The 57671-nt window shown below is 31.3% G+C and carries 48 protein-coding genes, 6 pseudogenes, 1 riboswitch and 2 other annotated features (2 of these 57 cut by a window edge); of the genes and pseudogenes, 11 read left to right on the forward strand and 43 right to left on the reverse strand.

Going from position 1 to position 57671, the window contains the following annotated elements:
* The 8 genes from alr to udk all read right to left on the reverse strand — a co-directional run.
* Positions 1 to 661 carry the 5' portion of an alanine racemase gene (gene alr, locus MPTP_RS07370; protein WP_013774505.1) on the reverse strand. The gene continues 458 nt to the left of window position 1, outside the view, so only the first 661 of its 1119 coding nucleotides appear in the window; the start codon lies at positions 659 to 661; its stop codon lies beyond the left edge, outside the window.
* Positions 662 to 682: 21 nt separating this feature from the next.
* Complete coding sequence (gene acpS, locus MPTP_RS07375) at positions 683 to 1036, reverse strand: holo-ACP synthase (protein WP_013774506.1); 354 nt, start codon at positions 1034 to 1036, stop codon at positions 683 to 685.
* A gap of 211 nt (positions 1037 to 1247) precedes the next feature.
* The gene (gene cshA / locus MPTP_RS07380) at positions 1248 to 2756 is read right to left on the reverse strand and encodes a degradosome RNA helicase CshA (protein ID WP_013774507.1); all 1509 of its coding nucleotides are present in this window, start codon (positions 2754 to 2756) and stop codon (positions 1248 to 1250) included.
* A 421-nt stretch (positions 2757 to 3177) separates the two neighbouring features.
* Entirely contained in the window at positions 3178 to 4563 is a 1386-nt protein-coding gene (locus MPTP_RS07385; protein ID WP_013774508.1) for a UDP-N-acetylmuramoyl-tripeptide--D-alanyl-D-alanine ligase, read from the reverse strand.
* Between the two features lie 203 nt (positions 4564 to 4766).
* Positions 4767 to 5837 (reverse strand): D-alanine--D-alanine ligase, encoded by a 1071-nt coding sequence (locus MPTP_RS07390; RefSeq protein WP_013774509.1) that lies wholly within the window; start codon positions 5835 to 5837, stop codon positions 4767 to 4769.
* Positions 5838 to 6403: 566 nt separating this feature from the next.
* Positions 6404 to 6862 (reverse strand): YaiI/YqxD family protein, encoded by a 459-nt coding sequence (locus MPTP_RS07395; protein ID WP_013774510.1) that lies wholly within the window; start codon positions 6860 to 6862, stop codon positions 6404 to 6406.
* 16 nt (positions 6863 to 6878) lie between these two features.
* Positions 6879 to 7892: a DNA topoisomerase subunit B gene (locus tag MPTP_RS07400; RefSeq protein WP_013774511.1), complete on the reverse strand. Its 1014-nt coding sequence runs from the start codon at positions 7890 to 7892 to the stop codon at positions 6879 to 6881.
* A gap of 727 nt (positions 7893 to 8619) precedes the next feature.
* Positions 8620 to 9246, reverse strand: a complete 627-nt coding sequence (udk, locus tag MPTP_RS07405) for a uridine kinase (protein ID WP_013774512.1) — start codon at positions 9244 to 9246, stop codon at positions 8620 to 8622.
* A 186-nt stretch (positions 9247 to 9432) separates the two neighbouring features.
* On the opposite strand from udk, the gene MPTP_RS07410 reads away from it, so the two are divergent.
* The gene (locus tag MPTP_RS07410; RefSeq protein WP_013774513.1) at positions 9433 to 9891 is read left to right on the forward strand and encodes a GNAT family N-acetyltransferase; all 459 of its coding nucleotides are present in this window, start codon (positions 9433 to 9435) and stop codon (positions 9889 to 9891) included.
* Positions 9892 to 9972: 81 nt separating this feature from the next.
* On the opposite strand, the gene MPTP_RS07415 is transcribed toward MPTP_RS07410, so the two are convergent.
* On the reverse strand, positions 9973 to 10686 hold the full coding sequence (locus MPTP_RS07415) for a YjjG family noncanonical pyrimidine nucleotidase (protein WP_013774514.1): 714 nt from the start codon (positions 10684 to 10686) through the stop codon (positions 9973 to 9975).
* Positions 10687 to 11203: 517 nt separating this feature from the next.
* Here MPTP_RS07415 and MPTP_RS07420 point away from each other — a divergent pair.
* A complete protein-coding gene (locus MPTP_RS07420) occupies positions 11204 to 11833 on the forward strand; it encodes a 50S ribosomal protein L25/general stress protein Ctc (RefSeq protein ID WP_013774515.1) in 630 nt (209 codons plus the stop codon).
* A 198-nt stretch (positions 11834 to 12031) separates the two neighbouring features.
* Positions 12032 to 12358 carry a DUF960 domain-containing protein gene (locus MPTP_RS07425; RefSeq protein ID WP_013774516.1) on the forward strand — a complete coding sequence of 109 codons (327 nt, stop codon included), beginning with the start codon at positions 12032 to 12034 and terminating at the stop codon, positions 12356 to 12358.
* A gap of 292 nt (positions 12359 to 12650) precedes the next feature.
* Here the strand turns inward: MPTP_RS07425 and MPTP_RS07430 are convergent, their stop codons facing one another.
* The 4 genes from MPTP_RS07430 to amaP are packed head-to-tail and all read right to left on the reverse strand — an operon-like array spanning position 12651 to position 14227.
* A complete protein-coding gene (locus MPTP_RS07430) occupies positions 12651 to 12899 on the reverse strand; it encodes a GlsB/YeaQ/YmgE family stress response membrane protein (protein WP_013774517.1) in 249 nt (82 codons plus the stop codon).
* Positions 12900 to 12923: 24 nt separating this feature from the next.
* On the reverse strand, positions 12924 to 13406 hold the full coding sequence (locus MPTP_RS07435; RefSeq protein WP_013774518.1) for an Asp23/Gls24 family envelope stress response protein: 483 nt from the start codon (positions 13404 to 13406) through the stop codon (positions 12924 to 12926).
* A 39-nt stretch (positions 13407 to 13445) separates the two neighbouring features.
* On the reverse strand, positions 13446 to 13658 hold the full coding sequence (locus MPTP_RS07440; protein ID WP_013774519.1) for a DUF2273 domain-containing protein: 213 nt from the start codon (positions 13656 to 13658) through the stop codon (positions 13446 to 13448).
* Between the two features lie 11 nt (positions 13659 to 13669).
* Positions 13670 to 14227 (reverse strand): alkaline shock response membrane anchor protein AmaP, encoded by a 558-nt coding sequence (gene amaP / locus MPTP_RS07445; protein WP_013774520.1) that lies wholly within the window; start codon positions 14225 to 14227, stop codon positions 13670 to 13672.
* 486 nt (positions 14228 to 14713) lie between these two features.
* Positions 14714 to 14956 (forward strand) — a binding site (T-box leader).
* A 65-nt stretch (positions 14957 to 15021) separates the two neighbouring features.
* Here amaP and MPTP_RS07450 point away from each other — a divergent pair.
* The 3 genes and pseudogenes from MPTP_RS07450 (at position 15022) to MPTP_RS09610 (ending at position 17170) form a co-directional block, all read left to right on the forward strand.
* Positions 15022 to 15666: an amino acid ABC transporter permease gene (locus tag MPTP_RS07450; RefSeq protein WP_013774521.1), complete on the forward strand. Its 645-nt coding sequence runs from the start codon at positions 15022 to 15024 to the stop codon at positions 15664 to 15666.
* A gap of 13 nt (positions 15667 to 15679) precedes the next feature.
* Entirely contained in the window at positions 15680 to 16315 is a 636-nt protein-coding gene (locus tag MPTP_RS07455; RefSeq protein ID WP_013774522.1) for an amino acid ABC transporter ATP-binding protein, read from the forward strand.
* 23 nt (positions 16316 to 16338) lie between these two features.
* Positions 16339 to 17170: pseudogene (locus MPTP_RS09610) on the forward strand (amino acid ABC transporter substrate-binding protein).
* Positions 17171 to 17498: 328 nt separating this feature from the next.
* Here the strand turns inward: MPTP_RS09610 and leuS are convergent.
* Together leuS and MPTP_RS07470 are read right to left on the reverse strand one after the other, a co-directional pair.
* Positions 17499 to 19913, reverse strand: coding sequence for a leucine--tRNA ligase (leuS, locus tag MPTP_RS07465; RefSeq protein WP_013774525.1), 2415 nt, complete (start codon positions 19911 to 19913; stop codon positions 17499 to 17501).
* Positions 19914 to 20138: 225 nt separating this feature from the next.
* Positions 20139 to 20370 (reverse strand) — a binding site (T-box leader).
* 63 nt (positions 20371 to 20433) lie between these two features.
* On the reverse strand, positions 20434 to 22122 hold the full coding sequence (locus MPTP_RS07470; RefSeq protein WP_013774526.1) for a LysM peptidoglycan-binding domain-containing protein: 1689 nt from the start codon (positions 22120 to 22122) through the stop codon (positions 20434 to 20436).
* A gap of 468 nt (positions 22123 to 22590) precedes the next feature.
* Here MPTP_RS07470 and MPTP_RS07475 point away from each other — a divergent pair, with 468 nt between their 5' ends.
* Genes MPTP_RS07475 through mnmM form a run of 3 tightly spaced genes read left to right on the forward strand, consistent with a single transcriptional unit; the run spans position 22591 to position 24811 of the window.
* A complete protein-coding gene (locus tag MPTP_RS07475; RefSeq protein WP_013774527.1) occupies positions 22591 to 23265 on the forward strand; it encodes a phosphatase PAP2 family protein in 675 nt (224 codons plus the stop codon).
* Positions 23266 to 23280: 15 nt separating this feature from the next.
* Positions 23281 to 24273, forward strand: coding sequence for a tRNA modification radical SAM protein MnmL/YtqA (gene mnmL / locus MPTP_RS07480; protein WP_013774528.1), 993 nt, complete (start codon positions 23281 to 23283; stop codon positions 24271 to 24273).
* Positions 24248 to 24811 carry a tRNA 5-(aminomethyl)-2-thiouridylate-methyltransferase MnmM gene (gene mnmM, locus MPTP_RS07485; protein WP_013774529.1) on the forward strand — a complete coding sequence of 188 codons (564 nt, stop codon included), beginning with the start codon at positions 24248 to 24250 and terminating at the stop codon, positions 24809 to 24811. Before mnmL ends, mnmM begins: the two co-directional genes overlap by 26 nt.
* A gap of 846 nt (positions 24812 to 25657) precedes the next feature.
* On the opposite strand, the gene MPTP_RS07490 is transcribed toward mnmM, so the two are convergent.
* The 23 genes and pseudogenes from MPTP_RS07490 to apf all read right to left on the reverse strand — a co-directional run bounded on the left by MPTP_RS07490 (position 25658) and on the right by apf (position 49109).
* Positions 25658 to 27124: an MDR family MFS transporter gene (locus tag MPTP_RS07490; RefSeq protein ID WP_013774530.1), complete on the reverse strand. Its 1467-nt coding sequence runs from the start codon at positions 27122 to 27124 to the stop codon at positions 25658 to 25660.
* 163 nt (positions 27125 to 27287) lie between these two features.
* A pseudogene (gene metK / locus MPTP_RS07495) lies at positions 27288 to 28471 on the reverse strand (methionine adenosyltransferase).
* Positions 28469 to 28556, reverse strand: a riboswitch (SMK box riboswitch). Its footprint overlaps the pseudogene before it by 3 nt.
* Positions 28557 to 28771: 215 nt before the next feature.
* On the reverse strand, positions 28772 to 29203 hold the full coding sequence (locus tag MPTP_RS07500) for a hypothetical protein (protein WP_013774531.1): 432 nt from the start codon (positions 29201 to 29203) through the stop codon (positions 28772 to 28774).
* A 271-nt stretch (positions 29204 to 29474) separates the two neighbouring features.
* The gene (locus tag MPTP_RS07505) at positions 29475 to 30647 is read right to left on the reverse strand and encodes a glucosaminidase domain-containing protein (RefSeq protein ID WP_013774532.1); all 1173 of its coding nucleotides are present in this window, start codon (positions 30645 to 30647) and stop codon (positions 29475 to 29477) included.
* Between the two features lie 452 nt (positions 30648 to 31099).
* Positions 31100 to 32233, reverse strand: a complete 1134-nt coding sequence (locus tag MPTP_RS07510) for a bifunctional metallophosphatase/5'-nucleotidase (protein ID WP_013774533.1) — start codon at positions 32231 to 32233, stop codon at positions 31100 to 31102.
* 8 nt (positions 32234 to 32241) lie between these two features.
* Positions 32242 to 32628: a metallophosphoesterase gene (locus MPTP_RS10045; RefSeq protein ID WP_013774534.1), complete on the reverse strand. Its 387-nt coding sequence runs from the start codon at positions 32626 to 32628 to the stop codon at positions 32242 to 32244.
* The gene (locus MPTP_RS10050; RefSeq protein WP_013774535.1) at positions 32625 to 33368 is read right to left on the reverse strand and encodes a metallophosphoesterase family protein; all 744 of its coding nucleotides are present in this window, start codon (positions 33366 to 33368) and stop codon (positions 32625 to 32627) included. Before MPTP_RS10050 ends, MPTP_RS10045 begins: the two co-directional genes overlap by 4 nt.
* Positions 33369 to 33409: 41 nt before the next feature.
* Positions 33410 to 33841: a metallophosphoesterase gene (locus MPTP_RS10055; RefSeq protein WP_013774536.1), complete on the reverse strand. Its 432-nt coding sequence runs from the start codon at positions 33839 to 33841 to the stop codon at positions 33410 to 33412.
* A 13-nt stretch (positions 33842 to 33854) separates the two neighbouring features.
* The gene (gene phnE / locus MPTP_RS07520) at positions 33855 to 34634 is read right to left on the reverse strand and encodes a phosphonate ABC transporter, permease protein PhnE (protein ID WP_013774537.1); all 780 of its coding nucleotides are present in this window, start codon (positions 34632 to 34634) and stop codon (positions 33855 to 33857) included.
* The gene (phnE, locus tag MPTP_RS07525) at positions 34634 to 35413 is read right to left on the reverse strand and encodes a phosphonate ABC transporter, permease protein PhnE (protein WP_013774538.1); all 780 of its coding nucleotides are present in this window, start codon (positions 35411 to 35413) and stop codon (positions 34634 to 34636) included. Before phnE (MPTP_RS07525) ends, phnE (MPTP_RS07520) begins: the two co-directional genes overlap by 1 nt.
* Positions 35410 to 36177, reverse strand: a complete 768-nt coding sequence (phnC, locus tag MPTP_RS07530) for a phosphonate ABC transporter ATP-binding protein (protein ID WP_013774539.1) — start codon at positions 36175 to 36177, stop codon at positions 35410 to 35412. Before phnC ends, phnE (MPTP_RS07525) begins: the two co-directional genes overlap by 4 nt.
* A gap of 332 nt (positions 36178 to 36509) precedes the next feature.
* Positions 36510 to 37426: pseudogene (gene phnD, locus MPTP_RS07535) on the reverse strand (phosphate/phosphite/phosphonate ABC transporter substrate-binding protein).
* 999 nt (positions 37427 to 38425) lie between these two features.
* Positions 38426 to 38734 carry a CRISPR-associated endonuclease Cas2 gene (gene cas2 / locus MPTP_RS07540; protein ID WP_462498396.1) on the reverse strand — a complete coding sequence of 103 codons (309 nt, stop codon included), beginning with the start codon at positions 38732 to 38734 and terminating at the stop codon, positions 38426 to 38428.
* A pseudogene (gene cas1c, locus MPTP_RS07545) lies at positions 38725 to 39755 on the reverse strand (type I-C CRISPR-associated endonuclease Cas1c). Before cas1c ends, cas2 begins: the two are co-directional and overlap by 10 nt.
* Positions 39752 to 40404: pseudogene (gene cas4, locus MPTP_RS07550) on the reverse strand (CRISPR-associated protein Cas4). Before cas4 ends, cas1c begins: the two co-directional pseudogenes overlap by 4 nt.
* A gap of 1 nt (position 40405) precedes the next feature.
* Positions 40406 to 41269 carry a type I-C CRISPR-associated protein Cas7/Csd2 gene (gene cas7c / locus MPTP_RS07555; protein ID WP_013774547.1) on the reverse strand — a complete coding sequence of 288 codons (864 nt, stop codon included), beginning with the start codon at positions 41267 to 41269 and terminating at the stop codon, positions 40406 to 40408.
* 3 nt (positions 41270 to 41272) lie between these two features.
* The gene (gene cas8c / locus MPTP_RS07560) at positions 41273 to 43222 is read right to left on the reverse strand and encodes a type I-C CRISPR-associated protein Cas8c/Csd1 (protein WP_013774548.1); all 1950 of its coding nucleotides are present in this window, start codon (positions 43220 to 43222) and stop codon (positions 41273 to 41275) included.
* Position 43223: 1 nt separating this feature from the next.
* Positions 43224 to 43943 carry a type I-C CRISPR-associated protein Cas5c gene (gene cas5c / locus MPTP_RS07565; protein WP_013774549.1) on the reverse strand — a complete coding sequence of 240 codons (720 nt, stop codon included), beginning with the start codon at positions 43941 to 43943 and terminating at the stop codon, positions 43224 to 43226.
* 20 nt (positions 43944 to 43963) lie between these two features.
* The gene (locus MPTP_RS10060; protein WP_013774550.1) at positions 43964 to 44572 is read right to left on the reverse strand and encodes a hypothetical protein; all 609 of its coding nucleotides are present in this window, start codon (positions 44570 to 44572) and stop codon (positions 43964 to 43966) included.
* A 5-nt stretch (positions 44573 to 44577) separates the two neighbouring features.
* Entirely contained in the window at positions 44578 to 45666 is a 1089-nt protein-coding gene (gene cas3 / locus MPTP_RS10065; RefSeq protein WP_013774551.1) for a CRISPR-associated helicase Cas3', read from the reverse strand.
* 69 nt (positions 45667 to 45735) lie between these two features.
* Positions 45736 to 46425 (reverse strand): CRISPR-associated endonuclease Cas3'', encoded by a 690-nt coding sequence (locus MPTP_RS10070; protein WP_013774552.1) that lies wholly within the window; start codon positions 46423 to 46425, stop codon positions 45736 to 45738.
* A gap of 895 nt (positions 46426 to 47320) precedes the next feature.
* On the reverse strand, positions 47321 to 48097 hold the full coding sequence (gene proC, locus MPTP_RS07580) for a pyrroline-5-carboxylate reductase (protein ID WP_013774553.1): 777 nt from the start codon (positions 48095 to 48097) through the stop codon (positions 47321 to 47323).
* A 433-nt stretch (positions 48098 to 48530) separates the two neighbouring features.
* Positions 48531 to 49109: an aggregation-promoting factor gene (gene apf, locus MPTP_RS07585; protein WP_013774554.1), complete on the reverse strand. Its 579-nt coding sequence runs from the start codon at positions 49107 to 49109 to the stop codon at positions 48531 to 48533.
* A gap of 687 nt (positions 49110 to 49796) precedes the next feature.
* Here apf and MPTP_RS07590 point away from each other — a divergent pair.
* Positions 49797 to 51266: a peptide MFS transporter gene (locus MPTP_RS07590; protein WP_013774555.1), complete on the forward strand. Its 1470-nt coding sequence runs from the start codon at positions 49797 to 49799 to the stop codon at positions 51264 to 51266.
* Positions 51267 to 51354: 88 nt separating this feature from the next.
* Here MPTP_RS07590 and rhaD read toward each other — a convergent pair whose 3' ends face one another.
* From rhaD to MPTP_RS07605, 3 genes and pseudogenes are all read right to left on the reverse strand, one after another.
* Complete coding sequence (gene rhaD / locus MPTP_RS07595; protein ID WP_013774556.1) at positions 51355 to 52215, reverse strand: rhamnulose-1-phosphate aldolase; 861 nt, start codon at positions 52213 to 52215, stop codon at positions 51355 to 51357.
* 30 nt (positions 52216 to 52245) lie between these two features.
* Positions 52246 to 53499, reverse strand: a complete 1254-nt coding sequence (gene rhaA, locus MPTP_RS07600) for an L-rhamnose isomerase (protein WP_013774557.1) — start codon at positions 53497 to 53499, stop codon at positions 52246 to 52248.
* A pseudogene (locus MPTP_RS07605) lies at positions 53486 to 54918 on the reverse strand (rhamnulokinase). Before MPTP_RS07605 ends, rhaA begins: the two are co-directional and overlap by 14 nt.
* A 248-nt stretch (positions 54919 to 55166) precedes the next feature.
* Here MPTP_RS07605 and MPTP_RS07610 point away from each other — a divergent pair.
* The gene (locus MPTP_RS07610; protein ID WP_172956761.1) at positions 55167 to 56024 is read left to right on the forward strand and encodes an AraC family transcriptional regulator; all 858 of its coding nucleotides are present in this window, start codon (positions 55167 to 55169) and stop codon (positions 56022 to 56024) included.
* A 182-nt stretch (positions 56025 to 56206) separates the two neighbouring features.
* Here MPTP_RS07610 and MPTP_RS07615 read toward each other — a convergent pair whose 3' ends face one another.
* Entirely contained in the window at positions 56207 to 56998 is a 792-nt protein-coding gene (locus MPTP_RS07615) for a gluconate 5-dehydrogenase (protein WP_099046192.1), read from the reverse strand.
* 223 nt (positions 56999 to 57221) lie between these two features.
* Positions 57222 to 57671: the 3' portion of a 5-dehydro-4-deoxy-D-glucuronate isomerase gene (gene kduI, locus MPTP_RS07620; RefSeq protein WP_013774562.1), read on the reverse strand. Its footprint extends 396 nt past the window's final position; only the last 450 of its 846 coding nucleotides appear in the window; its start codon lies beyond the right edge, outside the window; it ends in the stop codon at positions 57222 to 57224.

Here is a 57671-nt window from a genome sequence, read left to right on the forward strand (position 1 = left end):
TATTATAATTATTTTCTTGATGCCAAAGTGCAGTTGCACTGTTACTAACATGAACATACTGTGGTAAAAAGGGAAGAATTTGAATTATCTTTTGAAATTTTTCATTTTGATGATCAAAATAATCTGTATCTCTCTCGTCTGCTGTAGAAAAATGGGTAAAGATGCCTTCCCATTCCATATAAGGATTATTTGTTATTGTATTTATTGCTTTTTTCACAGCTGTTTCGGTTAAGAAACCAATTCTTCCCATTCCTGTGTCCACTTTAATATGTAATCTCAAAGGTTTCCTTGGTTTTAACTTCTCTAAAATAATTGCTGCCCTCTCCAACCAAGATTGATCTGTGACAGTGACTGATAAATCGTAGGCTAATAAATCTTCAATATAATCAGGCATTACAATACCTAGGATAAGAATAGGATCTGGTAATGACGCTTCACGTAACTCAAGGGCCTCATCTAGTAAAGCAACACAAAAACCGGTTGCTCCTCCCTTTTTTGCTGCATAGGCTGTTTGAACAGCGCCATGTCCATAGCCATTTGCTTTAACAACTGCAAATAATTCTGTTTCTGCTGCCAATCGCTTTTTTTCATTATGAACATTGTTATAGATTGCTTGTGTATCAATATGTATTTTTGTTGGACGATGCCGTCCTACAACCATAATGTTTTCTTCCTTTCTTTTTTATAATTCTAATACAATTTGTGCAACTGCCATAATCTCTGTATGAGAAATTGAAACAAATACTTCACCTGTATGTGGTGATTTTGAAATATAAGGACACCCTGTTTTTTGCTCTTTTAATATCTCTATGTCTTGAAAAGACACAGAGCCTATGCCTGTTCCCCAAGCCTTTGAGAAAGCTTCTTTACAGGCAAATCGTCCTGCAAGAAATTCAACTTGTCGTTTAGAGGAAAGCTTTTGAAAAATTTCTATTTCATTTTTTGTTAATACTTTAGTAATAAAGTTAGGCTTCGTTTGAATAATCGTTTTCATTCTAACTAATTCTACTATATCAATTCCAATTCCTTTAATCATAAATTTATAAGCATCCTTTATATTTCAAATTATATTTATTTTAACAAATTTTTCTAAAAATGCCACGTATTAACTACTAAATTGTAAATAATTCTATTTTTAATGAGCTGATCAATCATTAGATTGTTTAAAAATGAATAAAAATAGCCTTTTATTAATCTTTAATAAAAGGCTATTTTTATTCATTTGAATTATCATTTATTGGTAGTAATTAATTTGAGTTATCACGAATTACAAAATTACGTTTTTTGTTTTCATTACGCTTTGTATTTGCAGATCTGTTGTTTTTTGTATAACCGCCTCCGCTACGATTATTCTTTCCTCGATAATTATCTTTGCCTTTTCGACTGCGATAATTTCCGTTGGATTGATTATTCTTATTAAATCCTTTTTTGGTTGATGGCAAAGGACGTTCCGGAGTAATTTTAACTGGTACCATATCTGATGGATCCTTAGAAACAACTTTTAATAATAAAGCTACCAAATCTTCTGATGAATATTTTTCCAATAAGTTTTCAGCTGATTTTAGATATTTCTCTAACCCATTTTCTTCCATTTTTTTCTCAATATCTTCAATTGCTGCCCCCAATTGTCCTTTAAACGCTTCTGTTTCGGTTGGTGGACGCAAAGTAGACATACGTTTTTTCGTTAAATCTTCAATCACATGCAAATAGCCCATCTCATTTGGTGTTACAAAAGTAACAGACATACCACCCTTACCAGCACGTCCAGTACGACCAATACGATGAACATAGCTTTCTGGATCTTGTGGAATATCATAATTATAAACATGGGTCACGCCAGAAATATCTAATCCTCTAGCCGCCACATCTGTTGCTACTAAAATGTCCAAATCTCCATTTTTAAAAGCACGTAAAACGCTCATTCGTTTTTGTTGAGAGAGATCACCATGGATTCCTTCTGCTTTATAGCCACGAGTTTCAAGCCCTCTAGCCAATTCATCTACTCTACGTTTTGTTCTACCAAAAACAATGGTCAACTCTGGTGTTTGAACATCCAAAAGACGAGTCATAATATCAAATTTTTCATAATCCTTTGAACGCACGTAGTATTGATCAATTAAATCAGCAGTCATCTCTTTTGCTTTAATTTTAACATGATCAGGATTTTTCATAAATTTTATGCCAATATTTTTAATCGCAGTCGGCATTGTTGCTGAGAATAACAACGTTTGTCGATTTTCAGGAACCTGTGAAATGATTTTTTCAATATCTTCTAAAAAGCCCATATTCAACATTTCATCTGCTTCATCTAAAACTAGTGTTTCAATTACTTCTAATTTTAATGTTCGACGATTTAAATGATCCAATAAACGACCTGGAGTTCCAACAACGATTTGTGGACGTTCTTTTAATGCACGGATTTGTCTACCAATATCAGCACCACCATAAACAGCTTGAATTTTGATCTTCTTATCTCTACCTAAACGATACAATTCTTCTTGAGTTTGAATCGCAAGCTCTCTTGTTGGTGCAATTACCAATCCTTGTAATTTTTGGTTTTTTGTATCAATTTTTTCTAACATTGGTAATCCAAAGGCAGCTGTTTTCCCTGTCCCTGTTTGTGCTTGTCCAATAACATCCTTACCCTTTAAAGCCAATGGAATTGTTTCTGCTTGAATCGGTGTTGCCTCCTCAAAGCCTGAACGTTCAATAGCTAATAATAGTTGTGATGATAATCCTAGTTCTTTAAATTTCAAATGATATCCTCCTATGTATTTTTATTCAATATTCTCTCAGGTGTTTAATTTTCATTAATTAATTGTTTATTTAGAAAAAGATGTCAAATGGCAAAGAGAAAATAACTGACAACCATCTTTCTCAAAGACCGAAAAATCCACCCGCTGAAGCCTATAGGCATTAGAAAAGCCAAACGCCTACCGTTTAGCTTATTATTTATTATCTAAAATAGAAATTCTTATTTCTATTCTCTAAATTATTACTTCAATCTTCCGGCAATAGATTATTTTAACATACTTTGCTATATTTAACAACTATAAAATATAAATATACATTTCTGCTCATTTTTATACTTGCTTTTTATAAATATATTCGCCTATCCTAACCAGATTTAGTGATTAATTATCAATGATCTTCTATTTGCTTAGCTGACGATTTAAACTAGAGACGATTCATTTCTTTTTTTGTTAGTGCCTCTATAACTTCAGTTAATCTCATACCATTACTTCCCTTAACTAATAGTAGATCATTTGGTTGTAGGGTTGCTTTTAAATAGACAATTAAGTGTTCTTTTTCCATTTTTGGATAATAGTGCACATGATTACCATAAGTTTTTTCCAATATTAAAAATAAATTTTTCATCTCAGTTCCATAAAGAAATACTTCTTGAATAATAGCTGGGAATAGATGTTTACTTAGTTGCTGATGCATCATTTTAGATGTTGCACCTAACTCAAGCATATCACCTAAAACAACAATTCTTCTTCCATTGGTGAACATCTGACCAAAACTGTCCAATACTAAACTTACCGCTGTTGGATTGGCATTATAAACGTCGCTTAGTATTTCTACGCCATTATTTGCCGTTACCCATTCTGTTCGATTTTTTGTTAAATGCACTTCAGCTAATGTCTGTTGCATCTCTTTTTCAGGAACCTGAAACCACTTTCCTATAATTAAGGCAATACAAGCATTATCAACATTATATTTACCAGGCACAGGTATCGTAAATGGTAACTGGTAGCCGGATAGTTTAAATGTTGTCTTATTTTTCTCTTCTAGTTGTACACATTCAACGAAATCCGCCTCGTTTGTAAATCCAAATGTTTTAATTGTTTGAGTTGAATTAGCAGTTAATGGTTTCAATAAAGGTTCATTTTCGGGAATGATTAATAACCCATCTTCAACTAGGCCCTTAGTAATCCCCATTTTTGCTTTAGCAATTTCCTGACGTGAGCCTAAATTTTCAATGTGGGCTTCACCAATCATTGTAATTGCAGCAACGGTTGGAGAGGCTAATTGAGAGAGAAAATCAATTTCATCTGCATGATCCATTCCCATTTCTAACACAAGCATTTCAGTTTCCTCTGGCATATGCAAGATTGTATAAGGCAATCCAATTTGATTGTTATAATTTCCTTGTGTTTTATAAGTAATATATTTTTTTGCTAAAACGGCAGCTATCATATCTTTTGTTGTCGTCTTGCCATTACTACCTGTCACAGCAATGACTTGTGGCGCTAGTTTTTTTAAATAATACATTGCTAAGTCTTGTATAGCCTTTAGTGTATCTACAACTTCTAAGATTGGAAATCCTTCTGGCGCAAGTGAACTTTCTTTACTCCATAAAGCTGCTTTTGCACCTTGAGACCTTGCATCCATAATAAATTGATGGCCATCTGTTTTGCCACCTAAAGGGATAAACAAACTCCCAGATGCCAATTGGCGACTATCAAATTCAATTGTGTTTATTGTAAAGTCTGACCATTGTTTCCAATTGTTCGTTGCTTGAACAACATCTGCTATTTCCCAAAATGTGAGTGCCATTTTTTCTATCCTTCCAACTTAATAAATTTATATTTTATAATTGATCAAAATTTCTAGAAACAATATTCTTTCATTGAAATACCTAAAGTGTATTCTAGCATGTTTGAACGCAAATAAAAATACAGGAAAAATCAATTTAATTAGATATAAATATTTTTACTCACCTAATTAATCATAATTTTCAACCTGTATTATTATTTTATTTAATTGTTAAAAAAACGTTGACGTTGCTCAAAACGATTTAATCCAAGTTGAATTAGCTCCTCAATTAAATCACTATACTTTAATCCCATATTCTCCCAAAGAGATGGATACATACTAAATTCAGTAAAACCGGGCATTGTATTTAATTCATTTAAAAATAATTCATTTTTATTTGTTAAGAAGAAATCACAACGACTTAATCCACTACCATCTAATGTTTTATATGCTTTTTTCGCATATTCTTGTGCTTGCCTACAAACTTCAGCCGGTAACTCTGCAGGTATTTTCATAGAAATTTGATTATCTACATATTTGGCTTGATAATCATAAAAATCAACATTTTTTACTACTTCTCCTGGTAAAGTCGTTCTTACATCTTCATTTCCTAAAATAGCTACTTCAATTTCACGTGCTTCGATGCCTTGTTCAACAATCACACGAGAATCATATTTGTAAGCCAGTTCTAAGGCTTTTTGAAGTTCTTCTCGATTTTCAACCTTACTGATGCCTACACTTGAACCTAAATTCGCCGGTTTAACAAACATTGGATATAACAAGGTTCCTTCACACCGTTCAAATAATTGCTTGGAATCATTTTTCCATTCATTTTTTAGAACAGGCACATAAGGTGTTTGAGGAATACCAACGGTTTGTAGCAAATATTTTGTCATTATTTTATCCATTGCAGTTGCACTTGCAAGTACTCCTGTTCCAACATATGGCATACTAATTGTTTCTAAAAAGCCTTGAATTGTACCATCTTCACCATTTGGTCCATGTAATACTGGAAATACAATAGCATCTTTTTCAAAAATCTCACAGGGCATTATGGATGTTCCTGATGAATAGGCCATTGTATTTTCATCCTTAGCACCCGTTAAGTTAAGAATTTCTTTATTCTCAGGTTTTTCTGTAAGTAATGGTCCCTTAATCCATTCTCCCTGTTTTGTAATTAACACTAATTGAACTGTATAATATTCATAATAAATAGCATTCAAAATAGAATAGGCAGACAGAATAGATACATCGTGTTCTTCACTCTTACCACCATATAATAAAATAATCTTCAAATGCTTGTCCTCCTGTAATGTTTGTTGAATTCAACATAAAATTTCTCTTCTACTCATCCCTCTTTTTTATTTTAGCATAAAAATTTGTATGAAAGTAGAAACAATTAAAATTTTAACTAGAAACTGCCATCATTCATTGAATTTGTTTTAATCAACATAGACAGTAAAATTACTTACAATTTTATTTTCCTTTATTTTTTATTCCAACTAAAAAGCGAGTTAAAACACCACCTATATCATTATGCCTATCTATTCAACAATTTCACTGACTAATTGGAAAGCATTAAAATCAACTTTTGATAGTTGTTTATTAATTATAACCAAGATAAAAGTTAATTCAATCAACTAATATTTTTTGTGATTTTTCTTAAAAAGAATCACCATCGACCATTAGTAAATAGGTAAATAGACATAAAAAATCAGACGATTTTCTAGGAATGTTTTTATTCTAACAAGTAATCTGTCATTTAACAATAGGTATGTACCTATTTTGTTTTATATCTTTTCAGTCAATGACAAAACAACCGAAGATCTACAATAAAATTCAAAGCAAATAAGCTAATCGTTTATTGTGTATCTTCAGCTGTTTTTTTTACAACTTCTTCCAATAAATGCATAAATCGCTCTAAGTCTTTGTGTGTATATGGCTTTGGTCCCTTACCATATTTTTCATTCTTGCGCATTTTTGCACTTAAAAAACGTTGGTTCAATAATCCGGTAATTTTTTCATCTGTATATTCATAACCTAAATGATGCAAAACAATCACCCGTTTCGCTAATGCCAAAGCAGCCAGTCCATAATCTTGTGTGATCAGGATATCTCCTGTTTTAATCAATTGTAAAATACGGTAATCAGCACTATCCACTCCTTTATCCACATAAACAAAAGAAATAAAATTTGGAAATTCCTTTGTTGAATAATGTGCAATGCTGGTTACAATAACAACAAATAATTGCTTTTTTATTGCCCAATCAATGACCGCTTTTTTTATAGGTGAACCGTCACCATCAATAAATACTTTCATTTCTGCTTATTTTTCCCTATCTTTCGTTGGAATACCAATTTGGATGTCTTTTTAAAAAACGTGAAATTTCATTAAATGCTATATTTTGTGTTACTTTGTAAAGTTCTGGATTTCTGATCTTGGTTTTTACTACACCCTGATAACGAGGACGTTGAATATGAATGGATAAGATAAAATCAAAACGTTCAGCGAAACTTTCTTTCGTTAAAAATTTAATTCGGTTTGTTTCCTCTAAAAATTGATTCATCGCTTCCATTGTTCCTTGGATAAAACCATCTAGGTGTGTGCCACCTTCAATTGGTAAATGACCATTAACAAAGCTTGCTGAAATACTCGCAGAACTATTTTTTGAAATGACAGCTTCCATTTCTAATTCATTATCTTTTACATGAAATGTTAATGGTCTTCCTTCTCTGGTGATTCGATGATCATTTTGATAAATATATTCGGTTAACCCATTTGTGTATTTGAAATGATTTTTTTGTTCTTTGCCATCTATTAATGCCATATCCAATCCACTATTTAACATAGCCAATTGTTGACAACGTTTAAATAAAACAAAATAAGAAATTCGTTGTGTATTAAAAATAGTAGGATCTGGTGAAAAAGCAATTTCAATTTTTTGTTGATCGCTATCAGAAGGAATAAATGCTTTTTTTACCAATCTACCTTGTTGATAAATATGTATCATGCGTCTTCCATCTTTTTCAACACTAAATCCCATTTGTTCAGATAAAGCCCGTAAAATAGGTAAAAAAGTATAAGTTGAAGAAAGCAACCCTTTTTCTTTGTTCAAAGCTAATCCTTTCTCACTAGCTAAAAAGAAATTAAACCGATCAGGAGCTAATTCAATTGACAGCTGACTTTTTGAAGCATCATTTGCAATAGCAAGTAAGCCATCCAATACTTGAAAAACTAAACTTTCTAGTCCTGCTTCACCGACTACACCAATAAATCTTCCTGGACATTTTTTTATATTTTCCTTTTGTGTTTCATTTTCTAACACTTCCCAGACCACTTCTTGGCTCATAGCGACTGCCTCCTTTAGAAATAATTTGCTCTCTTGTTATGATCTCTTTTTGTAAATGAAAAGCAATATAAAAATAATTTTTATTCTAATTCATTTTAATAGTAAAAAATATTTATTAAAATAATTTTATATTTTTTGAATAAAAATTAAAAAAGCTAGTTTTACCCTAAATTTCTGTATAGCTATTCATTTACAACAATTAACTTTAAGTATTATCTATATTACGAATAATGAATATACTTTTATCATAACTGAATATTATGAAATTTACCAAAATATTCACCTATATAGGAAGAAAAAATCATTTTTCTAGTTTTTCTTAATAAACACATTGTAAAAAATTTATAAAATAACTAAAAATTCATTAAATAAAAAAATCAGCAAAGAATTTAAAATTCTTTGCTGATTTTTCGCAGTATTTATCAAAAATAAATAGTCTGTCTATCTTCCACAAAATAAACAAACACAACATCCTACAATCCGGTAGGTGATGTTTCCATCTATGTCGCTGCAATCAACCAATCACAAGTCGTAAAAACGAAACAGCCTACAATAAGCGCTATCTGATTGCGTCAACTCGTCGCATAGATGCATTCTATCATAAATAAAAAAGAGTTACAAATGTTTTTTGCCTATTCAATAATTTTATTAAAAATAAAAAAGCAATTTATTGACCAATTATAGAATATATTCAATAAAAATTATAAATTATCTAACATTTCATCTATTATTTATTTAAAATACTATCTACCTTTGTACGAATGAGATCAATTGCTACATGGTTTTCTCCACCTTCAGGAACAATAATATCTGCATAGCGTTTTGTAGGTTCAATAAATTGATGGTACATTGGCTTTACTACTGTAGAATATTGTTCAATTACAGAATCGAGCGTTCTACCGCGTTCTTTTATATCTCTTTTTATTCGACGAATAACCCGAATATCATCATCAGTATCTACATAAATTTTAATTGTCATCAAATCTCTCAATCGTTGATCATCTAATATTAAAATACCCTCTAAAATAATGACATCTTTTGGTTCTTGGACAATCGTTTCTGAACTACGTGTATGTTTCACATAATCATAAATAGGTTTCTCAATTGTTTGATAAGCAAGTAGATTCTTTAAATGATCAATTAAAAGATCTGTATCAAAAGCAAAAGGATGATCATAATTTGTTTTAAGCCGCTCATTAAAACTTAGATGACTTTGATCCTTATAGTAGGAATCTTGTTCTAACATCATAATGGAATGGTTAGGAAAGTGTTCAAAAATTGCACGACTAACACTTGTTTTTCCACTACCAGAACCACCAGTTACTCCGATTACGATTGGTTGATTGTTTTCCATAATATATTCTTCCTTCTTTGATTGTTTTTTTTCATAATAAATTAAAAATAGTAATAGAGAACATAAATAAAAGAAAATCGACACATCAAATATTTAGTCAATAAAATTGACTCTTCGAGCTGGCCGTTTTTCTATATTTTTTTATTTCCTTTTGGTAAAATTAAGAAATAAAGAGGAGGTCATTGCATGGTAATTGAAGAAATTTTACCAAAAAATTTAACCGATGAACATTATGAATTACTTTTACAAGCAGATCCTTCTAGAGAAATGATTAACTCCTATATCGATCGTTCTCATTGTTTTGAAATTCTATCACCAAAATTAATAGCTATCATTGTTTTATTGCCTACACATCCTAAAACATTAGAAATTGTCAATATTTCTGTTATTCATTCCGAACAGGGAAAAGGTATCGGACGGTATCTATTACAGTTTGCTCAAAAATTTGCTCAAACTAATAATTTTGATTGTTTAGAAATAGGTACAGGAAGTACTAGTTTCAAACAATTATATCTTTATCAATCGTATGGTTTTCGTATCTGCGATATCTATCATAATTTCTTTCCCTATCATTATAAAGAAGAAATCATTGAAAATAAACTTCATTTACAAGATATGTTACGTTTGCGTTTGATATTAAAATAATATTCTACCTTGTTATTACTACCAATTGAAGTCAAAAGAAGTCAGCCATTATTTTTTATACCAACACATTTATATTGTTACCTAAGTAATACTTGTTGCCTTTAATGGATCCTTCATTAAGATTGGTAGTGATTCTTCTAAATTGTAGATTGTATAATCTGGTTTAATACTCGTTGTATTGGTTATTTTTTGTGCATTCAACCAGACTGTTTCAATATTTGCCTGTTTACCACCTAGAATATCTGCAGTTAGTGAATCACCAATAAGTAAGGTATTTTTCTTATTTAAATTTGATATTTGACTAAAAACATAATTAAAATACTCAATCATTGGTTTTTGATAGCCGATTTCTTCAGAAATAAAAATATCTTTAAACAAATGATCAAGTTGTGCTGCTTTTAATCGTTTGTATTGGGTAGTAGCTCCTCCGTTTGTAACGACATAAAGATCATAATCATGAACCAACTTTTCTAGCACTGCTTTACTGTTCCCCAATAATTCATGTCTTTGATCAAGATAATGATGATATTTTTCTTCCATTTGATCTCCATCAACAATCTGTCCTAACTGCTTAAAGAATCGATAAAATCGTTGATCTTCTATTTCATGTTTTGTAATCTCTCCTTGTTCAAATGCCTGCCATAATTTTCGATTAATTCGTTGATAGGTCGCTAAATGCTCCCCGGTTAATTCAATATCCATCTCAGCTAAAAGTGCCTGTAAGGCATGTTTTTCTGCTGAGTAAAAATCTAATAAAGTATTATCAATATCAAATAATAATGTTTTATAACTCATATTGCTCCTCCCTTACCATTCATCTTTCTTTGTCTTTGTGATTAATTTAGCGAATTGCTTCTACTTACTATGTAGTAAAGGATATATAAATCTGGCATGAATAAAAATGTTTAAAGAACAATGTACCTTGATAAACAAAGTAACCTATTATCTTGTTTAATAGCTATATTTTAATTAAATGATACAAATAAAACAACTAATTTAGCAATTTTTTATCTTATTCTGTCTGACTTTTTATTACTTGCAATAAAGACATATTGCTTGACTTATCTAATTAACAACGATATGGTTAGTAAGTAATAACTGAATACGGTTTCTCAATGACAGCGTAATGACCTGGGAGAGAATTATAACTATTAAAAATCCCTGAATAATTATGCCTAATTATTCAGGGATTTTTTATTCTCATAATGGATCTGAATCTTTCAATAGAAATATTTATTATTCTTTATTGATATCAATTACGTAGGTAGATGTATTCATATTTTCGTATCAAATTTAAGGGAGGAATTTAATTATGTCAGTATCATTAGCAGTAAAAGAAAGAGCTGTTCGTCCACGTTCAATTAGAAATCAGTTGCGCCGAAAAGGAAAAGTTCCCGCTATCGTTTATGGTCATGAAATTAAAAGTATTCCTATCTTCTTTGATGAAAAAGAATTATTGTACATTTTACATAACAATGGATCAAATGTTGTCATAACAATGACTATTAATAATAAAAAAATCAATACTTTATTAACAAATACACAATTAGATACATTTAACAAACAAATGAGACACGCAGAATTCTTGTCTGTTAATATGAATGAAGCAACTGAAGTGGAAACAGATGTTGTTCTAACAGGTGAGGCAAGTGGCGTAAAAGCTGGGGGAATTTTGACACAAAATTTGTATACTATTTTGGTTTCTACAACACCAGAACAACTGCCAGAAAATATTGAAGTTGATATTAGCAATTTAGGCATTGGTGAAGCAATTACAGTAGGTGATCTTCCTAAGAATCCTACCTATGAACTTGTTACTTCACCTGATGAGCAGATTGCTTCTGTAGCCGAAGCAACAACAGCTCCACTTGGAGAGGAAACAATTGAAAATACAAACGAATTAGACAATACTTCAGAAACAACTGAAACTGAGACAAAATAGAAGAAACACTACTTACTTAAAAAATTTGGACGTGAGAATTTTCTTGTCTCACGTCCTTTCGCATATACTTATTAAAAATTAGAATTAACGTATTATTATTTATAAAATTTATTAGTTTTTTTCAAAAATTTAGTTAATAAATATTCCCATTTTTTTTAAATAAGATATACTATAGATAATCAAAGGAGGTTGAGTATCATGTTTGAAAGTTTTGATAGTGAACGCAGCCGTTATGCCTCTTTAGGTGTAGTCGTTAGTCTACCAGAAAAATTAATTGACAGCATTTGGCTGATCATTGATTTGAATTTAAAAGGTGTCGTTCCTCTAACCAATATTTTATATTTTGACTTAATAAACAATAATGGGAAAGTAACTATTCATTTTTCTCAAGAGATGAGTGATGTGGAAATGTCGATTGATTTAACCTTTCCTTACCTGGAAGAATATCCAGCACAGGTTTTTGCATTTGATGATGGGAACAAGGAAACGATTATTTTACCAATGGAAATGTTGGAAAATTCTTAATAAATTAGTTTACACAAACATTACATTTACGAAATAAAATGGGTTAATTTAATTATATTAACAGCCAGTTTTCTAACTTTTTATTCAGATTATTTAAATGAAGCAGTTGTCTTTTTATAAATGCAATATACGTCTAAAAAGCAAATTATTTTTATTTTACTGATTAGGTAGAGGATACTTTTTTAGCGTTTAGTTTATTGCTATTCTTTCGTTTCTATAGGCATAATAAAAAGAAACTAGGAAATCAAACACTCCTAGTTTCTTTGCTATACTTATTCTTATTCATGTATTATTATGAAACCACCTTGATAATAATTGAGTAGATTACTACACAGATTAACGCACCAATGAAGGCAGAAATGATAGGAAACCCACCAATGACCATTCCCATATTTCCTAACAATTTTGTTCCAACCCAACTACCTAAAAAGCCAACAATAATATTTCCAATAATGCCACCGGGTACATCTCTGCCAACAATTGCACCAGCAATTGCACCCAGAATGCCGCCAACAATTAACGACCATATAAAACTTAACATTTTTTTACCTGCCTTTCAATTTAATTATTGAAGGTTTCTTTGTTCATTTTGATTATCTTCTTTTTTATTATCTGTTTTATTATCCTTTGGTTTTTTGTTTTGATATTGTTCCTCATATTGTTGTTTTGACATTACATCGTCTACATTCATGTTAAACTCTACCAATTCTAATCCAGTCATATTTTTAACAGAATCAGCTACCTTTTTGGTTGCTTCATCAAATACCTCGGCAATATTTTTTCCATATTCACCAATTATATCAAGATCAATTGCTACTTGTTTACTGCCAACTTCTGCATTAACACCTTTTGTTGGATTATTATTATTTGTAAACTTATCTGTTAAGTTAGTAATGGCATTTCCACTTAATCCTAAAATACCAGGAATACTTGAAACAGCAATACCTGCAATTTTTTTCAATACTTGATCATCAAAGGTTAACTTTTTTTTAACGTCATTAGTTTTATTTGCTCCATCATTACTATTTGTATGTGTTTTATTATCCATCTTTATCAACCTTCCTTATAATTAATAATTTTATTTATTTTATCTTTCAAAAAAAGCCTGAATAGAGGCTAATATTGAAAAGAATGAACGGTTTCCATCCCACATGGTACCGATAATGTAACCAATAGTTGTTAATACTACAATTAAAATGGTTTTCCAAAAACCAATAAACATAAAAAGAACAGCAATCAGTAAAAATAGAAATGTAAAAATTAATTGATTACGATACGGATACTTTTGTTTATTTTTCATTTTTGCCTCCTCTATTCCACTCTCGGTTGTTTCTTCCAGGTACTTAGAATAGGTTGCTTTTCATAAGTCATTTTGACTGTAACTTTATGAGTTTCTATATTCGCAGTTTGTTCAAATGCTTGCACGATTCGATCTTGTATTTCCATCGCTTTTGTTAAAAATTGTTGTTTTTTTTCTTCATGAATCGTTGCTTGCACGTATGCCTTTTGATGTTTATCTAAATGAACGCTTGTTTGTATATCATTTGCTGGTACAATTTCACTTGCTGCCGAGGTGGCAACGGATTCCAATGTGTGTAATGGAAAGATAACACTCCCAGTTTCTTTATAAATAATTACCTGCTTCCTTGAAACCGGACGAAATAAAACCATCAATAAAGAAATCAATAAAAGTACTGCTGAAATAGCAATAACTATTTGATAAAATAGCGTAAACCAACTCAAATGATTAGATAAATTTTGATAAAAGAGAGTAAGCGTGTTTACGTACTCTAATTGTGAAAATAATCCAATAATGCCAAAGATACCAATAGCTAATAACAGTACACCAAGTATTTTTAACCCTCTCATGTTCTCCTCCTTTAAACTTATTTATTCTTTAATGATTTCTCTTTCTATAAATCATGTTAAATGGTTTAAGAAACAAATTCAAAAGATACGCTTTTTTTTAGACTATTTTCTTACAAATAATTTAATAATTTTATCTTAATGAATCCATTTAGGACAATTTAATAGCTAGTTTAAAATGAAGAAAAATTCTATTTGTAATGATTTTCATGTTCTTTTAGGAGAATTTAAATAAAAGCGAACTTGGTATTTTCTCTTTCCATATTATTTTAAGTTGACAGATAAAAATTTGAATGATAAAGTAAAAAAATATAAATTAAGGCAATTATGTTGGCTGCATAGATAACTAAAATTATTGATATTTATGCAAAGTTATTCGATTACTAAGAATATATATTTAGTAGTTGCGATTCATTCAATGACAAAAAATTCCATAGAACAATTTAATTGATAAATAACTTTTTAAATAGAGCTACCTACATACTATCCAAAATACTTATAACGCAGACAAGTAATCTTTCTTTTTCGAAATAACAGAGACTTTTTCATTGCTGAAAGAAAAGGCAAAAAGATGGAATGAAACACAACTGCTAGGTCATTTTCTGAACAAAAATTAGTGATTAGGAAAATGCGGAAGCTACCGTTAACCAGCACAGTTATTAACAACTGACAGAGACTAATTTTGTGAAGAATTGGTGAACTGAGGTGGAACCACGAATTTTCGTCCTCTTAGCTTTTTAGCTAGGGGACTTTTTTATTTATTTTAATCAACTATCTTAAATGAATTGGAGAAACGCATGATACACTATAGTTTGGAAATTTTACCTGCCTTATTATCCGGCTTAAAAACAACAATGGGTATATTTATCTTTACCATCATAGGTGCTGTCCCACTAGGTATATTAATTGCCTTTATTACACAACTGCCAATGGAACCATTAAAATTTTTCATTGAATTATATACCTGGCTACTTAGAGGCACTCCCTTATTACTTCAATTAATTTTTGTGTTTTATGGATTGCCATTAATTGGAGTCGTTTTTCAACGTTATGACGCTGTTTTATTCGCGTTTATTTTAAATTATTCTGCCTATTTTGCGGAAATTTTTCGTGGTGGCATTCAATCTATTCCGAAAGAACAAGTTGAAGCAGCGAAGATGTTAAAACTGACAAAAATACAAACGATTATCCATCTTATTTTTCCCCAGGTAACAAAAATTGTTTTACCCTCTGTTGGTAATGAAGTCATTAATCTGATTAAAGATACTTCACTAATCTATATTCTAGGCTTAGGGGATTTACTAAGAAACGGCCAGGTAGCAATGAGTCGGGATGTTACATTAATTCCTCTAATACTTGTTGGCTTTATCTATCTATTAATGACAGCCATTTTGACAGCCATTATAAAGAGATTAGAAAAACATTATGAGTATTATAAGTAGGGAGAGTTGGAAAATGCTAATTATTAATGGCTTATCAAAAAAATTTAACAATACACAAATTATTGATCAATTCAATTTAAAAATTAAGGAAGGAGAAATTACAACAATTATTGGCCCATCTGGAGGGGGAAAAACTACCTTATTACGTTGTATTGCAGGTTTAGAAACAATTGATTTAGGAGAATTTTTACTTGATGGTATTCCTTTTGATCCAGTCAAAACAGCTAAAAATGAACAAATTATTGGCATTGTTTTTCAGGATTTTCGGCTTTTTCCCCACTTATCTGTTTTAGAAAATATTACCCTTGCTCCTCAATTGTCCTTAAAACAAACCAAAAAAATAAGTGAACAACATGCAAAAGAGCTATTGGAAAAATTAGGATTGGTTGGAAAGGAAAATCTTTATCCTTATCAACTTTCTGGCGGTCAAAAACAACGTGTCGCTTTGGCAAGAGCATTAGCCATGAAGCCCAAGATTCTAGGTTACGATGAACCAACTAGTGCTCTAGACATTCATTTACGACAGCAAATTGAAGCCATTATTCTTGATTTAAAAAAACAAGGCATGACCCAAATTGTTGTGACACATGATAGGACATTTGCCAAAAATATTTCAGATACATTGATTACTGTTCATCCTATACAGTAAATATAAAAGGAGAGTATCGTAAAATGAATCAAGAAAAAATTAAGCAATGTTGCTACATTTGTTGCCTCTTTTTATTTCTCCTAGTATGCTTTGTGGGTTGCTCAAAAAAACAAGTTGAAAAAGATCAATGGTTTAATATTAAACAGAAAAAACAAGTAACGATTGGTCTTGATGATTCATTTGTTCCGATGGGATTTCAAAATAAAGCTGGAAAAATTGTCGGTTATGATATTGATTTAGCTACTGCCGTCTTTCAACTTTATGGTATGAAAGTAAATTTTCAACCCATTGATTGGTCAATGAAAGAAAATGAACTCCAAAACCAAACCATCGACCTTATTTGGAATGGTTATACCAAAAATGCAGAGCGAGAGAAAAAAGTTGCTTTTAGTGATAGCTATATGAATAATTCTCAAGTGATTGTGACATTAAAACAAAAAAATCCAATATACCTCACAATTAAAAAATCGAGTATTAGGTATCCAAAATTGTTCCTCTGGTTATATGAATTTTGAAAATCATCCAACTTCTTTAAAAAATTATATTAAAAATCAGACACCTATCCTTTATGATGGATTTAATGAAGCATTTCTTGATTTAGAATCTAGCCAAATTGATGGTTTGCTCATTGATAAAATTTATGCAAATTATTATTTAGCTCATTTGAAAAAGAAAACTAATTTTTATGTTTTCCCTGCAAACTTTGAAAGTGAAGCTTTTACAGTTGGAATTAGAAAAAATGATTTTTTACTAAAAGAAAAAATAAATTCAGGATTCAAACAATTAAGAAAAAATGGAAAGATGGAAATAATTTATAAAAAATGGTTTGCTACTACTCATCATGATAAAAAATAAGCATTTAGCAGTTGGTTATCTGATAAAATCATTCAGGGAATAATTAAAGAAATCTGAAATAATAAGGAGACAGACACTAATAAAATGTCTGTCTCCTTATTTCTAGTTTATGGCTCATCACATCTATTCATTCATACACATTTATAAAATGATTATTTTTAAAATCAACCATTTTATCTATTCTACTTAATTCTACCCATATTTAATAATCTTTAAAATCAACTAGTCAGAAATCTATATTGTTTTGCAATGAATAGCAATAGATGAAGCATTATCAATTATTTTCTCAATGTATTATTTGTTTTTGTTTCATAAAATGAAACTAGATCTATTTTGCAACAATGTTTACTAATTTGTCTGGAATTACAATGACTTTATGAATATTTTTTCCTTCCAGAATTCGTTGAATACTTTCAATGGTTAATGCTTTTTGTTCCAATTCTTCTTTTCCTAATCCTTTAGGCAGTGTCATCTTACCACGTACTTTACCATTTACTTGGAAAATAATTTCTGTCTCTTCTTCAACCAAGACACTTTCATCATACTCTGGCCAAGGTGCATAGGAAATACTATCTGTTTTGCCAAGAATTTCCCATAATTCTTCTCCTAGATGAGGGACAATTGGTGCTAGCAACTGAACGAAGCCTAAAGCATAATTGTAAGGCAATTCAGCTATTTTATTTGCTTCATTGACAAAAATCATTAATTGTGAAATAGCTGTATTAAAATGCATAGCTTCTAGATCTTCTGTTACTTTTTTAACGGTTTGATTATATAACTTTGTTAGCTGTCCATCATTTGTTTTAATAATCCGGGCATTCATTGTACCAGTTTCACTTACAAGTAATCGCCATACCCGGTCTAAAAATTTCCGACTGCCTTCTAAACCATTTTCACTCCAAGCAATAGAAGCATCTAAAGGTCCCATAAACATTTCATATAGCCTTAAAGTATCTGCTCCATATTTTTCGATAACATCATCCGGATTTACAACATTACCACGAGACTTGGACATTTTTTCATTGTTTTTGCCTAAAATCATACCTTGGTTATAAAGTTTCTGGAAAGGCTCTTTTGTAGGAACAACACCAAGATCATACAGGAACTTATGCCAAAAACGGGCATATAATAAATGAAGAACTGCATGTTCTGCTCCACCTATATAAATATCGACAGGCAGCCAACGTTCCAATGCTTCATAACTAGCAATTTTCTCCTTATTATAGGGATCGATAAATCGCAAATAATACCAAGAACTACCAGCCCATTGAGGCATTGTATTAGTTTCTCTTTTTCCTTTTTTACCTGTCTTTGGATCAATAACATTAATCCAATCTTCAATATTGGCTAATGGAGACTCTCCTGTTCCACTTGGATGAATATCTGTTACTTTTGGTAGGCATAGAGGCAATTCAGATTCAGGAACTACACTTGTTGTTCCATCTTCCCAATGAATAATGGGAATTGGTTCCCCCCAATAACGCTGACGAGAAAAAAGCCAATCTCGCAAACGATAACTTACTTTCTTTTCACCCACCTTATGTTCTTCTAACCAACCAATCATAGTTGAAATAGCAGTTTCTTTATCCAAACCATCTAAAAATCCTGAATTGATATGTCTACCATTACCTGTATAGGCTTCTTCTTCGACATTACCACCATCAATTACCGGTAAGATTTCCAAATTAAAAGTTTTGGCAAAGGCATAATCTCGTTCATCGTGAGCAGGCACTGCCATAATTGCGCCAGTTCCATAAGAAGAAAGCACATAATCAGAAATCCAAATAGGAATTTTTTTATTATTTACTGGATTAATCGCATAAGCTCCTGTAAATACTCCTGTTTTCTCTTTTGCTAATTCTGTACGCATTAAGTCAGATTTTTTAGCAGCTTCAGCCACATATTTCTCTACCATTTTTTGTTGTTTAGGTATTGTAATTTCTTTTACTAACTTATGTTCAGGAGCCAAAACAGTATAGGTAGCTCCAAAAAGTGTATCTGCACGTGTTGTAAATACTGTAAAAGCTTGTTCTATTCCAGCTACCTGAAATGTTATATTCGCTCCCTCTGAGCGACCAATCCAGTTTCTTTGCATATCTTTAATATTTTCTGGCCAATCAACTAGGTCTAAATCCTTCAGTAATCGGTCTGCATAAGCAGTAATTTTTAACATCCATTGCCGCATTGGTTTACGAATAACATCATAGCCGCCACGTTCACTTTTCCCATCAATTACTTCTTCGTTTGAAATCACTGTTCCCAACTCAGGTACCCAATTAACAGCTACTTCTGCTTCATAGGCTAATCCTTTTTCGTATAACTTTGTAAAAATCCATTGTGTCCATTTATAATAATCAGGATTTGTGGTACTAATTTCGCGATTCCAATCATAGCTAAATCCTAATGAATTGATTTGTCGCTTAAATGTTTCAATATTTTCTTTTGTAAATACTTCTGGATCATTTTCTGTATCTAATGCATATTGTTCAGCAGGTAGTCCAAAAGCATCCCAGCCCATCGGATGAAGAACATTGTATCCCTGACTACGTTTCATTCTTGAAAGAATATCGGTAGCCGTATATCCTTCTGGATGTCCTACATGTAATCCCTTGCCAGATGGATAAGGAAACATATCTAATGCATAAAATTTTTCTCGATCCGGTTCTTCTTTTGTTATAAATGTATTATTCATTGCCCAATAGTTTTGCCATTTTTTTTCAATTTTTTTATGATCATATCCCATTTACTTTCCTCCTATAATTATCATTTTTAAAATGCTACAAATTTACTATAAAATAATCGATCTTTTAGGTATTATTGACTAGCTAGTTTTATGATAATCTAATGAACAAGCTCTGAAAGAGACAAGAAAGGAAGAATAAAAATAATAAACTATTTTTCTATTCTAAACCAATCATTATTTTAATCATTTGCATAAAAATCAAAAAACGTCCTATGAAATTAACTTTCATAGGACGTTGATCACGTGGTACCACCTAAATTTATTAATAATGCAAAATTATTATTAATCTCAAACGTGCTAACGATCGTCACCGGTTTTACTTACTAGCACTATAATAAAAGTAGCACGTTCAGTAAAACAACTCAAAGGTGAGTTCAAAAGTCTTCGTGTGTATTCACACCAACCATACACTCTCTTAAACGAGATTCTTTCTACTATTCCTTTTCCCAGCTTTATAATTGATTAACAATTTTTATAATTATTAGAGTAACAGAGTTTAACGATAAATTCAATCATTTAATCATGAAACTTTTAATACCTGTCCAATATAAATAATATCACCTGTCAAGTTATTTAATTGTTTAAGACGTTGAACAGAGGTACCATATTTCATAGCTATTCCCCATAAAGAATCTCCTGAAACCACTGTATATGTCTTATTCGATGAATGATTACCAGAATTACCAGCATTACTACCAGCAGAATTGCCTTTTTTCACAATTAAGCGTTGACCTGGATAAATCAAGTCTCCTTGAATGGCATTCCATTGGCGTAAATTTGCTACACTAATGCCATATCTATTGGCTATTGCCCACAAGGAATCTCCAGCTCTTACTGTATAGTAAGTTGTTGTTGTATTTCCAGTATTGTCTGGATTAGGCTTTGGATTAGGCTTTGGATTAGGTTTTGTATTGCCATTGTTTCCTGAATTAGAACTTCCTTTTTTTACAAGTAAACGTTGACCAATATAAATAGTATCACCTGATAGATGATTCCAACTTTTTATTGTTGCAATGCTCGTTCCATATTTCATTGAAAGAGCCCATAAAGAATCACCAGCGACAACTGTATGATAGGTATCTTGCTTAGAAGCCCCACCTGCATTGCCATTATTTCCTGTATTTCCACTTGGTGGATTAGGTTTCGTTCCTGAAGTTGTATCATATTTTGTTAAATTATAGTTTGTAATCAAATTATTCAATTTAGTGTTATAAGTTGGATCGGTTGCATAACGCCCCGTTAACCAAGCTGTTGCATCTTGATAACTTTTCGTATTACTTTTCCATGTTCCAGAATAATAGTAAACGCCAGCCTGAAAAGAAGTATTTTTTAATACATAAGCGTTATCTGCAAAGGATTCTCTGAAAGAAGGATACTTTCTGAAAGGTTCTTTTTTAACCACCCATTGACCATTAATATATTCCCAGGTATCCATATAAACAGATTGTCCCTGATAATTTCCCTTAATACCGAATAAATTGTAATTTGGTGCTTGAGAAAGAGCACTTGATCCCCAGCCACTTTCAAGAATTGCTTGAGCAATCATTACAGAAGCATATAAATCATTGGCATCAGCTACTGGTTTAGCGTAGGCAGAAATTTCATTGATATAGGCAGATGGATCAACATTTGCTGGAAAAATAGAAAAGTTTTGAGCAAAATCAACAGGTTTTCCGGCTTTTTCCGTTCCTGTTGCAGCCTCAATTCCTTTTGTAGCAGGAGATTCTGTTGCTTTTGAATTTTCTTCAGCTAATTGATTTTCCTGCGTAGGTGCTTTTGACGTTTCTGGTACATTTGAATCAGACGATGAAGTCGTTTGTGAAGTATCATTACTATTTTTTACACTATTATCTTCAACTACTTTACTTTCTGTTTCGCTCGTCTGATTTTCTGTAGTCGTATTTTCTGTAGTTGTATTTTCCATTGGTTGCTTTTCAACGTCACTACTATTTTTTTGTTCTTTTGTTGTTTCTGTTACGTTTGATGGGCTACTCGTTTGGGAAGTTATTTCCTCTCTTGATTGAATAGTCGGCTTATTTGTAGGATGCTCCGCATGAACAGCTAGTGGATTTAAAAAAACTGGCGCAGCAACCGAAGTAATCATCAATGCAGAACCAATCATTGATGTTTTTTTTACGATTTGTTTTGTCATTCGTTTAGATTGTTCGATTTTTCTTCTTTTTTTCCTAGATTGATTATTTATTTTCATTCTATCCCACCTACATAACAATTATTTACTCCCTTAGTATACAATTCTTCTGTCTAAATGAAAAACTGTTTATTTAACATTTAGATAATTGTAATTCAATTGTAAAATTGGTTATAAAAATGACACATGCAATTTTATAATTTATAATTTTTAACATAAATATTTTAATAAAATAATCATAAATCGCCAATTCTTTTCTAACAGAATAGCATCTATTAGACTAATTAAATAACATAATGCTTTTAAATAATACATAAAGATTAAAAATTAAAAAAGCATGCAATCCATTTCCAAAATTAGCAAACAATAAAATTTATTTTCTTTGTTACTACTCTTTCTATTCAGTTATTTGTGATAATAGTTATCAATAACTCATTATTAAAATTGTTTTACTTTTTATTGTAAAAAGCTGAATAGTAAAAAAAAGAATGGTATAATATTCTTTGTTATGTATAAAGGAAGGAAAAAATGAAACATAGAAAACAAAAAAACTCTACACATTTTTATTTACTTTTAGGAAGCTTTTTTTTGTGTCTTTTCATCTTTTTAAGTGCCATTGTCTACTTTTCTCCTGAAAGTTTATCTGAATTTGATAGTACACTAACAAGTTGGTCTAGAATCTTTTATCCACATTTAAATACTTTCTTCAAATGGTATACAAAATTAGCAAATTCTTCCGTTTTTGGCGTCCTTGCCATTGTTTTTGCAATTATTCTTGCAAAATTTAAATACTATGCAGAAGCACTATGGTTACTTATTAATACTGCATTGATCGCTGGTGTGGTAAACACATTAATCAAGTTATTTATTTCTAGAGAACGACCTGCACTCAATCATCTTGTTACTAGTCATAACTCTAGTTATCCTAGTGGTCACTCAATTGGTAGTATTCTATTATACGGTACTTTGGTCGTATTGATGCCATTATTCATAAAAAATAAAAAAGTTTGTCGATTGGTACAATACATTACTAGTATCGGTATTTTCTTGATTGGTGTTAGTCGTGTTTATACTGGTGTTCATTTTCCTAGCGATATTTTAGGTGGCTTTTTGTTAGGCTTAGCTTGGTTATTCTTAAGCTACCCAGTTTATTTAAATTATCGATTTAGCTTACCATTCAAACAAAAGCGTAAGCATGGTTAAAAGAAGGAAGAATTGATGAAAAAATTTATTTATACGGATGATCCAAACAAGCGTTACTATTCTTGGAATTATGCATTACGTAAGGTCTTTGGTAAAAAAATTTTTAAGGTACCAATAGATGCTGGTTTTGATTGTCCAAATCGTGACGGTACAGTTGCAAAAGGCGGCTGTACTTTTTGTAGTGTCTCTGGTTCTGGTGACATGATTGTTGCACCAAACGAGCCATTACCTATCCAATTTAGAAAAGAAATTCAACTAATGGAAAAAAAATGGCCAAACGTTGAGCAATATATTGTGTATTTCCAAAATTTTACTAATACCCATGCACCAGTAGAAATTATTCGTCATCGATTTGAACAAGTCATTAATGAAAAAGGGGTTGTAGGTCTTTCAATTGGTACTCGTCCAGACTGTTTACCAGAGGAGACTATTGATTATTTGGCAGAGTTAAATGAACGTTTTTATTTATGGGTAGAACTAGGATTACAAACAACGTTTGAGAAGACCAGTAATCAAATTAATCGTGCACATGATTATCAAACCTATCTAACAAGTGTTGAAAAACTTCGTCAACATAATATTAGAGTTTGTACCCACCTAATCAATGGTTTGACAGGCGAATCTTTTGAAATGATGCGAGACAATGTTCGGCGTACACTATTAGATTCTGATATTCAAGGAATCAAATTACATTTATTGCATCTAATGACAAACACAAAGATGATTCAAGATTATCACGAAGGTCGATTAAAACTGATGACACAAGAAGATTACGTGGCAATCATTTGTGATCAATTAGAGATGATTCCTCCTGAAATTATTATCCATCGATTAACTGGAGATGCACCAGCTAACTCTCTAATCGGACCTATGTGGAGTCTAAAAAAATGGGAAGTTCTTAATGCGATTGATAAAGAGTTAGAAAGACGAAACAGCTATCAAGGAAAATATGATATTCGAAAAACAAAAGAGGTGATTTTTAATGCTCGAAACAGCACTACAGTATAGTCACTTTTTATTAAATGAAATCATATGTCCTGGAGATCATGTTGTTGATGCAACAATGGGAAATGGCAATGATACATTGTTTCTAGCAAAACTTGTTGGTGACAAGGGAAAAGTTTATGCTTTTGATATTCAAAAACAAGCGCTTGAACGAACTAGACAACGATTAATAGAAAATCAGGTCATTCAGTGTACAGAATTGTTTCAACAAGGTCATGAAACAATTGAGCAAGTATTACCTATTGAAACTACCCTTTCAGCAGCTATTTTTAATCTTGGTTACCTGCCTAAGAGTGATAAGGAAATTGTTACCTTGCCAGAAACGACCATTCAAGCAATTGAACAATTGCTGATTCGACTCAAATCTAAAGGAAGACTCCTATTAGTTATTTACTATGGACATTCAGGAGGACAAGAAGAATTAAAAGCTGTCTCTTGTTACTGCCAACAATTACCACAAGAGCAATTTAATGTATTAAGCTATCAATTTATAAATCAAAAAAATCAACCACCTATTCTGTTTTGTATTGAAAAAAAATAGATAGTGAGCAGAATTAAACGAAGTCAGAAAAGCCATAAAATTCCTATCTTAAAGGAATCTTATGGCTTTTTAATGTTTGTAATCTAATTTAATAATAATTTATCTCGTTCTTAATTATTCTATTAATTAAAGTTCCTAATAAATATTTTTATATTTATGGATTCAATTTTGTTAAAAATAAAGATGAAAGAAATAAGTAATTCCAATAATGTTTTTTAGCAACTAATTTATCTCATCCTTATTGTTTAAAAAACTAGATTTAATAAATTAATTAAAAGTTATGTGAAAAAAATTGTTTGATCAATGGAATTGTCCTGCAAATACTTGCACCCTCATATTATTTTAGACAAATTTAATCATTCTTCTACTTATGTAAAATTTATATTTTTGCTTCTTATGTCTGTAGATAAAATAATTCAATAAATAATTTATTTTTTATACAACTCTGTTCAAAAATATTGATTCTTTAATTTTTCAACGATCGTGGCTTTTCTAATTAAGAATATTACCGTGAATAATAAACTCTAAATAGGAAAAGCAAACAAAACATTTTTAGTGTGTGAGTTGTTGGGATAAGATAAATATCCAGTGTGCTACTTATTTAATATATAACTTTTAACTACCTAAAAATAATTTATTGAAATATCATTTATTGAATCCTAATTGCCTTAATTAAGATGAAAATAATTCTAAAATTAATTATTCAGGATCATTACCATTATGAACCCTTATACAACAGATAAAGTCTTCCTACTTCCTTGTTTTTATTTCTAAATAAAGTAATAAATAAACCGATTAGTAATAGATATATCTATTTATTTTTTAAATTTGCTCTATTTTTTCTATTCAATCATCTATCTTGTTATTCTTTAAAAGAAAAGCGATTAAAAATGCGATTAAAACTAAGATACATCCCACTAGATAAATCGAATGAAGTCCCTCATATAAAATCTTTTTTAGAGGTAGCAGCCATTTTTCTGGGATCTTATCTACTGTACTTGGATTTACTAATTGATTTAAGACATCATTATTCACAGGTAGGGAGCTTTCAGCTAATTTAGCAGCCATCACATTATTTAACAATACACCAAATACGGCAGCCATAATTGTTTGTCCAAGTGTACGAACCAACGTATTAAGCGAAGTAGCAATGCTTAATTTTTCAGATGCTACACTGTTCTGTGAAGCAAGTGTAGTTGTTGTACTGCTTATTCCAAATCCGCAACCTAAAATTGAAGTAATACCAAAGAACCAAATAAATGCCAAGGTTTCAGAAGCAAATGCTAATCCTAAACTACCCAAAAAAATTAAACCTAAACCAATAACCAATACCTTCTTTAATGAATATTTCCCAATTAAATGACTCGCTATAAATGAACCAACCATCCATAAAAGCGACATTGGTGCTAATGCTAAGCCGCCAATACCAGCACTTTTTCCTAAAACATCTTGCATCCAGATTGGAATATAGGATTCTACTCCAGCTAAAAATCCATAAATTAAAGTAGCCATCAAATTAACAAGCACAAAAGTTGATTGATGAAATAATGTTAAATCAATGACTGGATCTTGAACTCTTTTTTCAATAAAAATAAAAAGGATAAAAAACAAACAAGCACATCCAAAACATGCAAAAATAAGCCAGCTAATTCCGTAATCTCCCATCAATTGAAAACCTAATAACAAAGTAAGTAAGGTAATCATTAAGGCAATACTGCCCAAAACGTCTATTGGAACGGTTGACTTTGGTCTTTTTGGTTCAATTAAGTAATAATGAATCAAGGCAAGAACAAGAATACCGATGGGGACATTTATGAAAAAAATCCAATGCCAGCTAAACGTATCAACAATAAATCCACCTGCTAAAGGACCAAAAACACTAGCAATTCCCCAAGAAGCATTATTAAGTCCCATAATTTTTGCTCGTTTATTGATTGTATAAAGATCAGCAAGAATTGTTAATGAAACTGGTAAAATGGCACCTGCACCAACTCCCTGAATGGTTCTTGCTATAATCAAAGTAATCATAGTTTGTGATAAACCACATAAGGAAGATCCAAGAATAAAAATTAAGATACCTATAGTGAAGACTGGCTTTCTACCGATTTTATCTGCTAATTTGCCATAGATAGGTGTTAACATAGCATTTGTCAATAGGTAAATTGAAAAGACCCAATTCATGATTCCTATACCATGCAAGGAACCAATGATGGTCGGCATTGCCGTTGTTACAATTGTTCCCTCGATTGCTGTCATAAAGGTTGCTATAAATAAACAAATCGTAACAAATTTCACATTGGTTTTTCTCTCCATATGTACAAATTCCTTTCTATATGTATTTCATTTATTAATAAACACTTTCACTTTTAATTAAAATGGAAAATATCCTTTTTAACAGATTAAAGGACTAGAATAAGCCACCCTAGTCCTTTAATCAGTAAATTATTAAAGCCTACATTCTTTAGATAATTTATGTCTATTTTTCAAGATTTGCTTTTAAGACATCCACTTTATCCGTTCTTTCCCATGGTAAATCAATATCTGTCCTACCAAAATGACCGTAAGCAGCTGTTTGTCTATAAATTGGTTTACGCAAATCTAGCATATCAATAATTCCAGCTGGACGTAAATCAAAATTATCTCTAACTGCTTGAATTAAGGCATCTTCAGGAACAGTATTTGTCCCAAATGTATCAATTGAAATCGACACAGGTTGTGCCACACCAATGGCATAAGCTAATTGAACTTCTACCTTTTTTGCTAAACCAGCAGCAACAATATTTTTAGCAATATAACGAGCTGCATAACTAGCTGAACGATCAACTTTTGTAGCGTCTTTTCCAGAAAAAGCACCGCCGCCATGGCGAGAGAATCCACCATATGTATCGACAATAATTTTCCTACCTGTTAATCCAGCATCTCCTTGTGGACCACCAATAACAAAACGACCAGTTGGATTAATAAAGTATTTTGTATTTTCATCCAATAAATTCGCAGGAATTACTTCATTAATAACTAATTCTTTCATATCTTTTTCTATTTGTTCTAATGAAACGTTGCTATCATGTTGTGTACTAATGACAATCGTATCAATTCGTTTTGGTTGTTGTTGATCATCATATTCAACGGTTACTTGTGATTTAGCATCTGGTCTTAAATAAGCTAAATGATTTTCTTTACGCAGTTGTGCCAATCGGTGCACTAGTCGATGACTAAGTGCAATCGGTAAAGGCATTAATTCAGGGGTTTCATCAATCGCAAAACCAAACATTAATCCCTGATCACCAGCACCAATTTCATCTGTTTCTTTTTTTCCTTTGTTTCTAATGCTTCATCCACTCCCATTGCAATGTCAGAGGATTGTTCATCCAATGCTACTAACACAGCAACTAAATCACCATCAAAACCATAGTTTGCTCGTGTATAACCAATATCTTTAATTGTTTGTCTAACAATTTTCTGAATATCAACATAGGCAGTTGTTGATATCTCACCAAATACCAAAACCAATCCTGTTGTAACTGATGTTTCACAAGCAACACGCGCCATTGGGTCTTTTTCTAGGATAGCATCTAAGATAGCATCACTGATTTGGTCTGCAACCTTATCTGGATGTCCTTCTGAAACTGACTCAGACGTAAATAAAAGTTTTTCTGTCATAATATATTCCCCCTAATTATATTCGGTTACAAGGCATCTTTACTCTATAATGTAAATCCTTTCGGGAACTGAACTTGTAACAATTATTAGTATAACAGATTTTTTCAAATTTGTTTTATTATTAGTTAAAAAGAAAATTAGGAATTTGAAAAAACAAAAAAGGTTCTGTTCTTTTCAATCGACATCTTTTTTATTATTTATTTTATTAACTAAATATAAATATTTCTATTAGTTAACTATAAAAAAGAATGTAAGAAGTGGTCTTCTTACATTCTTTGATTAATATATTCCTAAGTAAAGTTACATTTTATGAACGCTATGTGCGCTTCTTATTCCCTCACATGCTTCTCTACAAGCTTGATTAATTAATTTAAATGCAGCATTTTTTTCTTTCAAACCAAGTTCAAATTTAAAAGGATCTATAATTTCTCCTTGTTCATTTAATGATTTAAGCAAAAAATAAATGCCTTCTTTATAGGTATCAAGTCCAGTCAGTAAAATTTTTGTTGCCTCTTTCTCTTGCACACTTTTTAGATTTTTTCTAAATCCCTCATCTTCCATAAGAAAGCGATTTACATTATTTCGGCAAAAGATATAGGTATCATGACCCTTTTTACTTAATTCTTGATTATAGTTATGTTCTTGAATTTCTTTTGAAATAGCTTTAAAAATTTCGTTGTAAACTTCAACTCTTTGCATAATCGTCAATATCATATCCGTATAACTATACATAAAGCGTTCTCCTTCCCATAACTAAGCAATTAACAAATTGCTCACTAATAATATTATAATATTAATTTTTAAAATATATCAAGCAATATGCTATCCTATCGGAATAAAGAGCCATTTTCTTAATACGTAACTTATTCATTTTGATACATTTTCTAATTTACAATAGTTAAATCAATGAGCCAAAATAGTTATTTTGTCTAAACAATACAAGTAAAAAATACTTAATTGAGTAGAGATCATTTCCTCACTCGATTAAGTATTTTTATCATTTTTATTTAACAGAATCATTTTTATTGATTAATAATTGAAATAAAAATTGTTGTGGCTGTGTTAAGAATGTTTTTGTTCGTTCTTCTTTACGTTTTTTTATTTGTTCCATTCTGTTATTCAATGCTTTTGTAGCTGCTTTTACTGTATCCATATGTTTTTCTTTTTTCTTTTGTTCAGCTTTTTTTTCTTCAGCAGCTTTCTTGATAGCCATTGGTGTAGCGTGTGCTGCTTGTGCTGCTGCGTCATTTTCTTCATGCCATTCATCATAAGCTGTTAAGTTATAAACATCAATTAATTGGTTTAATTTTTCAGCATATTGCGTATCTGTTGCATAACGACCCATCAAAAAGTGAGTTACCTCTTTATAACTGGTTGTTTGACTTTTCCAGGTTCCATGGTAATAGTCTTTATTGCCAGTCAATCCTTCTTTTAATAATTTAGCATAATCTTCTAAAGATTCTTTATAAGATGGATATTTACGAAAGGCTGAATCAATAGTATATAAATTTCCTTTTCCATTATCTTCTTGTGTTTTCATTACAATAGATGCACCGTCATATTCTCCCTTGATACCAAACAAATTATAGTTCGGTTCACTAGCCAACCCACTATTACCAGAACCTGATTCTAAGATTGCCTGTGCAATCATAACAGATGCATAAAGATCATATTGATGTGCGACTTGTCGTGCAGATTCGCCAATTTTTTTAATGAATTCTTCGGTTGTTTGATTTTTAGTAACAACAATTTTATCTAAATTTGGTATAGTGGTATGTTCTAAAACTGGTTTTCCTTCTTTTTTGTCCTCTATTACTGGGACAGTATTGGTTGTTTTAGATTCCTTTTTAGATTGCTGTTCTTTTGATGGTATTACTGGTTTTTCCGCTGGTAAATGATTTGATATTCCACCATTAGATGAAGAACTTTCTGTTTCCTGACTACTAGTAGTGGAGGAGCTGGGAGTACTGGTTGAAGAGCTACCAGACTCTGTTGACTGATGTGTCTCTGAAGTAGTTATTGATGACTCAACGGTTTCATTCTTACTTTGACTATTTTCAGAAGTGACACTTACGGATGGCTTTGTTAGTTTTTCAGCAAAACTAGTTGTTGGCAAAAGTAATGCACTACTGAAAAGTGTAGCAGATACGACTATAGGTAGTATTTTCTGTTTCATCTTTTTCTCCTTCATTGTTAATTTAATAAATTAATAATATCTTTATACTAAGAAATAAATTATTTGTTTATTAATTATATAATACGTAAATAGATTTAAAAAATATTTTTATCTTCCTAAATAACATAAAAATAAACTTTTATTTTTATAAATAAAATAACAAACAATCTACTAAGCAATATTTCTATAAGAATTATAGCATTCGCAAACATTTTGTCAATTTTTTAATGAAAAAACTAAGGGACTTTAAAATAAATTAATTTTATTTATGATTTGCTTTCTAACTAAAATTAATAAGCTTATAAACAATTAAGTGAACAAAAATAGCTTTATTTTTGTTCACTTAATTGTTTGATATGAGAATGAAAATACATAATAGTATTTTTTATAAAAAATAATTTGAAATTTCTTTAACTACCTATTCAATAAAAGAGAGTTACTTTATTTCTTAGTTATTTAGGTAAAATCGTATAATCTAATTGCCTAGGAATAGAAATCATTTCTTTTGATTGGATAAATGCAACAATCATCGCTACAATTTCTTCTGATCCTTCATCTAAAACAGAACATTCTGTATAGATGGGGAAATTCCCTCCTCCATTTGCCCGATAATTACTAAGTGAAAGTGTAAATGTATCTTTATTTGTGATTTCTTTTTCTTGATAAGTTAAAGAAGTCACACGTCTGCCAATAGGTTGTCTGATGTCAAGGACATAAGAGATACCTATAAAATAATCATAATTATAATGTTCAAGTTTTGGATAAAGATATTTAGGTGAAATTATCACATATCCATTTGAGTCCAAACTAAAATATTCACTATTTTTTTCTAGAATTTTCTTCAATTGTTCACCTGTAATTTGTAAAGTAATTAATTGATTGGTATATGGATAGGTTGCAATAATATCACGCATAGTCACCTTTTTATGAAACCCGGGTGACGTATTTGCTAAAGAAACACAGGTAATTTGTGCTTGACTAGCCGCTAGCTGAACAGCTCCAATCAGCTCAATGACAGAGCTTCCTTCTATTGTCATTGTTTTTTTATCTGTTGTTAACATTTCTTGGCTTAATAGGCCAATGGGTTTATCCAACCATTTTTGGACCTTATTTTCTATAGGTAATAATTTTTCAGTTATCTCATTCTCAAGAAAATCTCCAGGTTTACCAATAATTGATTCAATTATTAATTTATTTGTATCTAATGGTTTTTCTATTGTTATTTTGAAATAATTCAATCCACTAAAAGAGGGTTGTACAACATATGTATTATTAATGTAATTTCCTTCAATCAATAAATGTTGATGACCGGTAAGAAGTAAGTCAAATTCTAATTCTTCGCAAATTTTATAACCAATATTTTCAGTTGTCTTTGTCAATTGTTTTCCAGTTTTAACATCTCTTTCAAAACCACCATGGTAAACACAAACAGTGGTATCAACCAAAGGTTTTATTTCCTTTAATGCTTGTTTTGCCGCTTCAAATGGATCAGTGATAGTAATATCTTGAATGTTCTCTTTTTTTTCCCAAATATTGATGTAATCTGTTACAATGCCAACAATTCCGATTTTTAACCCATTCTTCAATGTTTTGATTACTGAAGGGAATAATTGTTTGTTTGTTTCTGAAAAATATTTTCACAAATACATTTTGCTTTTAAAGCATCTAAATATTCATATAGATAGTCAGTACCAAAATTCACATCATGATTTCCAATGGTGACAAAATCATAACCAGCATAATTTAATACCTGTGCCTGTGGAAAACCCAGTTCACGATTTTTTTGGCAAAAGGTTGCCATGGCAGAACCTTGTAACATATCGCCACCATCAATGATCAATGTATTTTCATCTTTTTTAAAGTTTGGAACACATTTTAACAATCCCATTCTTTTGTCTTGTTTATCTACATAGTCTGTTGGAAAAAGATACCCATGGATATCTGAAGTATAATAAATTGTTATTTGCTGTGTTTTGCTCATTTTTCCTCACCAGTTTCTATACTTTTTAAATAACAAAGATATTCATCAAAAATATCATAAACATAATTTGCTTCTAGACGATAAAATGGTAAATGATGACAATTAGTGACAATTTGATAATCCTCTTTTTCTATAGAAGAGGCTTCAAAAATAATTTGCTCGTCTTTTAAGGAAAACTGACTTACAAAATGTTGCCATTCTGCTTTAGATAAATGGTAAACAGAAATACGATAAGAAATTGTAAAACTCGCTAAAAATCCAGCAATTGTAGATTGTTGGATTTGAAATAGATAATGATCGACCTTTATTCGACTCTTTATATAGGTTAAAAATTTCGTTAAATCTATGGGTTGTTCTAACCATTGTTGATACCTTTTTTGATCATAATCAAATGAACTTGCTGAATAATTTTTTGATGAAAGCAGTTGAGCCTGTTTGCTTATTTGATTGTTTTTTTCTATAAATTCAAACAAACCAAAAACATTTCCCCGATAACCTGGTTGCACATATAAGGTATCTGTTGCTTTATAACAACCAACGTTTTCTCTATGTTGATGACCAGCAATGACACCCGCTATTTCAGGAAAACTTGTAATGATTTTATACAATTGATCTTCGCCTGTATCGTATTGTGTTGGTTGATTTGTTACCATATCTCGTTCAATACCGCCATGGTAGCTGACAAGTAAAATATCGGCCTTAGAAAGAACAATTGGAATCCAATACGCTAAGGTTTCCAAAACATCTATAAATTTTAGCTCTTTTATTTTTTGGTAAGGTGCTATCTGTGTGGCATAGCACCTGTAATAACACCAATAACACCAACTTTGAAGCCATTTTTTTCAATGATCTTATAAGGTTCAAAAATTAAGTCATCTTTTGTGTCCACTACATTCGCACAAAGATATACACCATTAAAAGCTGCAACTTGACGTTTTAAAAAAGCAAGTCCCCAATCAAAATCATGATTGCCAGGTACCATTATATCAATTCCTAATTGATTTGCTAGATGAATAAGAGGCGATATCTTCTCTGTCATATTAAAAAAAGTGGCTAATGGACTACCAACAAGATAGTCACCATTGTCAATCAGAAGTGCTTCTCCTATTTGTTTGGTTAAATTAGGAAGTGAAAGTAGACCTTGCTTCTCATCGTTAGAACAGGTCAGGAATCCATGAATATCTGTGGTACTAATAATTGATAATTTTTTCATTTTTTGCCTTCTTCTATTGTAATTTTTTACGTAAATAACCAGTTGCTGTATCAATAACAAAAACAGTAAAAATAATTCCCAAAAGAATAATTCCAACTTTATTCCAAGAACGTGCCTGAATGGCGAAAATCATGGGTGCACCAATGCCACCAGCACCTACTAGCCCAAGTGTTGCTGCACTACGAACTGCAATTTCAAAATGATTTAATGCTAATGAAAAACAAGTAGGTGCCAACTCAGGTACACGTGCAAAAAACGTTGTTTGCCAAAAACCTGCACCTACTGCATCCATTGATTCGATGACTTCTTCATTCATCGCTTCTAATTCTTCTATGTATAGTTTACCTAACATTCCAATTTGATGAATACCAATAGCTAACACACCGGCAAATGGACCAGGACCGACTACCTTAACAAAAATAATGGCATAAACAAGTTCAGGAAAGGCTCGCAAAACATTACAAATAAATTTGCCGATTTTCGCTATCCAAGGATGTGTTTTCCACAATGTACGGGCTCCTAAAAGGGTCAGTGGAAGTGCCAAAAAAGTGGCAATCAATGTTCCTAAAAAAGCAATGCAGATCGTTAAAAATAATAAGCTGATTAAATCTTCGCCACTACCATCATAAATAAACTGCCAATCTGGATGGAATAAGCCAACTAAAACTGATTTTATCGCTACCAAGGAAATTTTGTCGATGCCTGAATAATCAATGCCAAAGACAGAATAAACAATAACAAAAATAAGAAAAATAATGATTGAATAATTTTTTACCTTGTCCGCCTTTCTCATCAAATCAACTTCTTTCTAATAATTTCGCTAATCCAGTCAATAATAGTTACAACAATTAAGATAGCTAAAATAATAATAGACACACGATCATAATGTAATAGACTTAATGATGAATTTAAAATAACGCCTATTCCGCCTGCACCTACATAGCCTAAGACAGTTGAAGCTCTAACGTTAATTTCAAAAGCATATAAGGCATATCCAAAAATCTGATGAGAGATTTGCGGCAAAATCACCCAAAAAGCAACCTGGGTTTTTGTTGCACCAACCGAATCAGCGGCTTCAATTGTCCCGTGTTCAACCGTTTCAATTGCTTCATAGATCAATTGTGAAACCATGCCAAACGTAAAAACTGCAATGGTTAAAACACCAGTAAATTCACCAATTCCAATCATAGCAACAAACAATGCAGCTAATAACAAATTAGGAATCGTTCGAATAATGCTCATAAAAAAACGTAAAATTGTAGTAATAATTGGATTTCTAGTAATTGTTGTTGTACCTAAACAAGCAAACGGAACGGCAAAGATAACACCCAAAATTGTACCAACTACAGATATTTTTATTGTTTTCAATATAGGTTCAATAATTTTAGGCAGATATTGCCAATCCGGATGGAAAAATCGTTGTAAGAATTCGCTTATCTGATCCGCATTATTAAAAACTTCTAGTGGATCTGCTTCTGTTATCTGTCCACTGACACATATACAAATTAAGATTAAAAAAATAATAAATAAATGTTTGTACAGATTACGATGAATAGTATCTTTTAATTTCATATGGCTTCCTCTTCTTTTGATTTCAAAATATCTGCTCCATATATCTCAGTTAATACTTCATCAGTTGCCTCTTCAGGCGTGCCATCAAATACTATTTCTCCTGCTCTTAATCCAATAATTCTGGAAGAAAAATCTCTAGCTAATCCTACTGAATGTAAATTAAGAATAACAGTACATTTTAAATCTTGATTAATTTTTTTTAAATCTTTCATAATCATTTGTGTTGTAATTGGATCAAGAGAAGCTACAGGTTCATCAGCTAAAATCGTTGATGCTTGTTGAACTAACGTTCTAGCAATTGAGATTCGTTGTTGCTGTCCACCACTTAATGCATCGCTTCGCTCATGTAATTTATCAAGCATACCTACACGTGTTAATGCATCGTTGACCAATTTGTAATCTTCTTTAGAAAAAATACCTAAAATACTTTTAAAGGTTGAATAATAACCCAGACGCCCAGAAAGCACGTTTTTTTGTACTGAACTTTTTCTTACTAAATTAAAATGTTGAAAAATCATGCCAATATTTCGGCGAATTTTTCTTAATTCATTTTTCTTAGCTTTTGTAATTGAAAGACCATTAATTGAAATATTTCCCTCACTAATCTCATTTAATCGATTAATTAAACGTAGCAAAGTACTTTTACCAGCACCGCTTAATCCAATAATTGAAACAAATTCACCTGCCTCAATTGTCAGATTAATATCTTTTAATCCCTTAACACCATTTGGATATGTCTTTGTCACATGTTCAAACTGAATCATCTCATTGCCTCTTTTTCTTTCTATTTTAATTATTCATTGGTTCAACCTTAACAATCAGTTAAACCGATGCATTTAAACAAGATTAACTACTACATCATTACTATAAAAGGGAGTTATTAGAAATTTTTCTCACAATTTCCTATGCTTATAATTATAATTACTAGATTTGAGATCAATTATTTTAAATTTTATTAAAAAACGAATATTTTGTTTATTCAACCTGTGAAAAGAAACCTGCCATTACAAATATATAGTTATAATTTTTAAATACATACTTTTAGGCAAGCAAGCGATATGTATCTTAAATAGTTAACTCTTATGCTATAAAAAGATTATTCTGCTGCTTTTTGCGTGTATTCCTCAACATCACTATAATTTTTGTCATTTGCAGTAACATAGCCCTTATGCCCCACACATTGCCATTGCTTTTTGTCCTTGTGGATCCTTTGACATATCCATAAAAGCTTTTTTTATTTTTTCTCTCAGTTTTTTGTTCATTTTAGGATGGACCGCAATGGCATCATTTGGAATGCTACCCTTTGTCAAATGTAAAACTCTTAATTCTTTAAATAAGTCCTGGTTGACAAATTTCTTTGAAAATACATTACGTGCACCTTCGAAAGCAAAACAAGCATCTTGTTGACCATTTAAAACAGCTGTCATTTCACTTGGAATATCATTTAATAGTAGTAATTGTAAGATTCTTCTCAGGATTGATACCAGCATCTTTTAAGTCTACTATGGGATAGATATAACCACTTGCAGAATTTGGACTTAATGCAGCGATTTTTTTTCCTTTTAGGTCTTTTAGTTTTTTTATCTTACTATTTGAACGTACCAAGATTTCGCCTTTAAAAGTACTTGACAATTGATTGATTTCAGGCTTACCTGTTTGTCGATTATAGGCACCCAACTTTGAAGACAAAATTGCTGTTGCCACATTTTGCATTCTCGCTTGAACATAAGCAGATGGAGGCATAATCCCAATATCGACTTTCTTTGATGACATCGCTTCAACAATTGTCGAATAACCAGTTGCTAGAGTTACATTGACCTTACGATTTAATTTTTTGCTTAGATACCTAGCAAACGGTTTTGTCTTTGCCTCCATCGATCCATCATTATTGGTAGGAACAAATTGCAATTCGAGTACCTTGTCTGGATCATTGACTGTTTTTTTGTGTGATTTACAACCAACTAACAAAGCAGCATTTAATCCAATAATCAACAATAGAACAGCAAATTTCATGCTTTTTTTCACGTTAGACATCCCTTCTTGAACTTACTATTTTTACTTAAAATTATCATTTCTAGGTTTTTTGATTTATATAAATTGAATGAAAAAGAAATTTCTGCTTTTAAAAACAGAAATACCACCATTCATTATTATAGGAAGAATGATCATTAAAACATTAGAAAAATTTGCCAATAAAACAATGTTCGTATTTTAGTTATTTTCTATTCCTTCATTTATACATTAACTTACACATTTAATTATGTAATAATTCTTATTTAATAAGCTAAATAAATAAAAAAACATATTATTGAAAACAACCCATTGATCATTATAACCGAACAATAGATTTAGCAAATCAAAAATAGTATAGCATAATTCTGCTATTTTTCTATCATTAATTTCATTTTTTCAGAATTTTTTCTTTATTTTTTCTTTACTATTATATGTTTAAAAATAAAAATATTTATCGAATAATAAACCAACTACCAAAAGTTTTATTTTTCGAAACTTTTAGTGATTGATTCATTAAAAGATAAATATTAAGATTTCTAAAATGATTGAATTAGAGTGAAAATTAAAGAAAAATGACTCGTTTTAAAAAGAAAATTAAGGTAAGAAATACTTTGTTGTATTTGTTATTTTTATGTACTCATTCTACAGAAAGTCAGATGAAATAATAAACTCCTAAGACATTTGCCTTAATAAGAGAAATAAGGCCAGAAGGAATCTAGTTTAGTTAAAACGGTGAATTTTTAAATCTACTCACTCTATAAAGAGTGAGACGAATTTCTTCACCGTTATCTTCAATACTTGATAAAAATTTCAATCCACTCACTCTATGAAGAGTGAGACCGTGAAAATAATAAAAATAAATTACATTTAGAAATATTTTCACATAATTATTTTCTTTTAAATTAAATTTTAATTAAAATTTTAAAAAAATGACTATTTTTTATAACATTTTTTGGTGCGGATCTCCTAGAGATTTTATGTTCACTTGGTATTCGCACTTTAAAAAATCAAGGGTTCTTCAATATTGAATGTCGCTTTCGCACCAATATGTTCAATTTTTGTTTTATAATTATTGCCTAAACGGTAAATTCTTAAACTATCTACCTGTTCATCAATTAAATCAATCAATTCTTTTCTTAATTTTGTTAACTGGGTGTTATCAACAACACATTCAAAAACAGAATTTTGAACACGTATGCCATGATCTTGACATTTCTTTGCTACTTTTCTTAATCTTTGTTGTCCATTTCTTGTCGTTGTTGAAACATCATAAGTAATTAATACTAACATTTTTATTCCTACTTCCATAAAAAAGGTGGATATCCATCCAAATCACCTCGAAGAAATCGACTTAATAAAAGAGCTTGTGCATAGGGCACAATTCCCCAAGTGATTTTTTCACCTAAGAATGGATGCTGGATGGTTTCATTTTTTTTCTTCTGCCAAGCTAAAAAGAAACGTTTTCTCGCTTCATCGGTTAATAGTACTGTACCATTTTCTTTTTTATAAAATCTTTCTTTGTCATCATTTTTTTGTTAATTAATGTTAAAATAAATCGATCTGCAAAAATTCCTCGTAATTCTTCCATTAAATCTTGTGCTAAAGAAGTTCGCCCCGGTCTATCTTGATGCATAAATCCTACATAAGGATCTAGTCCAACCATTTCTAAAGCTGAAGTACACTCTTGTGATAATAATGTGTAAGTGAAAGAAAGTAATGCATTTACATTATCTAAAGGAGGACGACGATTTCTGCTATAAAATCGAAAATCTTCTTTTTGTTGTAAAATCATTTGATCAAATAAACTGAAATAACGACTAGCTGCTTGACCTTCTATTCCTCTTAATGTATCTAAATTTTGAACAAATGAAATATCTTCAATAAAGCTTTTTAATTCTTGAGAAATTTGTTTAAAATAAGTAACATTTATTTTTAGTGTGTGTTCACGGATCATACGTTCCAACATCCATCGTTGATTATATAATTTCCCAATAATAAAGTTGCGAGCAATTGTTAAACTTCCCATCTCATCTTCTGAAACTTGATACTGCTTCTTTCTTAAATAGACATTTCCACTAGTTTTACCCACTACCCGACATCCAAATTTTCCAGAAGATGTCAGAAAGGTAATTGTAATATTCTGATCAGCACACATACGCATTAAGGCTGGACTAATACCAGGATATCCTGTAGTAATGATCGCTTCAATATTATGAAGTGGCATTCGATGTTTTTGATCATCTTCCATTTTGATTAGTAAATTTTGACCATCTAAAGCTAGATAGCTTTTTGGTGTAGTAATAAAGATGGTATTTAATAGTTTCCTCATTCAACCAGTCTCCGTTCTAGATAGTTTTTAACGGTTTGACTAGTCATTAATTTAGGTAAACAAATGGCTTGTAGGGAACATTTTTTACAAAAATTTCCAGTTTTTACTTTTGGTGTATGTTTTTTTTGCCAGTAAATTTGCATTTCTTTGATTATTTTTTCTAATGCTTCTCTTAATGTACTATCAATGGTCACTTCTTCTCTATGTCGAATTTGATGATAGTACAGATAACCTTTAGATACCGAGCAATGAAGCATTTCTTCTAAACAAACTGCTTGAGCAGTTAATTGCAGTCGATCACTTAAGTCTTTTTTTGGTTTTCCATGCTTATATTCAATAGGAAAAGGTAAAAAGTCACCTTCTTCTCCATATAAGGGAGCGCTAATTGGACTCTTGATAAATTCAACTACATCACAGATACCAGTGATTCCTAAGATTTTTGAATGAATAGGTAGAGCACGCACAATCAACTTATCTTTTCTTTTTTCTCTAATTATTGGTTGATCTGCTTTTTCATGCAAATATTTCCCTCTAAAGTTAGGCTGTTTTCTTGCCATTGTTGTTCAACATGAATCAATGCCCATTGTCTTTTACAAAATAAGAAATGTTGAATGCCAGAAATCATTAGATAATCTTGTTCTTCAAACATTTTAATAACCTGCTAACTCTATCAATTGAATCCCTTCTAATTGTTCAACTTCAAAATGATAATCTTCAATAGATTTCGGGCGATCGATACCTTTATTTTTCTCAATTTTAACGGATCGATGAACCTTTGCTGAAGAATATTTTCCTAATTTGTTCGGATGTTTCCACCAATATATTTTTTCAACTACCATACTACCATCTGGTCTGGCAGCCGAAGCATCATTTTCAAAAAGTGTGATCAATGCTTGTTTTATTTTCTCAGCATCTTCTTCACTAAATTTTGTTTTTTCAGCCAATTGAACATTGATACTGCCATTAAAAACATAGACACCAAAATCGACAAAATGTTTCATTCCCATCGTATCTGAGCTTTTTCCACCATTACCATTTACAGAATTAACACTTTTTGTAATTTGCAGGCTATTAATATCGATTGGATCTAAGCTAATCCCCATTTGAATCGATACAGGACCTCTGACGCCTACTGAAAGTTCTAATCCTTTAAATGCAAATACCTGACCAAAGCTACGTGTATCAAGCCAAGTTTCACAAGCAACTTCACTAAAACGATCTACATCCGCTTTTTTCTTATCTGCTGCAATTTTTTTTAATTCTTCGACAGATTCTACTCGATCTTTTAAACTGGTGATGCCATCATCTGTTCTATCATCCGACTGAACAAAAATTTTTTCCTGCATATCTTGCAATCGATTGCGAATTTTACGTTTAATTGCCACATCAGAAATTTCACCAAAGCCATCAAAATTTTGACGTGGACGATTGCCATTCAAGGGATCCCCATTTGGATTTGCATTTGCTACTGAAACAACCACTTTAAAATCAATTTTATTTTGTAATACACCCATTATTTATTTCTCCTCTTTATCTTTATTTTTATCTTTATTGTTTAATTCAATCCGTTGACTACTATATCCTAATAGATACTTCCCTGTTAATGCCCGATCTGTATAATCATCGATATCAAATTGGGTCATAATTTGGTTAATTAGATTTTGATAATAATTACCCTTATCCTCCAATTTTTCATAGTAGGGAATTAAATTTTCTTGCAATATTTTCCAAGTGGTTACTGGATGATTGCTGAAAGCATTCATATATCGTAGTGCGTTTGTTGTTCGTTCTTTTTTATCTTTATTTTTTTCTTTGTCATTGTCTTGTTTCTTTTTATCCTTCTCTCCATACTGAATAAATAAGGCTAAATCTTCTGCTTTATCCGCAACTGCTAATAAACGTCCAAATAAATAACTACGATCTTTTTCTTCTTTGTTCAAAGCCACTGTATATTCCTCCTCTAAATCATAAAAATAATGTTTAATGACACTACAAGCAATTTCGACTGTTTTTCTCCATTCCCATAATTCCATGGATAAGGGATTAGAAGCATTTTTCAACAAACCTTGCATAATATTAAATGGCATTTTACGATTATCAACGACACAGGAAAATAATTGGGTCATTGTATTTTTTATTAACGTTTCACTTGCTCTTTTTCCATGGACAGCTTCTGCAATAGTTCTTAATGAAGGTGCACCGTAAAAAGCATTTTGCCAACCAGCAGCATGCCACCAACCCGTTTGATTATGCCAATTTTTCAAGCGTTCAAGATAGCTTTCTTGTTCCATTGATCGGTAATACAAAATACCCATTCTACCAGGTGTTGCAGAATCAAGAATCATAATGTGAATATTTTGATCATGTCTTAAGTCTTGTTGATAGCCTTGCAATGCCTTTATAAAGCTTTTTGAAAAATCCTGACTTGTTTTATCAATGGTTGTTATTGAGTCTGTTTCCTTATCTTCAGCAAAAATAGCATCACTTGATTCATCAACAGCAGGTAGATTATCTACCGATTTTTCTCCCCAAGTCAAAAAGACCCGCCCATCAATGATTTTTCCTTGCTTACTAATTAACCATTTTAAAGCATTGTGTCCCTTTTGCGAAGTTTCGTAACCAATAGTAGCTACTTGGTTCTTTTCGGAAAAACGACCTCGAAAAGTAAAATTTGTTGTATCATTTCCAGAAATCAATTTCGCCATATCACCACCATAACGGATCTTTGAAGGATGATTTTCAGTTAAAGGCACCTGCTTACCTGTTATATAATCTAATCCACCCCAAGATAGTTGTGTTGTATAATAATCAATAAAAGCATCGCTAATTGCTAAATCTTTCCAAACAGGAATAGCATCTAGATTCAAATCATAAATATCAAAACGAACAAAACTTGAAAATTGATCACTAGCCAAGACGGAAAAGATTTCTGGTTTTTCTCCAAATTCTTTTTTCCATTTTGCAACTAACTTCCCTTCTCGTTCTATGAGAATGGGTTGATGACTTTCTTCATCTTGATAATTGATTAAATCAGTAATGAGTGTGCCTTTTTTTAGATAGGTTAAAATAGCTTGTACTTTTGGATGAGAAAAGTCAGAAGCACACCATCGTTCAAGATTAGCAATATACTTTTGAAAACTTTCTCCCTTTTTAGCATCCCCACCATATTGGATATAATCACCAGCTACATATTGTAGGTTATCATGTAACCCATGTGGCATAGGTTTACTTGTTCTTCCTGCTGATTCAATCGTGACAGGGATCATGGTTGCTGCTTCTTCCTTAGGAATTACTTTTGCTTTATAGAATTCACCAGTTGGCTTTATAATTACCTCAATCTGCGCATTTTGATAGGCATGGGAAATCGGTAATAGAATAACTTCTTTGCCCCAAATATTCCTAATTGGTTTCCCAACTTGGTCTAAGTTATTCTCATAAGTCTGATAAAGATCTGCTAACCAACTCATATTATTCTTCCTCCAATGATCGTGCTAGAAGCTCTGCTGATTCGATAGTATCTATTGAGAATGGCTTCATGTTCATTGATTTTAATGAACGACAGAGTGAACACGCTTCAGGACGAGGAAATTTGATAATTCCCCTTACCATTTTTGGTTGCCATAATCGAACAAGTAATTCTTCTTTGCCTGTTTCATCAGGATAAGATAGTCCATGCACCATGGTATTAAAATTCATCTCTTCTTCATACTCATCATAACTTCCTTTTTCTCTGCCAAATTCAATCGGTTCAATATAACCTTGGCATTCTCTTGTACCTAGAAAAATATCTCGACGTCCACCCGCTTTAATGGAACGTTTTAAAATTTGATAGTGTTTATCTTCATTCCAATCTAGTTTTAAATCTGGACGATTTTTATTGAATTCAAAATGAACTTTTACTTCATATTTTGGTTTTTTTAAATAGGTATAATATGCTAGATCGCTTGCATTACTCTCATTATATTTCATCAGACGAATGCCTTTGGTTTCCATTTGAATCGGATTCATAATCCTGACTTCATCGATGTAGTAAATAATAGTTGGCTTCCAATAAATCGATTCTGTAATCCCTTTAAGTGCCTGATAAGTCGGAATTGGATAGGTCCATTTTTCACCGCCCATTTTTGTTAAGGGATCCGTGAATAAGGCATATTCCCCTTCAACTAAAAATGATATTTGATTTCTCATTATTTCCCTCCTTTATTTTATTAGAGAACAATCATTTGATTCGCAACTGAACCGGTTTTATCAATGCCAAATACATTAGAATAAGCACATTCACACAAAGCAAATATTTCACCATGGTAAAGTGGACGAATATAGCCATTCTTTTGTAGGTCTTCAATTTCATAGGAAAAAAGATTCACGATATATTGTTGTGCTTTCTTTAGTAAAGGACCTAATTCATTTAATGCCAATTCATCTCCATTCAATCTCTGAATGATGTCTTTCCCTTCCTCATAAGGAACCAAAACAGCAGTTGTTGGCGTATCAATCACATTAAAATACTTGCCAATTGTTTTGGTACTATTGTGTAACAATAAATCAGGAAATTGCTCTTTGCCATATTTATTCTTATATTGATAGATGGTATTTTCATTTTTTCCCAATAATGAAAATAACTCTAAAGAATTCTTTGCAGTGGGATATTTTAAATTAGGCTCAATATCAGAATGCTTATAAAACTGTTTAAAATAAGTATTTTGTGCTTCAAAAGAAAGCAATTTACCACTATATAAATTTGAATCCATTCGTAAATTCTCTAACATTTTTAGTGTAATCTCTTTGCCAGCTTTAATTTCTTTTAAGTACTTCAAATCCTCTAATTTTTTTCTAGACGAATGATATAAACTGGCTGTTTATTTGGTTGCTCTCCGTTCCGATTACAGCGACCCGCTGCCTGAGCAATAGAATCCAACCCAGCTGACGATCGAATCACTGCTTCAAAACTAATATCAATTCCTGCTTCAATTAGTTGCGTAGTGATACAAACAAGTTTACGTTGCTGATTCTTTGCATTTAATTTTACATTTATTTCCTTTAGAATTTGTTTTCGATGAGCAGGACACATTGCCGTACTTAAATGATATAATTCGATTTCTTCACTTGATTGCTCAGCCAGCAGTTGATATAACTCTAAAACAGCTTTTTTTGTATTCAGAATAACTAAAAGATTATTTCTCTCTTGTAATATTTCTTCAATCAAGCTGACAGTATCTTTAATATTCCAAGCACTTTGCGTTGTTTTATCGATAATTTCAACACGTTCAAAAGCTGCCTCAATCTTTTGAAGTTCACTCTTTTCTAATATATCTTTATCTTTTTGAAGTTTTTTATCTAAATTATTCAAAGCAGGTTGTGTTGCTGTACATAAGATACTTGTTGTTTGTGCAAAATTTTTCAAATAATTGATTGCCTCATTAAATAAATAAGTACAATGTACTGGAAGACTCTGCACTTCATCAAAAATAATTACTGCATGATATAACTGATGAAATCGTCGTGGATTTCTGGTACCTCGACTATATATAACATCTAAAAATTGAACCATCGTTGTAAAAATAATTGGTGCTTCCCAATTGTCTTTCATGGATACTTCTTCACGTTCTCTTCTTTCTTCAAGTCCGCCTTGATTTTGTTTGTTTTTTTGATCAACTATCTCTTCCTGTAAAATATTCGAGTGATGTTCAAGAATATACCGATCTTCTTTTAAAATATCACGAACTACTTGAGCATTTTGTTCAATAATGGTTGTAAAGGGTGTCACATAAATAATACGTTCTTTCTCATGAATACGTGTATGTTCTAAGGCAAAACGAAGAGAAGCCAATGTTTTTCCACCACCGGTTGGGATAGCTAATCCATAAATTCCTGTTGGTTCTTTGGCAAAATCTAAACACCTTTTTGACATCTGGTTGCGTAATTGGTTAATCGGTGTTGGGTTACCTTCTTCAAAAGTTTTTAATTTTTGTTCTAGTCGTTAACTATATTTCAAAAATAATGGTTTTTGTTGAATTGGTTCATATGTAGTTCTTGTTTCAAAATTCATTGTATTGGTCCGATCTGCATCTAAAAGACAACTGTAAATCATTTTAGCAATAAAGAATAGCTGATTTTCCGTTGGTTTGTTTTCAGAAATGAAAAAAGCTTTCAGTTCTTCAGTGGCCATTTCTAGATATGCCAAAAATTCTGATTCTGATAGACAATCTTCAAAAAAACGTTTCTTTATTGTCCCATATTCTGGTAACTCTTTATCTCTCACTCTTTTTAAATAATCAAGTGAAAAATCTTCTTCTGGCTTGATAAAATCTTGTAATCCATGACTACTATGATGGGAAATAATAGCATTACCAACTAATTCAGCAACCAATTTTTGATAGGGACATTGATTTTTCTGATGTAGGTATTCATATAATAATTTTCCACCAGCAGTTGAGTGATCGACACTGCCTCTAGTCACACTATTTGGATCAATCATTGCTTGTTTCAAATAATTTTGGAAATCATCTGAGTACTTTCCTATGTCATGCAGAAGTCCTGCTACATAGCAAACTGCTTCAAGGTTTAATTTTTTACCAAAGCGCTTACTTAATGCTGCTGTTTCAAGCAGATGATCTTTTAATAATTGCTGCTCACCTGTTACTTGATTATAATGCGCAATAAATTTCATTACATATCCCTTTCTGTTTAACTATTAGTATATCACTTTTAAAATTAAAATTAATATCTTTTTTAAATAGTTGATTTTAAAAAGAAAAAAGGCATATTATTTATGCCTTTTAGTTAATATTAATCTTCGTTTCAATCCTCGTACCTTTACCTTTATTCAAAGATACGCCTATCTCTTTAGCGTTAGAGAGATAATTTATTTTAACAAGCAATTATGGTAAAATCAAGTAAGTATTTAATTCTAATAAATATCAACTTTAATAGTTAATAAAATTCTTTTAAAAAATTAATATAGATTTTGAAATGATGATGGTTGAATCTAAAATTCAGCAAGCTTTAACTATTTTCTATATTTAATGATGAAAAAATGAATTTTTTGAACGTAATTTCGATGAGTTCTCCAAAATAAAAAATCTCGAAAACATTCATTTAGGTTTATAGTCATGCTAATAAAATGTAACGCTATCATTAATATTATTACCATTCCTACTAAACATAATTTAAAATTTATGGATTTATTTTTTGTTTTCTTTGACAAATCATTTTGAAATGTATTCATATTACATACCTCTTTCTATTTTAAATAATTTCCTTTTCATTATTATTCTTTAAAAAAACACTTATATAATAAGTATAATACATATGAAAAAATGGTTTTTGAATCTATTAAATTGTTTTTAGCAAGTTATTTTAGGATTTCTTCATACTATACCTCCTTTCTAATTTTATTGTTATTATTATTATTCGAAGTTATTAATACCTAGTATATTACAGCTTATATTATTAATTGTAAAGTACTTTTATCTATTTTCTAATAAGATCAAACAAAAAATCTTTTCTATTGGATTTTTTGTTTGATCCTATTGGTTTATATCTCTCAATTCTTTTTAACTTTCCTACTTCATAATTTCATTAATACCATCAATTACTGCATGACGGAAGCCATTTTTTTCTAATGCAACTATACCTTTGATCGTTGTTCCGCCAGGAGAAGTGACACTGTCTTTCAATTCACCGGGATGCTGATTTGTTTTTAGTGCTAACTCGGCAGTTCCCTTCATCATTTGAGCTGCAATTTCATAAGAAATTGCTCGTGGCATGCCATTTAAAACTGCAGCATCAGATAGTGCTTCTATAAATACATCAACAAAAGCTGGTCCACAGCCTGCTATGGTTCCAAAGATGTCCAATTGTATTTCTGGTACTTCAACAATCCTTCCTAATACTGATAAAATAGCTTGCATTGTTTGTTTCTTTTCACTCTCAATTGTCTCAACATAGGTAATTGCTAGGATCCCTTCATTTACCTGAACAGGCGTATTAGGAATACAGTGAGCTAAAGGATACATTTCTCCCATAATTTCTTGCATATCCTTAAGTGATACACCAGCAGCTACCGAAAGAATTGGAATTTGTTTTTCCTTTATTCTATCTCCCAAATCTGTTAAAACAGATAAAATGCTAGCATTATTTGTCGCTAGAATGATCATCTGGCAATCTTCAAAATCATTTAGTGTGTCTGTAAGATTAAATTGTAATTCTTCTTGCAGCTTTTTAGCTGTGTTACTTTTTCCACCTTTTACCAAGATATCTTTTGCACTAAATTTACTTGAATGGATGAATCTCTTAATCAATGCACCACCCATTTGACCTGCACCAATAATTCCAATCATTTGTCATTTCTCCCCATGAACCTATTTTTATTCATTATACAAGATCGGAAAGAAAAATACATTGATATAAAATACAAGAGATGCATCTACACTTACTTATATTCATTCTAAACAAACTTAAGTGTTTAAGGTTTTATCGCTTTTAGATTATTTTTTATTGCTCATTTACTAGTTATTATGAATGAACTAAACGCTATTTAAACAAACTATTATCCAAAATATTAATTGATCAAATTTCATATCTTATTTAAATTTCTATTCATAGCATAAATTTATCAATAATATTCGTTTCATTGCAGAAAACTTCTCATTTTTCTATTGTTCTTTAGTATTTTCGATTTTTTAGTAATTTGTTACGTCAAAAAAAACCGCTTAAAATACGTTCAATCATTTTAAGCGGTTTTTGATAAAATTTATTATCTATTTATTTTTATTAATACCAACCATTTGCCTGCCAAAAGGCTTGTGCACCTTCCCAAGAGCCATAACGTTGTGTTATATAATTATCAGCCACTCTCTCTTGATTTTCTGGTGAGTAATCACCATTTAAATAAGAAGCATCTAACTGGTATTTTCCGATATATCTGCCGTTCATTGCACTGTATGATCCGCCCGATTCTCTTTGGGCTAACCATTCCTTAGCAGAACTGGTATTCGTTGTTACCGGAGTAGATGCCGTTGACTGATTTTGTACAACTGGTTCTTCCGTTATAACTGGTTGTAGTTCCACAACAGTGTTTGTTGGTGCTGTTTGCGTTTCTCTTATTTCATTTGTTGTTTTAATTGTCAACTGTTGCCCTTTATAAATCATATTAAGATTAGAAATGCTATTATCTCTGGCAATTTGTTGAATCAGTTGACTATCTCCATTAAATTTTTGAGAGATACTGGATAAGGTATCACCTGATTGTACGGTATAGACACTGTCTGCATGTGCATTTGATGTTCCCAAACATAAACCAATCCCTGCTGCTAGTGTTGTTCCTAATAAAATCGTATTTAGTGATCTCATATAACTCTCCTTTAATTAATGTAATTGTGTCGTTACCTAACGACAATAATAATTTTATCACCAGAATATATTTCATAAATGAAGGAAATCTAACAATTGTTTACAAGCATTGCTGCTACATTTCAGTTTGATTAAATAAAGAAAAAAATGAATAACGTTTTGTTTTATGATTTTTTTACTATACTTCAATTGTTTCTTTTGAATAGAAATAATTACCTAACCATTTAACTTGTAAATAATTTATTTGAATTTTTTGTTCTTTTTTTTAATCAAATCGTATTTGTTTGTTTAGGGATGACAAACAATAAATTTAATCAACAAATGATTAATAAATTCAACTTTTTATTTCTTAGACATATTTTCCTTCATTGTTCTTATTTTTTAATTTAATGAGAATTTTTTAAATTTATTAGGCATTTTTTAACATAAATTATTTTTTCTATTCAATTTCTTATAAAAGATAAATTTTTTATACAATTGTAATCGTTTTATTTGATGAATAAAAAAATTTTAGGCTATTTATTGATCGACTTGTAAATAAAAAAGCCTGAATAGGAAAAATTACTTATGCTAATTAACTTTTTCTTTAAATTTGATTAAAAAAGGTGTAAAATGAAAAAAAGAATTTTTAGAAAATTTGATCAATAATTTTTTAATTATCAAATTAGTAAAAGTGAGGTTTTATTGATGAACGACAATCAGTCAGATGGGTCATTTTTGGGACAACCAAAAGGACTATCAACATTGTTCTTTACAGAAATGTGGGAACGATTTAGTTATTATGGAATGCGAGCAATTTTACTTTATTACATCTATGATACGGTGGCAAATGGCGGCTTAGGATTTCCTAAAGAAACTGGTCTTTCCATTATGTCCATTTATGGATCAATGGTATTCATGTCAAGTATCATTGGCGGATGGATTTCTGATCGCTGGTTAGGTTCACAAAAAACTGTTTTCTTCGGCGGTTTGTTTATCATGATCGGGCATATCGTTTTGGCAACACCATTTGGCGTCTCTGCATTGTTTGTCTCAATCTTCTTTATTGTTATTGGAACAGGGATGTTAAAACCAAACGTTTCTGACATGGTCGGTCATCTTTATTCAAAAACAGACCTTAGAAGAGATTCTGGATTTTCAATTTTTTATATGGGTATCAACATTGGTGCATTGGTCGCTCCTCTTGTCGTTGGTACATTGGGTCAAGAGTATAATTATCATTTAGGCTTTTCAATTGCTGCTATTGGTATGTTTTTCGGTTTAGTTCAATTCTATTATAAATCCAAAACTACATTAGCAGGAATTGGCTTAGAACCTACAAACCCAATGACAAATCAGGAAAAGAAAAGATTTGGAATGATTCTTTTAGGTGTTCTTGTTTTTGCAGCCATTGTCTTTGGTGGTGCTGCTTTCATGAGTAAGTTAACTGTTGATTTCTTTATCACTATTATCAGTATTTTAGGTATTTTGTTACCTATTTATTATTTCATTAAAATGTTAACTGCTAAGAATGTAACACCAGATGAAAAAACCAAGGTTATGGCTTATATTCCTCTTTTCTTAGCTGCTATTGTTTTTTGGTCATTAGAAGAACAAGGATCATCAATTTTAGCGTTATTTGCAGCTGATCGAACAAGACATCATTTATTTGGTATTCCAATTGCTGCTAGTTGGTTCCAATCATTAAATCCTGTTTTTGTTGTTATATTAACACCCGTTTTTGTTACACTTTGGACAAAATTAGGTAAGCATCAGCCTTCAACCGTTGTTAAATTTGCATTAGGATTGATTTTTGCTGGTTTGGCTTATGTTTTATTGATGTTCCCTGGTCTTTTATATGGAACAAACCATAAAGTAAGTCCTTTATGGTTAATCATTAGTTTCTTTGTTATTATTGTAGGTGAAATGTGTCTTTCTCCTGTGGGACTGTCTGTTACAACAAAACTTGCACCAAAAGCTTTTGAAGCTCAAACTGTAGCCATTTGGCTATTAGCAGATGCAGCTTCACAAGCAACCAATGCACAAATTGCTCGTTTTTATACACCACACACAGAATCAGCATATTTTGGTACAATAGGAATTATTGCTGTGGTTGTCGGTATATTATTAATACTTGTTAAAAAACCAATCAAACGATTGATGGGTTCAATTAATTAGAATAAAGAGAAAAGCCAGTCATTATTAAATTAATGACTGGTTTTTCTTTGTTTCTTTTGTTATTGAACAATTAGTTCTAATTATTCATTTAGTTATAAACCTTGTTATCGCTAGCGATAGAAATAGCTTGATCTAAATACCCACTTCTTGGTACAACACCAAAGCTATCCGCCAATTTTTGTAAATTCTCATCTGAAATGGTTTGTAAAATTGGCCCCTGAGCACATACATAGGTATATGTTTGTGCAGCTTTTTCTGCTGTTTCAATTAATCCAAATACTTCATCCATACTTTTACCTGCACCATATACACCATGATGTGGCCAAATAACCAAACGCGTTCTTTTCATCTTTTCTGCTGTTGCTTGTCCAATTTCATTTGTCCCAGGTACCATCCAAGGAATAATACTGATACCTTCTGGAAAGACAACTAAACATTCTGTACACATTTGCCAAAGTGTTCGGGTAAAAGCTTTTTCTGTTAATTCATGCGTGAAAGTCATGGCTAATAGGTGGTTAGCATGATTATGCATAATAATTCGATTTTCTGGATCTACTTCTAAACGTGCAATATGACTCATAAAATGGCTTGGTAACTCACTAGTAGGCATTGTATTATTTTCCAATCCCCATAAGACTGCTAATGATGCTCCCCTATCTACGATGCAAACTAATCCTATATTTTCTGCAGGTGTAGTAGCAATATTTTTAAAATATTTTCCAGAACCTGTTACCAAAAAATATTTCCCTTCTAATGCTATTTCATCAAATTCGATAGGGATTTTCCTTAAATAGTGATTAGGATCAACAAACGGTAGAATTTCTTCTTCCGTCAATAAATAGGAAATATTTCCTCCATTTCTCTCATCCCAACCTAAACGGTATAAATTAGCCGTTACTTCGATCATTTCTTTAACAAAAAATGATTGTAATACATCTATTTTTTTCATCAAATTACTCCCTCATTTATTAAGTAAATTTTAACTACGTAAGCTTAATACATTTTTCTCATAATCTTGTATTTCATTTAACCAATTTAATCCAACCGGTACACCTTTTAATTCACAATAATAATTCCAAACATCAGCAAACGGATAGTCTTTTAATTCTTCTACCATTGCTAATCGTGTTGTAAAATCCATTTCAAGTTCTACTTTCTTCAGATAATCTGTTGGTTCAAGCATCGCTTTAAGAACAGCTTTCTGTGTATTTCTTGTACCTATAACCCATGCTGCCACTCGATTAATTGTTGCATCGAAGAAATCTAATCCAATATGCGCTTTTTGTAATAAATTATTACGCACTAATTCACGGCCAATTTCTTGCAATTCATCATCCATAATAACAACATGATCACTATCCCAACGCATTGGTCGACTGACATGTAGAAAAATCCCTTTACTAAATAAAGCTACGGCTGAAAGTTTATTTGAAATAACTTCTGTCGGATGAAAATGACCAGCATCCATACAAATTAATTTTCCTCTTGTTAATCCGTATCCCATGTAAAATTCATGTGAGCCAACTGTATAGGCTTCTAAACCGATACCAAATAATTTACTTTCTACGGCATCTAATGTGTAATCTGGATTCATATCTTCTGAAAAAATTTCATCGAGGGCTTCCATTAGGTGTCTACGTGGTGTTAATCGATCAATTGGGCTATCCTTATACCCATCTGGCACCCAAAAATTATTCACACACACTTGTCCTAATGCTTCACCAAAATATTCTGCAATCTTTCTTGATCGTTTTCCATGTTCAATCCAGAAATCTCGAACTTCGTTGTTAGGATGAGCAAGCGTAAACCCATCTTTAAACATTGGATGAGAAAAAAATGTAGGATTGAAGTCTAGTCCCAATTCTTGTTTTTTTGCCCAATCAACCCATGGTTTAAAGTGTTTTGGTTCAATCTCATTTAAATCGACCTTTTCATCTGTATCTAAATAAATAGCATGTAGATTAAGTTTATGCTTACCAGGAATCATTTGATAAGCTTTTTCCAAGTCTTGACGGAGTTCTTTTGGTGTTCTAGCAACTCCTGGATAATTTCCTGTAACCGAAATACCACCTGATAATTCTTCATCACTTAAAAATCCTTTAATATCATCTCCCTGCCAAACGTTCATCGAAATTTTTACTTCATCTAAACGTTTCAGTACCTCATCAGTGTTTACACCAATTGTTTGATAAGTTTCTTTTGCTTCCTCATATCTTTGTTTAATACTTGTCATTTGGTACACTCCTTTGTATCCATTTTTTATATTCTGCCAAGGATTGGCTAGTTGCTGGTTGTGGTAGATAAAGCCGATTTTCGAATGAGTATTTTACTGCTCTTCTTCCCTCAATTAATGAGGAAAACTCATGATTTGCAATCATTTGAATCAGTATATTGCCAATCGCCGTTGCCTCACTTGGTCCAGATTCAACCGGAATACCTGCTAAATTAGCCGTTAATTGATTGAGTAATTGATTATTGGAACCACCACCAACAATATGTAGATAATCTAATTTATTGGTGATTGTCGTTAGTTTTGTTAGTTGTTCAAGTTCTAATGCATAACACAAAGATAGGTTGTTATAAACACAACTTGCTAACTCGCCAGGTGTTTGTGGAATTTTCTGTTGGGTTTCTTGACAAAATAATTGCAATTCATTAATCATATTTACTGGTTTCAAAAACCTAGTATGATTAATATCAATAAATTGTTCACATGTCATTTCTTGTTGTACAAGATTGGCTAATTCAGTATAACTATAAGTATAATCTTGCATACGAGCTACTTCCTGAATCAGCCACATCCCCATAATATTTTTCAAAAAACGAATCGTATTATTTGCTCCCCATTCGTTCGTGTAATTTTGGTTAAATGCCATGCTTGATACAACCGGTACTTTTGTTTCTATACCTAAAAGTGACCAAGTACCACTACTTAAAAATCCCCAGCTATCCTTTTCATTGACTGCAGGTGTGCCAACAACGGCAGAAGCTGTATCATGACTTGCCACAGCAATGAAAAAAGATTCTGGCAGATCATATTTAGAAAATTTCTCTCTTTGTAATGGACCTAAAAGTGTGCCTTCTTCAATAAGTGGTGGGAACAAGTCAGAAGAAATTTCTAAAATAGATAGAATGTCTTCATCCCACGTTTTCGTCAATACATTTAATAACTGAGTAGTCGAAGCATTTGAACGTTCAGCATATTTTTTGCTGTAAAGACATAATTAAGGTAACCAGGTATGAGTAATAAACAATCTGCCTGCTTTATTTTTTCTTTTTCTTCGACTAAAAGTTGAAATAAAGTATTGAATGCTTGAATTTGAATACCCGTTTTTTCATATAATGTTGTTAGCGACATTTTTTCCGTAAATTGTTCAATCGCTTTTTTTGTCCGATCATCTCGATAAGCAATTGGATCTCCTAAACGTTCACCAGATTTATTGATTAAGCAATAATCAACTGCCCATGTATCAATTCCTACGTAACATTCGTTAATACCTGATGCCTTTAATTTTTCTAATCCTATTAAAATTTCATGAATAATTTGATCCATTTGCCAACAGGCTTTTCCATTCTTTTGAGAAAAACCATTTTTAAATCGATGAATTTCTTCCAGGGTAATTTGATATTTTCCAATTTTGGAACTTTTCATTAAACGACCACTAGATGCACCAATATCTATAGCCACATAGCAATTTCTCACTGAAATTCTCCCTTTTACAATATATTGGACGTTTATTTTTTAATTAATAGCTAGGTTTTCAATTGTTCTCATGCTATAATTAAAAACAAATAAAGCGTTTTCTATTTATATTATACGTCATTATTAAATTTTATCATCATACGATATTGACTTAATTTTGCATTATCTTGGTAACTTTTCAGAAGGAGGATCAAATGATCAACTATTGGGAACGTGGTGATCATTCTTGGAGTGAAGATTCTTTGCGATTTATTCATACGCCAACACAAAAAAGTCAGGAATTATTTTATTATATCCAAGAAATTGGGCACTTTAAAGCAAGAAAACCTTATTATACAGAAAGAGCAAATTTACCCTCATTTTTAATAAAATACACCTTATCAGGAACCGGAACACTGATTTATAACGAAAATCAATATTCCATTAAGCCAGGAGATATTTTTTTCATTGATTGTCAACAATATCAATATTATAAAACGACTAGCGAGAAGCCTTGGGAAATGTGTTGGCTTCATTTTAATGGTGCAAATACACAAGCTTTTTACCAAGAATTCATTAAAAATGGTACAAATGTTTTTCATACAAATAACAATCATATCTATTTAATTATACAAAATTTATTACGGCTGGAACATGGCCAGTCGGCACAGACAGACTTTTTGGTCTCTTTATCTATTCATGAATTGTTGAATGAATTGATTATTCAAAAACAGGAATTAGATTTTAAAACAAAAGATATTCCGACTTATATTGTTTGCCTAAAAGATTACTTAGATGTCCATTTTAAAGATAAAATCACCTTAATGAAATTAGAAAAACAATATAATATTAACAAATATCAATTAACAAAAGAATTCTCCAGATATATTGGTATTCCACCAATTGAATATCATATCGCAAATAAAATTACTTATTCGAAAGACCTATTACGTTCCTCAGATGCTACGATTAAAATGATCGCTCTAGAAATTGGTATTGAAAACGTTGCTTATTTCAGTCGATTATTCAAACAAAAAACTGGATTAACTCCAAGTCAATATCGAAAAATTGGTTAATCATTTCATTATTGTATGCAATCAAAAATAAAGTAGATACTACTGAGTTTTTAACAATACATTTAGTCTAAAAAACTTAAATCAAAAACAGATAGAACAATTCAACGAAATAAAAATACGTTGAATTGTTCTATCTGTTTAATTATTTAATAGATGAGATTTCACATCTTTTATTCCACTTTTTATTCTGGTTGTTTTCCAAGTGAAGCTAGGATGCCACCGTCCACATAAAGAATATGACCATTAATAAAATTAGAAGCATCTGAAGCTAGAAAGACTGCTGGACCCGCTAGATCGGAAGTTTTTCCCCAACGATGAGCAGGTGTTTTTCCTAAAATAAATTCATTGAATGGATGTCCATCTACTCGAATAGGTTCAGTTTGCGGTGTTTCAATATAACCTGGGCCAATGCCATTACATTGAATATTGTATTCGCCAAATTCTGCAGCAATATTTTTTGTTAGCATTTTTAGGCCGCCTTTAGCAGATGCATAGGCACTAACAGTTTCCCGACCTAATTCACTCATCATTGAACAGATATTAATAATTTTTCCTGCCCCTTTTTCAATCATTGCTGGAATCACTGCTTTGGAAACAATAAATGGTGCATTTAAATCAACATCAATCACCTGACGATATTCATCTGCGGACATATCAAGCATAGGAATACGCTTGATAATACCGGCATTATTCACCAATATATCAATGGTACCAACTTCTGCCTGAATTTGTTGTACCATTGCTTGAACAGCTTGTTCATCCGTAACGTTACAGACATAGCCGTGTGCATCAATATTTACCGCTTCATAAGCAGCTTTTCCTTTTTGAACTTTTTCTTCATCCAAATCATTATAAACAATCGTTGCACCAGCCGTTGCCAAAGCACTAGCTATTTCAAAGCCAATGCCATAAGTTGCACCAGTAATAAGAGCAATTTTGCCATTTAAATTAAATTCATCCATACTAAATGCCATTCTTCATTACCTTCTTTCAATTTTTATTTAATGTTCAATAATGCTACCAAGTAAAAAATTCTCAACTCTATCAACAACTAACTCTTTTAATTCATCAAACCAACAAGCAGTGTAGCTACTAAGTTCCTTTTCCACTTTAAAATTTTAAAAATATTTTTTGTCTTTTAGTAATTTTTTATTGTTTATAAAAATTTCTGTAAGTATACGTGCCTATTTATAAAAATTATTTTAATTCTTCCATTGGTACAACATCCATATCACCATAGGTAATGTTTTCTCCACACATTGCCCAAATAAAAGTATAATTACTCGTTCCAACACCTGTATGAACTGACCAGCTAGGTGAAATGACGGCTTGTTCAGTACTCATGACTAGATGTTTTGTTTCATCAGGCTTACCCATCATGTGAAAAATGCGTGTATCCTCTGCCATATCGAAGTAAACATAAGATTCCATCCGTCTTTCATGGGTATGACATGGCATTGTATTCCAGGAACTGCCAGGTGCTAGCATGGTATATCCCATTTGTAATTGGCAACTTTCACAAATATTTGGATGAATATATTGATAAATCTTTCGTTCATTTAATGTGAAATTTTCACCTGTTTCCATAGGTTTAATATTATCGATTGAAATTTTTACATTTGGATATTTTTTATGAGCAGGAGCTGA

It is taken from the genome of Melissococcus plutonius ATCC 35311 (genome assembly GCF_000270185.1).
Lineage (GTDB): Bacteria > Bacillota > Bacilli > Lactobacillales > Enterococcaceae > Melissococcus > Melissococcus plutonius.

Bases quoted from the DNA above. Each gene is read 5' to 3' on its own strand.
- acpS (WP_013774506.1), bottom strand. From the start codon at position 1,036: ATGATTAAAGGAATTGGAATTGATATAGTAGAATTAGTTAGAATGAAA.
- MPTP_RS07385 (WP_013774508.1), bottom strand. From the start codon at position 4,563: ATGGCACTCACATTTTGGGAAATAGCAGATGTTGTTCAAGCAACGAAC.
- MPTP_RS07395 (WP_013774510.1), bottom strand. From the start codon at position 6,862: ATGAAAGTATTTATTGATGGTGACGGTTCACCTATAAAAAAAGCGGTC.
- MPTP_RS07400 (WP_013774511.1), bottom strand. From the start codon at position 7,892: ATGAGCCAAGAAGTGGTCTGGGAAGTGTTAGAAAATGAAACACAAAAG.
- udk (WP_013774512.1), bottom strand. From the start codon at position 9,246: ATGGAAAACAATCAACCAATCGTAATCGGAGTAACTGGTGGTTCTGGT.
- MPTP_RS07410 (WP_013774513.1), top strand. From the start codon at position 9,433: ATGGTAATTGAAGAAATTTTACCAAAAAATTTAACCGATGAACATTAT.
- MPTP_RS07415 (WP_013774514.1), bottom strand. From the start codon at position 10,686: ATGAGTTATAAAACATTATTATTTGATATTGATAATACTTTATTAGAT.
- MPTP_RS07420 (WP_013774515.1), top strand. From the start codon at position 11,204: ATGTCAGTATCATTAGCAGTAAAAGAAAGAGCTGTTCGTCCACGTTCA.
- MPTP_RS07425 (WP_013774516.1), top strand. From the start codon at position 12,032: ATGTTTGAAAGTTTTGATAGTGAACGCAGCCGTTATGCCTCTTTAGGT.
- MPTP_RS07430 (WP_013774517.1), bottom strand. From the start codon at position 12,899: ATGTTAAGTTTTATATGGTCGTTAATTGTTGGCGGCATTCTGGGTGCA.
- MPTP_RS07435 (WP_013774518.1), bottom strand. From the start codon at position 13,406: ATGGATAATAAAACACATACAAATAGTAATGATGGAGCAAATAAAACT.
- MPTP_RS07440 (WP_013774519.1), bottom strand. From the start codon at position 13,658: ATGAAAAATAAACAAAAGTATCCGTATCGTAATCAATTAATTTTTACA.
- amaP (WP_013774520.1), bottom strand. From the start codon at position 14,227: ATGAGAGGGTTAAAAATACTTGGTGTACTGTTATTAGCTATTGGTATC.
- MPTP_RS07450 (WP_013774521.1), top strand. From the start codon at position 15,022: ATGATACACTATAGTTTGGAAATTTTACCTGCCTTATTATCCGGCTTA.
- MPTP_RS07455 (WP_013774522.1), top strand. From the start codon at position 15,680: ATGCTAATTATTAATGGCTTATCAAAAAAATTTAACAATACACAAATT.
- leuS (WP_013774525.1), bottom strand. From the start codon at position 19,913: ATGGGATATGATCATAAAAAAATTGAAAAAAAATGGCAAAACTATTGG.
- MPTP_RS07470 (WP_013774526.1), bottom strand. From the start codon at position 22,122: ATGAAAATAAATAATCAATCTAGGAAAAAAAGAAGAAAAATCGAACAA.
- MPTP_RS07475 (WP_013774527.1), top strand. From the start codon at position 22,591: ATGAAACATAGAAAACAAAAAAACTCTACACATTTTTATTTACTTTTA.
- mnmL (WP_013774528.1), top strand. From the start codon at position 23,281: ATGAAAAAATTTATTTATACGGATGATCCAAACAAGCGTTACTATTCT.
- mnmM (WP_013774529.1), top strand. From the start codon at position 24,248: ATGCTCGAAACAGCACTACAGTATAGTCACTTTTTATTAAATGAAATC.
- MPTP_RS07490 (WP_013774530.1), bottom strand. From the start codon at position 27,124: ATGGAGAGAAAAACCAATGTGAAATTTGTTACGATTTGTTTATTTATA.
- MPTP_RS07500 (WP_013774531.1), bottom strand. From the start codon at position 29,203: ATGTATAGTTATACGGATATGATATTGACGATTATGCAAAGAGTTGAA.
- MPTP_RS07505 (WP_013774532.1), bottom strand. From the start codon at position 30,647: ATGAAACAGAAAATACTACCTATAGTCGTATCTGCTACACTTTTCAGT.
- MPTP_RS10045 (WP_013774534.1), bottom strand. From the start codon at position 32,628: ATGAGCAAAACACAGCAAATAACAATTTATTATACTTCAGATATCCAT.
- MPTP_RS10055 (WP_013774536.1), bottom strand. From the start codon at position 33,841: ATGAAAAAATTATCAATTATTAGTACCACAGATATTCATGGATTCCTG.
- phnE (WP_013774537.1), bottom strand. From the start codon at position 34,634: ATGAGAAAGGCGGACAAGGTAAAAAATTATTCAATCATTATTTTTCTT.
- phnE (WP_013774538.1), bottom strand. From the start codon at position 35,413: ATGAAATTAAAAGATACTATTCATCGTAATCTGTACAAACATTTATTT.
- phnC (WP_013774539.1), bottom strand. From the start codon at position 36,177: ATGATTCAGTTTGAACATGTGACAAAGACATATCCAAATGGTGTTAAG.
- cas2 (WP_462498396.1), bottom strand. From the start codon at position 38,734: ATGGAAGTAGGAATAAAAATGTTAGTATTAATTACTTATGATGTTTCA.
- cas7c (WP_013774547.1), bottom strand. From the start codon at position 41,269: ATGGGTGTATTACAAAATAAAATTGATTTTAAAGTGGTTGTTTCAGTA.
- cas8c (WP_013774548.1), bottom strand. From the start codon at position 43,222: ATGAGTTGGTTAGCAGATCTTTATCAGACTTATGAGAATAACTTAGAC.
- cas5c (WP_013774549.1), bottom strand. From the start codon at position 43,943: ATGAGAAATCAAATATCATTTTTAGTTGAAGGGGAATATGCCTTATTC.
- cas3 (WP_013774551.1), bottom strand. From the start codon at position 45,666: ATGTCAAAAAGGTGTTTAGATTTTGCCAAAGAACCAACAGGAATTTAT.
- MPTP_RS10070 (WP_013774552.1), bottom strand. From the start codon at position 46,425: ATGAAATTTATTGCGCATTATAATCAAGTAACAGGTGAGCAGCAATTA.
- proC (WP_013774553.1), bottom strand. From the start codon at position 48,097: ATGATTGGAATTATTGGTGCAGGTCAAATGGGTGGTGCATTGATTAAG.
- apf (WP_013774554.1), bottom strand. From the start codon at position 49,109: ATGAGATCACTAAATACGATTTTATTAGGAACAACACTAGCAGCAGGG.
- MPTP_RS07590 (WP_013774555.1), top strand. From the start codon at position 49,797: ATGAACGACAATCAGTCAGATGGGTCATTTTTGGGACAACCAAAAGGA.
- rhaD (WP_013774556.1), bottom strand. From the start codon at position 52,215: ATGAAAAAAATAGATGTATTACAATCATTTTTTGTTAAAGAAATGATC.
- rhaA (WP_013774557.1), bottom strand. From the start codon at position 53,499: ATGACAAGTATTAAACAAAGATATGAGGAAGCAAAAGAAACTTATCAA.
- MPTP_RS07615 (WP_099046192.1), bottom strand. From the start codon at position 56,998: ATGGCATTTAGTATGGATGAATTTAATTTAAATGGCAAAATTGCTCTT.